49 protein-coding genes, 6 tRNA genes and 1 rRNA gene (2 of these 56 cut by a window edge) are annotated in these 57,671 nt (G+C 42.8%); 16 read left to right on the plus strand and 40 right to left on the minus strand.

Annotated elements, in window-relative coordinates; translation table 11 throughout:
- Nucleotides 1-937: the 3' portion of a sensor histidine kinase gene (locus BMW59_RS12155; protein ID WP_177174331.1), read on the plus strand. 182 nt of this gene lie to the left of the window's left edge; 937 of the gene's 1,119 nt are visible here — the last part of the coding sequence; its start codon lies off the left edge, out of view; the stop codon is at nucleotides 935-937.
- 157 nt (nucleotides 938-1,094) lie between these two features.
- Nucleotides 1,095-1,667 (plus strand): hypothetical protein, encoded by a 573-nt coding sequence (locus BMW59_RS22085; RefSeq protein WP_093052390.1) that lies wholly within the window; start codon nucleotides 1,095-1,097, stop codon nucleotides 1,665-1,667.
- A 99-nt stretch (nucleotides 1,668-1,766) separates the two neighbouring features.
- Here BMW59_RS22085 and BMW59_RS12165 read toward each other — a convergent pair whose 3' ends face one another.
- Both BMW59_RS12165 and BMW59_RS12170 read right to left on the minus strand, forming a co-directional pair.
- Nucleotides 1,767-2,027 carry a metal-sensitive transcriptional regulator gene (locus tag BMW59_RS12165; RefSeq protein WP_093052393.1) on the minus strand — a complete coding sequence of 87 codons (261 nt, stop codon included), beginning with the start codon at nucleotides 2,025-2,027 and terminating at the stop codon, nucleotides 1,767-1,769.
- A gap of 36 nt (nucleotides 2,028-2,063) precedes the next feature.
- A complete protein-coding gene (locus BMW59_RS12170; protein ID WP_093052396.1) occupies nucleotides 2,064-2,447 on the minus strand; it encodes a rhodanese-like domain-containing protein in 384 nt (127 codons plus the stop codon).
- A gap of 220 nt (nucleotides 2,448-2,667) precedes the next feature.
- Between BMW59_RS12170 and BMW59_RS12175 the strand changes: the two genes are divergently transcribed.
- Entirely contained in the window at nucleotides 2,668-3,855 is a 1,188-nt protein-coding gene (locus BMW59_RS12175) for a chromate transporter (protein WP_093052399.1), read from the plus strand.
- 73 nt (nucleotides 3,856-3,928) lie between these two features.
- Here BMW59_RS12175 and BMW59_RS12180 read toward each other — a convergent pair whose 3' ends face one another.
- Nucleotides 3,929-4,816, minus strand: coding sequence for a putative RNA methyltransferase (locus BMW59_RS12180; protein ID WP_093052402.1), 888 nt, complete (start codon nucleotides 4,814-4,816; stop codon nucleotides 3,929-3,931).
- Nucleotides 4,817-5,023: 207 nt separating this feature from the next.
- Between BMW59_RS12180 and BMW59_RS12185 the strand changes: the two genes are divergently transcribed.
- Both BMW59_RS12185 and BMW59_RS12190 read left to right on the plus strand, forming a co-directional pair.
- The gene (locus tag BMW59_RS12185; RefSeq protein ID WP_177174332.1) at nucleotides 5,024-6,343 is read left to right on the plus strand and encodes a hydroxysqualene dehydroxylase; all 1,320 of its coding nucleotides are present in this window, start codon (nucleotides 5,024-5,026) and stop codon (nucleotides 6,341-6,343) included.
- Nucleotides 6,344-6,439: 96 nt separating this feature from the next.
- On the plus strand, nucleotides 6,440-7,771 hold the full coding sequence (locus BMW59_RS12190; protein WP_093052408.1) for a hydroxysqualene dehydroxylase: 1,332 nt from the start codon (nucleotides 6,440-6,442) through the stop codon (nucleotides 7,769-7,771).
- Nucleotides 7,772-8,184: 413 nt separating this feature from the next.
- On the opposite strand, the gene BMW59_RS12200 is transcribed toward BMW59_RS12190, so the two are convergent.
- The 11 genes from BMW59_RS12200 to BMW59_RS12250 all read right to left on the minus strand — a co-directional run bounded on the left by BMW59_RS12200 (nucleotide 8,185) and on the right by BMW59_RS12250 (nucleotide 18,241).
- On the minus strand, nucleotides 8,185-9,102 hold the full coding sequence (locus BMW59_RS12200; protein WP_093052414.1) for an aldo/keto reductase: 918 nt from the start codon (nucleotides 9,100-9,102) through the stop codon (nucleotides 8,185-8,187).
- A 70-nt stretch (nucleotides 9,103-9,172) separates the two neighbouring features.
- Entirely contained in the window at nucleotides 9,173-10,174 is a 1,002-nt protein-coding gene (locus BMW59_RS12205) for an LLM class flavin-dependent oxidoreductase (RefSeq protein WP_093052417.1), read from the minus strand.
- An 88-nt stretch (nucleotides 10,175-10,262) separates the two neighbouring features.
- On the minus strand, nucleotides 10,263-10,646 hold the full coding sequence (locus tag BMW59_RS12210) for a hypothetical protein (RefSeq protein ID WP_093052420.1): 384 nt from the start codon (nucleotides 10,644-10,646) through the stop codon (nucleotides 10,263-10,265).
- A 211-nt stretch (nucleotides 10,647-10,857) separates the two neighbouring features.
- Nucleotides 10,858-11,337, minus strand: a complete 480-nt coding sequence (locus tag BMW59_RS12215; RefSeq protein ID WP_093052423.1) for a hypothetical protein — start codon at nucleotides 11,335-11,337, stop codon at nucleotides 10,858-10,860.
- A gap of 277 nt (nucleotides 11,338-11,614) precedes the next feature.
- On the minus strand, nucleotides 11,615-11,740 hold the full coding sequence (locus tag BMW59_RS12220) for a YfhE family protein (RefSeq protein ID WP_093052426.1): 126 nt from the start codon (nucleotides 11,738-11,740) through the stop codon (nucleotides 11,615-11,617).
- Between the two features lie 109 nt (nucleotides 11,741-11,849).
- Nucleotides 11,850-12,533 (minus strand): SIMPL domain-containing protein, encoded by a 684-nt coding sequence (locus BMW59_RS12225; RefSeq protein ID WP_143051235.1) that lies wholly within the window; start codon nucleotides 12,531-12,533, stop codon nucleotides 11,850-11,852.
- A gap of 44 nt (nucleotides 12,534-12,577) precedes the next feature.
- Entirely contained in the window at nucleotides 12,578-14,020 is a 1,443-nt protein-coding gene (locus BMW59_RS12230) for an MDR family MFS transporter (RefSeq protein WP_093052432.1), read from the minus strand.
- Nucleotides 14,021-14,289: 269 nt separating this feature from the next.
- On the minus strand, nucleotides 14,290-15,357 hold the full coding sequence (locus tag BMW59_RS12235; RefSeq protein WP_093052435.1) for a Gfo/Idh/MocA family protein: 1,068 nt from the start codon (nucleotides 15,355-15,357) through the stop codon (nucleotides 14,290-14,292).
- Nucleotides 15,358-15,375: 18 nt separating this feature from the next.
- On the minus strand, nucleotides 15,376-16,344 hold the full coding sequence (locus tag BMW59_RS12240; protein ID WP_093052438.1) for a sugar phosphate isomerase/epimerase family protein: 969 nt from the start codon (nucleotides 16,342-16,344) through the stop codon (nucleotides 15,376-15,378).
- A gap of 90 nt (nucleotides 16,345-16,434) precedes the next feature.
- Entirely contained in the window at nucleotides 16,435-17,463 is a 1,029-nt protein-coding gene (locus BMW59_RS12245) for a Gfo/Idh/MocA family protein (RefSeq protein WP_093052441.1), read from the minus strand.
- A 22-nt stretch (nucleotides 17,464-17,485) separates the two neighbouring features.
- On the minus strand, nucleotides 17,486-18,241 hold the full coding sequence (locus BMW59_RS12250; RefSeq protein WP_093052443.1) for a sugar phosphate isomerase/epimerase family protein: 756 nt from the start codon (nucleotides 18,239-18,241) through the stop codon (nucleotides 17,486-17,488).
- 137 nt (nucleotides 18,242-18,378) lie between these two features.
- On the opposite strand from BMW59_RS12250, the gene BMW59_RS12255 reads away from it, so the two are divergent.
- Entirely contained in the window at nucleotides 18,379-19,158 is a 780-nt protein-coding gene (locus BMW59_RS12255) for an AraC family transcriptional regulator (protein ID WP_093052446.1), read from the plus strand.
- Between the two features lie 83 nt (nucleotides 19,159-19,241).
- Here the strand turns inward: BMW59_RS12255 and BMW59_RS12260 are convergent, their stop codons facing one another.
- On the minus strand, nucleotides 19,242-19,586 hold the full coding sequence (locus BMW59_RS12260) for a YflT domain-containing protein (protein WP_093052449.1): 345 nt from the start codon (nucleotides 19,584-19,586) through the stop codon (nucleotides 19,242-19,244).
- A gap of 643 nt (nucleotides 19,587-20,229) precedes the next feature.
- Between BMW59_RS12260 and katG the strand changes: the two genes are divergently transcribed.
- Nucleotides 20,230-22,437, plus strand: a complete 2,208-nt coding sequence (katG, locus tag BMW59_RS12265; RefSeq protein WP_093052452.1) for a catalase/peroxidase HPI — start codon at nucleotides 20,230-20,232, stop codon at nucleotides 22,435-22,437.
- 277 nt (nucleotides 22,438-22,714) lie between these two features.
- Here the strand turns inward: katG and glmS are convergent, their stop codons facing one another.
- Complete coding sequence (gene glmS, locus BMW59_RS12270; RefSeq protein WP_093052455.1) at nucleotides 22,715-24,517, minus strand: glutamine--fructose-6-phosphate transaminase (isomerizing); 1,803 nt, start codon at nucleotides 24,515-24,517, stop codon at nucleotides 22,715-22,717.
- 695 nt (nucleotides 24,518-25,212) lie between these two features.
- Between glmS and BMW59_RS12280 the strand changes: the two genes are divergently transcribed.
- The 4 genes from BMW59_RS12280 to BMW59_RS12295 are packed head-to-tail and all read left to right on the plus strand — an operon-like array spanning nucleotide 25,213 to nucleotide 30,367.
- Nucleotides 25,213-26,634 carry a PTS mannitol transporter subunit IIBC gene (locus BMW59_RS12280; protein WP_093052461.1) on the plus strand — a complete coding sequence of 474 codons (1,422 nt, stop codon included), beginning with the start codon at nucleotides 25,213-25,215 and terminating at the stop codon, nucleotides 26,632-26,634.
- A gap of 24 nt (nucleotides 26,635-26,658) precedes the next feature.
- Nucleotides 26,659-28,806 carry a BglG family transcription antiterminator gene (locus BMW59_RS12285; protein WP_281244271.1) on the plus strand — a complete coding sequence of 716 codons (2,148 nt, stop codon included), beginning with the start codon at nucleotides 26,659-26,661 and terminating at the stop codon, nucleotides 28,804-28,806.
- Nucleotides 28,799-29,236, plus strand: coding sequence for a PTS mannitol transporter subunit IIA (locus tag BMW59_RS12290; RefSeq protein ID WP_093052467.1), 438 nt, complete (start codon nucleotides 28,799-28,801; stop codon nucleotides 29,234-29,236). The genes BMW59_RS12285 and BMW59_RS12290 overlap by 8 nt, the downstream gene beginning before the upstream one ends.
- Nucleotides 29,237-30,367 carry a mannitol-1-phosphate 5-dehydrogenase gene (locus tag BMW59_RS12295; protein ID WP_093052470.1) on the plus strand — a complete coding sequence of 377 codons (1,131 nt, stop codon included), beginning with the start codon at nucleotides 29,237-29,239 and terminating at the stop codon, nucleotides 30,365-30,367.
- 155 nt (nucleotides 30,368-30,522) lie between these two features.
- On the opposite strand, the gene BMW59_RS12300 is transcribed toward BMW59_RS12295, so the two are convergent.
- The 9 genes from BMW59_RS12300 to BMW59_RS12340 all read right to left on the minus strand — a co-directional run bounded on the left by BMW59_RS12300 (nucleotide 30,523) and on the right by BMW59_RS12340 (nucleotide 43,868).
- Complete coding sequence (locus tag BMW59_RS12300; protein WP_245733094.1) at nucleotides 30,523-31,860, minus strand: glycoside hydrolase family 30 protein; 1,338 nt, start codon at nucleotides 31,858-31,860, stop codon at nucleotides 30,523-30,525.
- Between the two features lie 98 nt (nucleotides 31,861-31,958).
- Entirely contained in the window at nucleotides 31,959-33,272 is a 1,314-nt protein-coding gene (locus BMW59_RS12305; protein WP_093052473.1) for an ABC transporter substrate-binding protein, read from the minus strand.
- Between the two features lie 201 nt (nucleotides 33,273-33,473).
- Entirely contained in the window at nucleotides 33,474-34,790 is a 1,317-nt protein-coding gene (locus BMW59_RS12310; protein WP_093052476.1) for an ABC transporter substrate-binding protein, read from the minus strand.
- 210 nt (nucleotides 34,791-35,000) lie between these two features.
- The gene (locus tag BMW59_RS12315) at nucleotides 35,001-38,147 is read right to left on the minus strand and encodes a hypothetical protein (RefSeq protein WP_093052479.1); all 3,147 of its coding nucleotides are present in this window, start codon (nucleotides 38,145-38,147) and stop codon (nucleotides 35,001-35,003) included.
- Between the two features lie 314 nt (nucleotides 38,148-38,461).
- A complete protein-coding gene (locus BMW59_RS12320) occupies nucleotides 38,462-39,301 on the minus strand; it encodes a carbohydrate ABC transporter permease (protein WP_093052482.1) in 840 nt (279 codons plus the stop codon).
- Nucleotides 39,301-40,239, minus strand: a complete 939-nt coding sequence (locus BMW59_RS12325) for a carbohydrate ABC transporter permease (RefSeq protein ID WP_093052779.1) — start codon at nucleotides 40,237-40,239, stop codon at nucleotides 39,301-39,303. The genes BMW59_RS12320 and BMW59_RS12325 overlap by 1 nt, the downstream gene beginning before the upstream one ends.
- A gap of 328 nt (nucleotides 40,240-40,567) precedes the next feature.
- On the minus strand, nucleotides 40,568-41,920 hold the full coding sequence (locus BMW59_RS12330) for an ABC transporter substrate-binding protein (RefSeq protein WP_093052485.1): 1,353 nt from the start codon (nucleotides 41,918-41,920) through the stop codon (nucleotides 40,568-40,570).
- A 274-nt stretch (nucleotides 41,921-42,194) separates the two neighbouring features.
- Nucleotides 42,195-42,815 (minus strand): YesL family protein, encoded by a 621-nt coding sequence (locus BMW59_RS12335; RefSeq protein WP_093052488.1) that lies wholly within the window; start codon nucleotides 42,813-42,815, stop codon nucleotides 42,195-42,197.
- Nucleotides 42,816-42,848: 33 nt separating this feature from the next.
- Nucleotides 42,849-43,868 carry a LacI family DNA-binding transcriptional regulator gene (locus BMW59_RS12340; protein WP_093052491.1) on the minus strand — a complete coding sequence of 340 codons (1,020 nt, stop codon included), beginning with the start codon at nucleotides 43,866-43,868 and terminating at the stop codon, nucleotides 42,849-42,851.
- Nucleotides 43,869-44,215: 347 nt separating this feature from the next.
- On the opposite strand from BMW59_RS12340, the gene BMW59_RS12350 reads away from it, so the two are divergent.
- Both BMW59_RS12350 and BMW59_RS12355 read left to right on the plus strand, forming a co-directional pair.
- Nucleotides 44,216-45,670 (plus strand): glycoside hydrolase family 1 protein, encoded by a 1,455-nt coding sequence (locus BMW59_RS12350; RefSeq protein WP_093052497.1) that lies wholly within the window; start codon nucleotides 44,216-44,218, stop codon nucleotides 45,668-45,670.
- 3 nt (nucleotides 45,671-45,673) lie between these two features.
- The gene (locus BMW59_RS12355) at nucleotides 45,674-46,582 is read left to right on the plus strand and encodes an ROK family protein (protein WP_093052501.1); all 909 of its coding nucleotides are present in this window, start codon (nucleotides 45,674-45,676) and stop codon (nucleotides 46,580-46,582) included.
- 55 nt (nucleotides 46,583-46,637) lie between these two features.
- Here BMW59_RS12355 and glmM read toward each other — a convergent pair whose 3' ends face one another.
- From glmM to sigW, 5 genes are all read right to left on the minus strand, one after another.
- On the minus strand, nucleotides 46,638-47,999 hold the full coding sequence (glmM, locus tag BMW59_RS12360) for a phosphoglucosamine mutase (protein ID WP_093052504.1): 1,362 nt from the start codon (nucleotides 47,997-47,999) through the stop codon (nucleotides 46,638-46,640).
- Nucleotides 48,000-48,058: 59 nt separating this feature from the next.
- Nucleotides 48,059-49,582 (minus strand): CdaR family protein, encoded by a 1,524-nt coding sequence (locus BMW59_RS12365; protein WP_177174333.1) that lies wholly within the window; start codon nucleotides 49,580-49,582, stop codon nucleotides 48,059-48,061.
- A complete protein-coding gene (cdaA, locus tag BMW59_RS12370) occupies nucleotides 49,575-50,393 on the minus strand; it encodes a diadenylate cyclase CdaA (RefSeq protein WP_093052510.1) in 819 nt (272 codons plus the stop codon). Before cdaA ends, BMW59_RS12365 begins: the two co-directional genes overlap by 8 nt.
- A gap of 610 nt (nucleotides 50,394-51,003) precedes the next feature.
- Nucleotides 51,004-51,651: a zf-HC2 domain-containing protein gene (locus BMW59_RS12375; protein ID WP_093052513.1), complete on the minus strand. Its 648-nt coding sequence runs from the start codon at nucleotides 51,649-51,651 to the stop codon at nucleotides 51,004-51,006.
- Nucleotides 51,652-51,675: 24 nt separating this feature from the next.
- Complete coding sequence (gene sigW, locus BMW59_RS12380; protein WP_093052515.1) at nucleotides 51,676-52,236, minus strand: RNA polymerase sigma factor SigW; 561 nt, start codon at nucleotides 52,234-52,236, stop codon at nucleotides 51,676-51,678.
- A gap of 234 nt (nucleotides 52,237-52,470) precedes the next feature.
- Here sigW and BMW59_RS12385 point away from each other — a divergent pair, with 234 nt between their 5' ends.
- Nucleotides 52,471-52,653 carry an aspartyl-phosphate phosphatase Spo0E family protein gene (locus BMW59_RS12385; protein WP_093052518.1) on the plus strand — a complete coding sequence of 61 codons (183 nt, stop codon included), beginning with the start codon at nucleotides 52,471-52,473 and terminating at the stop codon, nucleotides 52,651-52,653.
- Nucleotides 52,654-52,884: 231 nt separating this feature from the next.
- Here BMW59_RS12385 and BMW59_RS12390 read toward each other — a convergent pair.
- The 8 genes from BMW59_RS12390 to BMW59_RS12425 all read right to left on the minus strand — a co-directional run bounded on the left by BMW59_RS12390 (nucleotide 52,885) and on the right by BMW59_RS12425 (nucleotide 54,378).
- Nucleotides 52,885-52,960: transfer RNA gene (locus BMW59_RS12390), tRNA-Ala, on the minus strand.
- A 224-nt stretch (nucleotides 52,961-53,184) separates the two neighbouring features.
- Nucleotides 53,185-53,260: transfer RNA gene (locus tag BMW59_RS12395), tRNA-Lys, on the minus strand.
- A 69-nt stretch (nucleotides 53,261-53,329) separates the two neighbouring features.
- Nucleotides 53,330-53,404 (minus strand) — tRNA-Gln (locus BMW59_RS12400).
- Between the two features lie 229 nt (nucleotides 53,405-53,633).
- A tRNA-Glu gene (locus BMW59_RS12405) sits at nucleotides 53,634-53,708 on the minus strand.
- A gap of 9 nt (nucleotides 53,709-53,717) precedes the next feature.
- Nucleotides 53,718-53,793: transfer RNA gene (locus tag BMW59_RS12410), tRNA-Thr, on the minus strand.
- Nucleotide 53,794: 1 nt separating this feature from the next.
- Nucleotides 53,795-53,869: transfer RNA gene (locus tag BMW59_RS12415), tRNA-Asn, on the minus strand.
- A gap of 71 nt (nucleotides 53,870-53,940) precedes the next feature.
- Nucleotides 53,941-54,057, minus strand: a 5S ribosomal RNA gene (gene rrf, locus BMW59_RS12420).
- A gap of 84 nt (nucleotides 54,058-54,141) precedes the next feature.
- Nucleotides 54,142-54,378 (minus strand): hypothetical protein, encoded by a 237-nt coding sequence (locus tag BMW59_RS12425; protein WP_093052521.1) that lies wholly within the window; start codon nucleotides 54,376-54,378, stop codon nucleotides 54,142-54,144.
- A gap of 121 nt (nucleotides 54,379-54,499) precedes the next feature.
- Between BMW59_RS12425 and pdaB the strand changes: the two genes are divergently transcribed.
- A complete protein-coding gene (pdaB, locus tag BMW59_RS12430; protein WP_093052523.1) occupies nucleotides 54,500-55,261 on the plus strand; it encodes a polysaccharide deacetylase family sporulation protein PdaB in 762 nt (253 codons plus the stop codon).
- Nucleotides 55,262-55,310: 49 nt separating this feature from the next.
- Here the strand turns inward: pdaB and BMW59_RS12435 are convergent, their stop codons facing one another.
- On the minus strand, nucleotides 55,311-55,979 hold the full coding sequence (locus tag BMW59_RS12435) for a KinB-signaling pathway activation protein (RefSeq protein ID WP_093052525.1): 669 nt from the start codon (nucleotides 55,977-55,979) through the stop codon (nucleotides 55,311-55,313).
- A gap of 180 nt (nucleotides 55,980-56,159) precedes the next feature.
- Between BMW59_RS12435 and gerD the strand changes: the two genes are divergently transcribed.
- Entirely contained in the window at nucleotides 56,160-56,831 is a 672-nt protein-coding gene (gene gerD / locus BMW59_RS12440; RefSeq protein ID WP_093052528.1) for a spore germination lipoprotein GerD, read from the plus strand.
- A gap of 95 nt (nucleotides 56,832-56,926) precedes the next feature.
- Here the strand turns inward: gerD and BMW59_RS12445 are convergent, their stop codons facing one another.
- Nucleotides 56,927-57,671 carry the 3' portion of a P-loop NTPase gene (locus BMW59_RS12445; protein ID WP_093052531.1) on the minus strand. 308 nt of this gene lie beyond the right edge of the window, so only the last 745 of its 1,053 coding nucleotides appear in the window; its start codon lies off the right edge, out of view; it ends in the stop codon at nucleotides 56,927-56,929.

The raw sequence follows: 57,671 nt of genomic DNA on the forward strand, positions 1-57,671 counted from the left end.
TCAAGATGATAGGCAAGTTGTATTTGAGAACCAGCTAGCCGTTTTTTTATGGTGGACGACTCCGGCAGTCATCTTCCTGGGGATATTTTTTCTTTATTTTTTCACGAAAAAGTTAATGAGGCCGCTGCATGAATTAGTTGACACCGCGGCTTCTTTAAAAAGCGGTGACTATCCAGAGCATATCACTGCCAAATCCTTCCGCGAAGTGGATCAGCTGACGCACCATATGAATGAACTGAACAGCAGGCTGAAAAAGAATGAGGAAGCCAGAACAAAAATGCTCACAGATATGGCTCACGAATTAAGGACCCCCCTTTCAAATATTAACGGCTATATGGAAGCTATGAAAGACGGAATAATTGAAGGAAATCAGCCTCTGTTTCACTCACTTCATAAAGAATCAGCACGCTTAATTAACATGATTGACCAGCTTCAGGAAATGAGTAAATGGAACGAACAAACATCACAGACTTTACTGGAGAAAAAATGGACCGATATTAAACCATTGCTGACTGAATGTCTAACCATGTTCCAATTAAAAATAACGCATGAAGACATCCCGTTAAATGTCAAGGTTGAGCCCGCAACTCTTTATATCAATGAGGAGGGGATCCGCCAGGCAGTCTCCAACCTGCTTCAAAATGCTATCCAATATTATGAAGGCTCACAAGCCATTGAATTAATGGGAAGGCTTCGCGGTGATGTCTACGAAATTTGCGTTAAGAACCCAGGTCCACCCTTGCCTGAAGAAGAGCGGGAATGGCTTTTCGAGCGTTTTTACCGGGCCGATTCTTCCCGAAGCCGGAAAACTGGCGGAAGCGGATTAGGACTTGCCATTGTTAAAGAAATAATTGTGAATCACCATGAGGGAAAAGTTACTGTCGCCTCAGAGGATAATATTCACTCATTTAAATTAATCATTCCAGTGAAACCTTAACATTTTTAAAATAAAAAAATAATTTTGCTTTCACGCCGGGATTAAATGAAAAAATTGTTACTTTATCTTACTCATAAAATTCCTGTAACCTCCTTATAATATGCTTTGTGGCTCCGCGCTGATCTCAGCGTCAAGCTGCAAATTGGGGGGTGTGAGCATGACCGCCACGCAATTTATCATTATGCTGTTGTTGGTTGCTGTATTGGTATGGGCAGCGTTCAGGTTAACGGTTAACTTAAGACGCTCTCCTGCACCTCAAACGATTGACAGCAGTCATAAGCAGGAAAACACACCTGAAAATTATAAGGAGGAATTTGCAATGGAACGAGAAAGAGAAGAAAAAATTGAACAAGCTGTAGACAAGGAAGTTGCACAGGAATTGAGCCCGTTACGAGACCAGTTAAAAAACATCCAGCAAAAAATGGATCAGTTACACTCTGCTCAGCAGCAAGGAACCAATACAAGCCAGACTCAACAGCAGGCTAATGATCTTGCACAGCAGCTGCAGCAATTCAGTAACCAGGCTCAGCAACAGCAGCAGCAGACGATCCAGCAGCTTCAGCAATCCATTAAACAAGCCTCTCAAACATTACAAGGTGTCGACCAGTCTTTGCAATCGTTTAATGTGTTAAGCCAAATTACCAATCAAATGAACCAGTCTCAGGAACAGCTTAACCAGCAAATGAACCAGGTTCAAAACCAGCAGCAACAACAGCAACAGCAGCAGTAACAGCAATCTGGATATTACTGGGGGGTCTGACCCCCCAGTAATTCCCACAAAAAAAACGGGAATGTCATTTTCCCGTTTTTTTTGTGCCTGCTATTTTATTTACCGGCTTTTCACCAGCATTTTTACAGCTTCTTCTATTGTTTCTTCACGGTCTTCTTCAGTGCCTGTTTGTTCTCTTAAACAGACCTCAAGATTTTTAGCTACCACATAGGCCGTGGCGCGGTCAACGGCTGAACGGACGGCTGACAGCTGAGTAATAATAGACTGGCATTCTTTCTCGTCTTCCATCATTTTAAGAACTCCGCGCACCTGTCCTTCAATTCTCTTCAGTCTGTTTTTCATATCTGATGAATAATCCATATTTTCCACCGCCTTATAAATTTTGTCTGTCTTACTTTAAGTCCCTCGTTTAACTTGTCCACTCCAAGCTGACATACCGCCTCTGACATTAGTAACTTCCCCGAAACCAGCCTTCTTTAATTTATTTGATGCTGCCACACTGCGGTTTCCGCTTTGGCAGATCACGACGATTTCTTTATCCTTTGGAAGACCTGATGCTGCTGACTTAAACCGGCTGAGCGGCACATTATCCATTCCTTTAATATGCCCTGCAGAAAATTCATTTGGTTCTCTCACATCAATAAAATGTGCGCGTTTATCTTTTTTCATTTTTCCCTGCAATTCATCAGCGGTAATATGTCCCACCCCTTTCATTGGCATCATCCGTTTTACCATGGTTAAAATAATTAACACAATTACAGCAAATATTATCCAGTTCATTTATATCCATCCTTTATATTTTTATACCCTTTGGTGTATATGGTTTCTTTTATATTATACCCCTAAAGGTATTTTGTCAATACGTTTGCCAGCCTGTTGAAATTATTTAATTTTTGTAAATAATCCGTGGAAGTCATTGTTTAATTCATTCCGGTTTGCTAGGCTCAAACGTGACAACATTTTCAACTTACTATCAAAAATATATATTAAGAGGTGCAGTATGAACGGCAAATCCCAAACTAATTTTAAGACTTTATTTGAAATTCTAATTATATCCACACGCTTGGGCCTGACGTCTTTTGGCGGTCCCATCGCCCACTTAGGCTATTTCCATGAGGAATATGTCCGCAGAAGAAAATGGATGGATGAGAAGAGCTATGCTGATCTGGTGGCGCTGTGCCAGTTCCTCCCCGGGCCTGCGAGCAGTCAGGTTGGAATAGGTATAGGGGTTACAAGAGGCGGCGTTTTAGGCGGGATTATCTCGTTTATTGGCTTTACGCTCCCTTCTGTTGTGCTGTTAATCGTTTTTGCGGTATTTTTACAGACGGCCGGTATGCTGGATGCCGGATGGATTAATGGTCTGAAGATTGTAGCAGTCGCAGTGGTGGCCCATGCTGTTCTTGGTATGGCTCAAAAACTGACGCCGGATGTAACCCGGAAAACGATCGCTTTAGCTGCTGTTATAAGCATTTTGCTTTGGCAGACTGCGTGGACCCAGGTAGGTGTCATTCTGTTAGCGGGTGTCGCCGGATACCTTCTCTATAAAAATCAAGCAGATGAAGACCTTTCTTCCCAATTTAATTTCCCTTTATCAAAGCGGTTTGCGGCAGGCTGCTTAACTCTGTTTTTCGGATTGCTTATACTTCTCCCTATTGCCAGAGAAGTAACAACCCTAAACTGGGTGGCCATGTTTGACAGCTTTTACCGGTCAGGCTCACTTGTTTTCGGCGGCGGCCATGTCGTTCTGCCTTTACTAGAAAGAGAATTTGTTCCAACAGGGTGGTTGTCAGAAGAAGAGTTTCTTGCAGGGTATGGCGCTGCACAAGCTGTTCCAGGCCCATTATTTACCTTTGCGGCATACCTTGGGACAGTCATCAACGGCTGGCAAGGAGGGCTTCTTGCTGCCGCTGCGATCTTTTTACCAGCATTTCTGCTGATTTTAGGAACCCTTCCTTTTTGGAACAGCCTTAGAAAAAACCAATCTATGCGAGCTGCTCTCATGGGAGTGAACGCAGCGGTTGTTGGAATTCTTTTTGCGGCATTATATCATCCAATTTTCACTAGTTCTGTGACAAGTCCTGTGGAATTTGCATTCGCTGCCTTGCTGTTCGTTATGCTGGCTCACTGGAAACTCCCGCCATGGGCAGTCGTACTCACCGGTGCCATAGGAGGGCTAATTATTCTCTAACTAAAAACAGGACTGCCTGATAAAATGGACAGTCCTGTTTTTTAATAAGCAACCACATTATCTAACTGACGGCTCACTCTTTCTTCCTTCCAACAATAATCTCCGTGTCCACCGTCATGCTAATCTCCTCATGTTTTAAAAAAGCTTTAATTCGGTCTTCACACGCTTCCCAGGCCAAAGGGGTCATCTTCACAAGCCAGGATACCGCTCTATTTGTAAGGTTAACTGTATAAGAAACTGGCCAGCGCTCCACTACTGTAAAGTGTTCAGTAAAGCGGTCAATTGTGTCAGTATTAGAATAAGAGTGCTTATGTTTTTCCTCAAATAAAGCATATCTTAATTCCTTCAAATAATTTTCTCCCGGCACTACTTTTATAACAAGACCACCGTTTTTCATCAGCCTCTTAAACTCCTCATAATTTGAGGGTGACAGAATATTTAACAGCACATCAAATTTACCTGCCTTAAAAGGCGTATTAGCGAGATCCGACACAGCCCATAGCAGATCATCTTCTTGTTTAGCCGCTTCAAGAATCCCTTCTTTTGCAAGGTCAACTCCAGCTCCCATAATTTCAGCGCCGGACGCCTCTTTTACAGCCTTCCTTACAGCAGTCAGATGAGAGCCTTCCCCGCATCCCATATCAAGAAGATTTACTTTCTCACCGAAACCATATTTTCCAATTATACCTGCAATTTTATCGGTTACCGGTTTAAAAAAGCTTTCTTCTGTCATAAGACTTTTACGCGCTTCGAATAAATCTTTCGTGTATTTGGTTTTCACATGTTTAGGTAAAAGGTTTACATAGCCCTGTTTTGCAAAATCGAATGAATGATTCCGGTTGCAGACAAGCTGGCAGGAATCAGTGACTTTCATATCTTCGCCGCATACCGGGCACTTAAATACGTCCTCAAAGTATCTTGCGTAATCCGTCCGCCGCCGTCGTTTTGTAACTTTATTCATTGTGACCCTCCCGTCTCAGCCTTTTAAAAAAATCAGGCATCCATTATTTTCTCTATTAAAAATAAGATTACCACAGTTACTTCTTGTGTACTTTTTACTTTAAAATTTCCACACTAAAACTTACATTATTACGCCCATTCTGTGACAGCCTAAAGAATAGCTTTAGGACGTCTGTTTTCAGTATTGAAAAAGAAAGGAGGATTTACCGTGGATTATGATGTGATTGTCATCGGTGGCGGGCTGGCCGGTTTGACAGCAGCTCTTGAATTATCCGAAAAAGGAAAACGCACGTTAATCATTGAAAAAAACGCTCATGCAGGCGGCCGGTGTTCCTCCTGGGACGACAATGGCATGATAGTGGAATCAGGTTTACACAAGCATTTAAGTTTTTTTAAAAATATGAAAGAGATCTTAAAGCGGGTCGGCGTTAATATAGAAGACCATTTTATCTGGCAGAAGGATATGGAAATCATCCTCCCTGACATAAACGGCACAGCAGTCTTCGGCACCGCTCCCTTTCAAGCTCCTAAAATTTTTATTAAAGGTGTCGCAGGCAATAAGAACCAGTTAACCAGGAAAGATAAATATTCGATTACATCCTTTATTTTTTCCGGATTAAAAGATTACATCTTTAACAGGCAGGTACTCGACCGGGTAAGCGTTCATGAGTACGCTCGAAAACTGAAGGTCACCGACCGGGCATATTCTTATTTGATTGTACCCTCAACCACCGGTATATTTTACATGCCTCCGGAAGAATACTCTGCGAAAGTGTACTTCGATATAATAATCCCTGCGATAACAAAAAGAGTTGGATTTTATACTGCTCCAATGGGAGAAATTATTGCCAACCCGCTCGCAGAAGGCGTTAAGTCAAGGGGAGGCGAGATCAGGCTTTCTACTAGTGTAGACAAATTAATTTATGAAGATGAGCAAGTAAAAGGCGTCAGGATACAAGGCGGGGAAACCCTTACAGCCTCCAACGTCATTCTTGCCACTTCCATTACACCGGCCCAGCGTTTGTTGCAAAAATGTGTTGGGGAGCATGAATGGTTTTCTTCAATTTTAAAGATGCCCTCCTCCTCAGCAGTATCTGTTCAATTTGAGCTGTCAAAGCCTGCTCTGTCAGACGATTTTATAAAATTTGGCCCTCATACGCTTCTTCCTGTTTTTGCTGAACAGTCACGTACTACTTTTAAGCACGTACCAGGACGTCTTTCCGTTGTGCTGGATCAAGCTGACAAAATGTTAAGTATGGAAGATGGGGAGATTTACAATCACGTCGCAGCTGACGCCAGGAAACTTGGAATGGATCTGGACCAGCTGATGACTGATTACAGAGTTCTAAGGCATGAAAACGAGCGCTTCCATATAGGACCAAATCACCAATGGATGAAGCCGGATCAGAAGACCCCTGTTAAAGGGCTGACCCTGGCTGGCGAATACACTAAGCAGCCTTATCACACGACCACTGAAGGGGCGGTTATCTCCGGGAAAAAAGCTGCTGAAGTGATACTGGGCAGATAGATTAAAATTGTTATTTGGCTTTTATGTCGTCACTTAGGCATTTGGTTACGAAAGCCAACATAAAACTGAAGCTAACCAAGAGGGAGGGCTGGCTTGATGGATGAAGATGTAATAATCATCGGCGGCGGATTGGCAGGTTTAACGGCTGCACTGAACCTGTGTGAAAAAGGATATCGCGTCCTGTTATTAGAGAAGAGAGGTCGCACAGGCGGCCGGTGTTCGACATGGAAAGACAAAGGCATGACTGTGCAGTCTGGCTTTCACAGGTATTTCAGTAATTACTCGGAAATGAAAAAAGTTATGCGCCAGGTCGGTGTTAATATAGAGGATTTTATTTTGTGGCAAAACAAAATGGATATCCTTATTCCTGATAAAAAAGAGACTGCGGTATTCGGAATTGCTCCTATTTCCTCACCCTTAGCTTTTCTACAAGGCATTATCGGAAACTCACATGTGTTATCACGCCAGGATAAATATTCTGTACTTAGATTTATTTTTTCCGGGATAAAAGATTTTATGGTTAATTCCCGCAACCTCGAAAACGAGAGTGTCCAGGGCTACGCCGAAAGACATAAAATAACGCCTAATGCCTATTCAACGCTCATATCACCTTCAACTTACTGTCTTTTCTTTTTGCCCCCGGAAGAATTTTCTGCTAAAGCTTATTTCGACTTTTTTGTTCCAGCATTGTTTGCCAGAATGGGAACCTATAAAGGCAGTTTGAAAGAAGTTGTCTCAGATCCGCTGACAGAAGGAATAAAATCAAGGGGCGGGAAGATTAAACTTTCTTCATGCGCAGAAAGGCTAATTATTAAAGACAACCAGGTAAAAGGTATTAAGCTTAACAGCGGCGATATATTAACCGCCTCTCATTTTATTCTTGCCACACCGCTTAGAGAAGCGCAGCCTTTACTAAGGGAATCTGTAGGAAGTCATCCTTGGTTTGCTCCAATGATAAATATGCCTACCACTTCCGGGTTAAGCATTGAAATAGATTTAAATGAACCTGCATTGGCACACGAAAGAATGACACTGGGCCCTCAAACCGCTCTTCTCTGTTTTGCTGAACAGTCGAGATCTGCCTTAAAGCATTTACCGGGACGCCTCTCGGCTCTTTTAGGACATCCGGAAAGATTGATCAACTTAAGTGATCAGGAAATTTATAAGTTGGTCCTCGCTGACGCGAAGAAACTGGGAATGGATCTTAAACCCCATATAATTAATTACAAAGTCGTCAGACATTCAGGAAATCGTTTTCATTCCGGGCCTGATTATAATTGGATGAGGCCGGATCAGAAAACCCCTGTTAAAGGATTAACTCTTGCGGGTGATTATACGAAACAACCATTTAATATTACAACAGAAGGAGCTGTCATTTCCGGGAAAAAAGCTGCTCAGGTGATCTTAGACGACAAAGAGAGGATATGATAAGAGCTGCTGCTCGCCGACACCTTAAAGAAGAGGCTGAGACAAACTAAAGACAAGTTTGTAAAGGACGAACAATAATTTTTATCAGACAGGCGGGTTACTTTTAGGTTTACAAATTATTAAATAGCCTCTGCTTTTTGATTGAAGGACAGAAGGCGGCGACGCCGCAGGGAGTAAGCGCAGTCTGAAGATCCAATTCAACGAAGCTCCAGGCTGAGTTGAATTTAGCTGAAGACAAGCCCCTGGGCAAGCGTCCGCCTGGCGGACTGAAATCACTCCAATTACTATTTATCAGAGTTAATTTTTTATTAAGTACAAAAGCGAAAAACCGAACAAAAATCATAAGATTTGTTCGGTTTTCTTTATGATTACTATTCTTTTGTCCCAGCCTCAACTCTTTAGAGATAGGCTGCTTAAGGCAATTCATTGCCTGCTGCCCGGTAAAGCCCGTACCATTCTTCCCTCGACAACTCCACGCCGGAAGCTTTAGAAATGTCTTTAATCCGCTCAGGGTTCATTGACCCGATAACCGGCTGGATATTGGCAGGGTGGCGTAAAATCCATGCAATAGCCATGGCAGAATCAGTTACTCCTTTTTTATCGGCCAGTTCCTGCAGTTTGGCATTAACTTCAGGATAATCACTGTTACCCACAAACACACCTTCTATCATACCATGCTGGAACGGCGACCACGCCTGGACAGTCATCTCCTTGAGACGGGAATATTCCAGTATACTGCTGTCCCGCACGATGGCCGGGTTATTTTGCATATTTACATTTAAACCGGCATCAATCATAGGTGTATGTACAATGCTCAGCTGAAGCTGGTTAATAATCAGATCATCCTTTAAATATTTCTGAAGCAGCTCAACCTGCATTGGATTCTGGTTACTAACTCCAAAGTAGCGGACCTTGCCACTCTCTTTCAGCTGCGTGAAAGCTTCAGCGGTTTCTTCAGGTTCCATTAAGGTATCCGGGCGATGAAGCAATAGTGTGTCCAGATAGTCCGTCTTAAGACGTTTTAAAATTCCATCTACTGAAGATAAAATATGCTCTTTTGAAAAGTCAAAAAACCCTTTTCTGATCCCGCACTTTGACTGCAGAAACAGCTGATCGCGGCTTACAGACGACATTTCCAAAGCTTCTGCAAACACTTTCTCGGAATTTCCTCCTCCGTAAATATCCGCATGATCGTAAAAATCAATCCCTGCCTCAAAGGACGTATCAATGACCTTGGCTGCTTCTTTTGCGCTCAGCTTGTCCATGCGCATGCAGCCTAAAGATATTTCTCCTGCTTGTAACTCACTGGTACCTAATCTGATTTTCTTCAAGAAGACACCCCATTTCAATTAATAGTCTTATTTTAACAGAACCTGCTTTCAAGAGTGACCCGGAAGATGACTATTTAAACAACTTTTTTGCTATTAAACGGTATGACTCTCTTCTGTCTTCCTGCGAAAAAGCTGTTGTCATAACCATTATTTCATCCGCTCGACTCGCAGACTGAATGGCTTGAAGTTCCCTCCCTGCCGTATCAGGCGATCCGATAATCATTTTCTGCTTCATTTTTTCCAATTTGTCTTTTTCGCTGTTGTTAAGGGGATACGCCGACGCTTCTCCGATCGATGGTACTCCTCGCGCGCCTTCGCCTTTCTCTTTTTGCAGCGACCATATAAGCGAGCTTAACGCCACTTCGTGAGCTCTCTTGTCCGTTTCTGCACAGACAGCCGAGACAGCCACCAGAACTTCAGGCTTGCGATTTTGTTCTCCACTTACAAAATTGTCAACATATTGGCTGATGACTTCTTCCATATCCTGATCACTCATAAAGTGTGCAAAGGCATAAGGCAGGCTTTTTTCGGCAGCTAAAAGGGCACTTTTTTTGCTTGTTCCGAGAAGCCATAATTCAGGGGCTGTTTCAGGGAGCGGTGCCGCTGATATTTTCGCCTCTTCCCCCCTTTGCCAGCTCCCACTGCTCATTAAATAACCCTCTAATTCTTTTATAAGCTCGGGCAGCTGCCACACTTTTTCTAAAAAATTGTCAGAAAGCGCATTGGTCACTTCAGCTGATCCGCCCGGGGTCCGGCCAATCCCGACGTCTATCCTCCCCGGAAATAACGTTGCCAGGGTGTTGTGAACTTCTGCAACTTTGAAAGGTTTGTAAAACGGGAGCAGCACAGCCCCTGTACCTAGCCGGATCGTCTTCGTGTGTGCTCCTATGTAGCTTAGCATCACTTCCGGAGCTGAACAGGCAAGGCCCGGCAAATCATGATGCTCAGTCATCCAGTATCTCGTAAAGCCCAACTTTTCTGCTTCCCGGGCCAAGGCGGCCGATTCCTCCAAAGCTTCCTGAGACGTCTGGCCGGATGACATGGGAGATGAATCCAACACACTCAGTTTCATTCCTACACCTTCTTTCACTTGTTAAGCATCTTCTACTGGTCGATTTCCGCTTTTAAACAAACGTTTATTTACTGGGGGAGCCCCCCTGTCATACTAGAAACCCCAGTATAATCAAAAGAATAATTGCCCCTGAATTTATAACCGGGTAAAGCGTACTTTTAAACACATGAGGATACCTGAGTTTACTTACTGTAAAAAAGACAATAATATTGCCGGTAAAGATGACTGCGATTAATATTCCGGCGGTTTCAATTGTTTCGCTCACGTTCAGAAAAGACAACATAATTAAAAAAACTCCTGAGACAGCTAATAAAGCGGTTATCTGGTGCCAGGCGATACTAAAGCCGGCTTTAGCCAGATCAGTCATATTTGATTGTTTCAAGTCTTTTATAATCCTTTTTTCTGCCCACATCGCATGCATGACAGCTGTAGAAGCCGCTGCCGCCCCTGCCAGTAAATAAAATATATTCATCTGCTGTGCCTCCAGCTTAAGATGTCTTTCTTCTTCCTTACCCGTTTTTTAAAATTTTTCCACTTGATTAGAAAGTAACAGGGAAAACTCATCTTTCAGCCAGTTTTTTTCCCTGTTAAAACAGGATTTCTATCTCTTTAAACTCCCCCTGCTTCTCCTCTCTTAAAACCGCTCATAAAAAAAACCTTGAAAGTCTGTACTTTTCAAGGCATTAATCAATTGGATCCGCTTCTTTTCCATTTTTAAATAGATCGTAAATCGCCATCGCATCACTCGGATGCTCATCTGAATACCTAGCAGGAAACAGGGCAAAAAATACATAGTATATTGAGAAGTAGACAAAATTGTAGAAAACAATATGTCCGCTGACCACATCAGCAAGGATTAATCCATTAACGAGAAGAATGGAAGCTATATTAAACAGTGATCCTCCCAGAAGAATTAATAAATGAGACCACCGATTATCAATATTCAAATCCTCTATCTGGCAAAAAGAATGCCAAAAAAACACTCTCCGGATTTCCATAGGCCCAAGATTAAACAGCTTCTTTCCTCCACCAATAGTAAAGGTGGATTTTCCGCCGAATATCCAGATAAAAAAGGAATGCCCTGCCTGATGGATGGCAGATATAAGCGGCAAAATAACCAGTAAGGATACAAAAAATATCCACAGGTCACTAAAAGTAAACATCTATTCTTCCCCTCTCTTTCAAAGAAACTAAAGAGAGGCAGCTTTTAAGGTTTTTCTCCGCATTTTATAAGCTAACAAACGGTAAGGTGTGGTGTCAAATATTAGAATTTCAAGAGATTGATTTCAATTTTGGGACTATAATATATCGGCCTCTCACTCGTGCTTCCGCTTTCCGAGTGACCCTTAACCCTTATCCTTACCCGTTTATAAACTCAAAAAAGGAGCTGCTTCAAAAGTATCCCTTTTGATCGCAGCCCCTTTAATACGTCATTCTTGTTTATTTCTTGCTCTCTGCAGCCCGGTCAGCTTTTTTGAATTCTCCACTATAATGAACTTCCTGGGCTGAGCTTAATCCATTATTTCTCTGATTGATCTGCTGGTGCGGTAAACTCTTATGATCCATGATCGATAACCCCTTTCATCTAGTAGTTATCAATCGCCTTTCCCGGCACAAGCCATGTTTAAACCTCATGCCCTTTCTCTTCCCGAGAAAAGGCATGATGGCTCTCTGATCAATACTTGAATTGCGCTTTAACTTCAGCGTTAACGGTAATTTGGCCAGGTTCAATAGGCGTTGTTTCTCCCGGTGCCGCGGCGACGAATGTCTGGTACGTCACCGGAGGCTCTCTCTGCTGTTCGGTAACTTTCACCGGGGTGGGATCGATAGCGACATTCATTGTACCGGCCAGTGCCGAGGCGTTCCCTATGGCGTTTTGCAGTGCTAGGCTGAGCGCCTGCCGGTAATAACCTTCCTGGTCGTCCAGCATGAACTGGATATTTGATATCCTGTTCACCCCATTTTCAACGGCAGTCTCTATTACCTGGCCGACCTGGTCAATATCCCGGATAGTCACCGTGATGGCGTTTCTCACTTGAAATGTTCTGAACACCTGCTTCCCGTCGATGTAATCATACAATGGGTTAATACTGTACGCCGCAGTCTGGATATCTTCTCTCGGAATCCCCGCCTGCAGAAGAGCCTCAATCACCTGATTCATAATGAGCGTATTTTCCTGCTGAGCTTCCATGAGCGAGTCGCTTTCTGTCACCACTTCCAGCTGGATACTGACAGTGTCAGGTTTAACTGAAAGGCTTGCAGAGCCATTGACCGTCATCAGACGTGAAAAGTCTTGCCTTGCCGGTACCGGATAAGGGTAATACATCCTGATTCCGCCTTTCTCAGTAGGTTCTTTCAATGTATATGCTCAGGCAGGCGAAATCATTTTCACTCTTCTGTGTTTTACTGTTTAACCTTTATCCGCTTGTTACTTTCTGCGTCCCATTCCTCATCAGTCGGTGGATATGTTTTTTTCAGCTGAAAAGAGAGAAGCAGAGCTATAACTGTTAAAAAGCCGATCACTCCGAATGCTATGATGGCTCCGAAGATATCGGGGTTCGCAATCTCTGTCCTCTCACTGGCTGTCTGAGCACTGGTCGTCATCGTCGTAACAAGGACAGCAGTTCCGATAGAAGCTGCCATCTGACGCATCGTATTACTTACGGCTGCCCCGTGCGGAATCAGTTTCCGTGGCATCTGATTCAGCCCTGCCGTATTAACCGGCATCATAACCATCGAAAAACCGAACATACGGATGGCATACATCACGGCCAGGTAAACGAGGGAAGTCGTGGTATCTATGAACAGAAAGGCGAACGTGGATATCGTCATCAGGATTAATCCTGGTACTGCCAAGGCTTTTGCTCCAATTTTATCAAAAATCCGGCCGGTGATAGGGGCCATTAATCCGGCAATCAATGCACCCGGAAACAAAACAAGCCCTGCCTCTACCGCGGTAAAACCACGCATATTCTGCATATAAAGAGGAATAAGTGTTTCCAGCCCGATAAGCCCCATAAAGCCGATACTGGCAATAATCGTTGAAAGCGTGAAAACCCGTTTTCTAAACACCCTGAACTCAAGCATTGGGTGAGCCATACGGAGCTGGCGTATAATAAACAAACTAACGGCAACAACTGCGACGGCCAGCACGATGAGTGTCACCGGGTCGCCCCATCCGTTATTCCCTGCGCTCGTAAATCCGTAAAGAAGCCCTCCGAAACCTAACGAGGACAGCATGATGGAAACCGGATCAACCTTAGGGTTTTTAAGCTCAGTCACATTTCTCATATAAAAATAAGCCACTACCACCATAATAACCGCGAGTGGAAGGATACCCCAGAATAAATAGCGCCATTCGTAATTTGAGGTGACCCACCCGGAAAGAGTCGGACCAATCGCAGGCGCAAACGAAATGACCAGCCCAATATAGCCCATCGCCGTCCCCCGTCGTTCCACAGGGAAAATTAACAGGAAGACAGTCTGCATCAGAGGAAGCATCACACCTGCTCCAGCAGACTGAATAATTCTTCCTGTAATTAAAACCTGAAAGTTCGTGGCGATACCGCCAATCAGGGTTCCAATCATAAAAATACCCATTGCTGTCATAAACAGCTGTCTGGTGGTATATTTTTCAATCAGAAAAGCTGATACAGGGATCATAATCCCGTTTACAAGCATAAATACAGTGGTCAGCCACTGGCCGGTATTGGCAGTGATATTCATTTCCTCCATAATAGGCGGAATCGCAGTAATCATGAGTGTCTGGTTCAAAACAGCAATAAAAGAGCCTGAAATAAGCAATGCCGCAATAAGCACTTTACTGTAATTTTCATTCGCATCCATTAGGAAGTCCCCTCTTTTTACATGTAAATCTATTATTTCGGCTCTGTTAAACTTTGATGTTGTTCGATATTCATCTTAAACAGAGCCTGTTTATCAAACAACGAAAGCGCCGGCCATGCTCTCAAGGATACGCGATGAGCTTGGAGGCGCTTAATATAATTGCTTAATACTTTTAATCTTTCGTGTTACTAAAAGAAAATTATACACCTTCTGCGGGAAGGTGACAAATAGAGGAGTGTCTGTCCACATTTCAGAAATTCAAGCTGCCCTTATACTCCAACTTTATTTTCTATGGCAACTGTTTGCCCCGAAGCATCTGATTCGAACGCCGCTTCCAATAAACGCATAACCTGAAGAACCTCTTCATTTTTTACGAGAATATCTGCTGTTCCTTCAATAGACTCTTTCACGTTCAAATAAAATTCATTGATGTGTGAATCGACTCGGGGGAGCGGCAGATGACGAACAGTCCCGTCATCACGGCGGGGCGCCATCGTCTTTGTGAGGCCTGCCCCTGCTGTAATTGGAACGGCATCCTTTTGTTCGTCTGTCTCTAAATGAACCACTTCCCCTTTCATCGACCAGTCATGGATCACCGCTGAACCTCGCGTACCATTCACGTACCAAAGTGGGAGATTAATATAATTGTATGTCCCGACTTCAAGAAACGCTGTCCTTCCGCTCTCAAAAGTAAGTGTCATTTTAAAGCCGTCGTCCACTTCATTGTTACGAACGTGATTTAATTTACAATAAACGTGACTAACCTTTTCATTAAACATTAATAGAACGCGGTCGACGAGGTGCACGCCCCAGTCAAGAAGCATTCCGCCGCCAAATTCTTTTTGCTGGCGCCAGTCCCCAGGAATGCCGCGTGACCCATGGACCCGGCACTCTACATTAAAAATTTCACCAATCGTTTGTTCATCGTGAAGCTTTTTTACAACTAAGTAATCCTCATCCCAGCGCCGGTTCTGGTTTACAACAAACCGCCGGCCTGTTTCCTTTTCCACTTCAATGATCTCTTCCATCTCCCGGCTGTTCATTGTGGCAGGCTTTTCGCAGATGACATCCTTGCCTGCCCGCATTGCTTTTACGGCAATCTCTTTATGAATATGGTTTGGTGTCGCAATAAGCACGACATCAACTGTTTCGTCAGCCAGTACATCTTCTAATTCCGCATAAACATGGAGACCTTTATTACGAGCCAGGTCCTGCTGTGAGTCACGAATATCCCGGATGCCTGCCACGTCAAAGGCCTCAAGCTCCAGTAAATGATCGGCGTGATGCCCGCCCATTCCACCATATCCGACGATGGCCACTTTGCATTGTTGGTTCATACTTTTCAATCCTTTCTCTTAAGCCCACCACATATCGGAAGGCTGCTCGCGAATGATCACATCATCCAGATTTTTTACAGCTCGTGAAAAACCTTCGTCAATAGACATAATAGGATCTTCATGCTCAATACTTACAACGTAATCGTAACCGTACGTGCGCAGGGCGCTGATGATATCCGACCATTCCTGCATGCTGTGCCCGCATCCGACAGAGCGGAACGACCACGCCCGGGACTGAACCTTTGAATATGGCTGCATGTCCGTTAACCCGTGCATATTTACGTGATCCTGATCAATATACGTATCCTTCGCGTGGAAATGGTGAATCGCATCTTCTTTCCCTAAAATCTTTATCGCGGCAACTGGATCAATCCCTTGCCACCAAAGGTGGCTTGGATCCAGGTTGGCTCCTATCGCCTTAGATGTGCGCTTTCGAAGTTCCAAAATCGAATATGGGGTATGAACCAGAAATCCGCCGTGAAGCTCGAGCCCGATTTTCACATTATGCTCTTCAGCAAGCTGACCAATTTCTTTCCAGTAAGGGACTAATTTTTCTTCCCATTGCCACTCCAAAATATCTGAATACTCACTTGGCCAAGGGGAAACTGGCCAGTTCGGATATTTTGCCCCTTCGTGATCCCCCGCAGTACCAGAGAATCCGTTCACGACAGGCACATTCATCAACGAGGCTAATTTAATCGTTTTTCGTAAGATCTCATCTGATTCTTTTGCAAATGCCTGATCCGGCGTAATTGGATTTCCGTGACAGCTGAAGGCACTGATAACGATGCCGCGATCATCAAGCGCTTTCTGATATGCCTGACGGGTCTCTTCACTTTCCAGCAGCTCATCCACATTACAGTGAGCATCCCCCGGGTATCCTCCTGTACCGATTTCTACAGCGTCCAGGCCTGACGCCTTCACTTTGTCCAGCATTTCTTCAAATGACAGCTTCGAGAATAATACTGTAAACACACCTAACTTCATGTCATACACCCTTTCTGTCTGATACTATAAAAATAGAATTCTTCCTAATAAAATAGCTATATTTAACCTGCTGGTTGTCTGCTACCAAGGCTAATCGATTTTTACAATCGTCTTCGTTTCATTTGATTTTAAAGCCCCCAGAACCACTGCCAATGATTTCATGCCTTCATCTCCGGATACAGGTGAGGTGCTGCTTTTTTCAATCGAGGTTGTAAAGCGGTTAATTACGTCACTGCTCGTCTGTCCGCCGCTGTCATTTGACTGGATGCCGCCAAGCTGGTACTTGACTGCTTCTCCTGTCTCGTACTGGACGATCAGAGAGTAGTCCGGATCATCTTCCAGCCGCATAATCCCTTTCTCTGCGTAAATGACTGTAGAGTTATCTTCACCCGCTGTATAAGACCAGCTGGCTGCAAGGGTTCCCACTGTTCCGCTTTCTGTTTTCAAAACACAGACGGCATTATCATCTACATCACTGTTTTCTTTCGCACTCGTTTCCACGAAAGCCCCTACTTCAACAAATTCTTCTCCCAGGATGTAACGCATTAAATCGGTTTTATGGACACCTAAATCTCCCATTGTTCCAATAAATGCCTTTTCCTTATCAAAAAACCAGCTGTCTTTACCGTCCACGCTCCATCCTTCCGGACCGCCGTGGCCGAAAGTGGTGCGGAAACTGTAAATCTTGCCAAGTTCTCCAGAGGCAATTAATTGGCGGGCTTTTTCGTGTGAAGGAACAAATCGTTGATTATGGGCAATCATTAATTGCTTGCCTGCTGTCTCAGCAGCCTGTATCATTTCTTCTGCTTCTTTTATGGATGTTGCCATCGGTTTTTCACAAAGAACGTGCTTCCCCGCTTCCAGACTTGCAATTGTTACCGGTGCATGCAGAGCATTTGGCGTACAGACGCTTACGGCATCAATCGCACTTTCTTTTAGTAACTCGCGGTAATCGGTATAGGCTTTCGCCTTATACTTCTCAGCAATTTCACTGGCTCTTGATTCAATTATGTCGCAAACAGCCGCAATTTCTACGTTCGACTGAGCTTCATATTCCGGTAAATGACGGAACTGAGCGATGCTTCCACACCCTACAACTGCTATTTTTAAAGTGGTCATATGATTGTTCATTCCTTTCAGATTACATAATTTCTTTTAAGTATTTGATGCTCATTTCAATGCTTTCTAACGGGTCCCGGCGGGAGACATCCTGTTCAATGATCCACCAGTCTGTTTTTTGAGTGGCTGACAGTTTTGTAATTTCCTCTATGTCTACTCCTCCTGTTCCAAGTTCAGCAAAAAATCCCTCTTCATCAGTCGTCATATCTTTCAAGTGAATGAGCGGTGTCCTCTCCTGATATCGTTTAATCCAGCCTGCCGGATCTTCCCCAGCTTTTTTTAGCCAATAGACGTCTAGCTCTGCCATGAGTGCCCCGGCATTCGTTTCATCGAAAATAGCTGACAAAGCCTGGCGCCCGTCTTTCGGGAGTAAATTCAATTCGAAATCGTGGTTATGATAGCAGAGAGTGATCCCTTGTTCACGGCACGTCTTTCCTGCCTCTTGCAAAAAGGCAATTAGAGATAGGTAGCCTTCTTCCGTCTGTTCATTTTCTTCCAGGAAAGGCACAACGAGATAACGGCTGCCTAATACTTTCTGGTCTTCAATCACCCCGGATAAATTTTCTTTTAAATCTTCCAAAGGGACGTGGCTGGCCGCTGCCTTTAAACCAAGCTCATCAATTGTTTGTTTCATTTCTTCAACCGTGAGGCCGCTGTACCCGGCAAATTCCACACCATCGAAACCAAGTTCAGCTACGCGGCGAAGGGTTCCTTTAGGATCCTTGGCCATTTCTTCACGTAAGGTAAACAATTGCACTGCGATTTGTGGTTTTTCCATATCGTTACCACCCTTTTTAAATTATAGTAAGCGTTTAACATTTACCTGTATCTTACCTCGGCTTGTGGAACAAAAAAATAGATTATATAATGAAAACATATACTATTTTGCTACTTTATTTTCAGGAGGGGAAAGGGATGACGGTTGAAGTGGGGTTTTGCGGCTATTCTCATCATAAAAAAGGCTATCAGGACCAGAGGCAATCCGGTTTAACAAGTTACTTATTCCGCTTGCAAATAGAAGGAACGGCCACGATCACCCATCATCACAAAACATATCCCATTAGTAAAGGTGACCTCTTCCTGGGAAAGCCTGGTGATCCATACAGAATATTTACACCGGGTAACCAGGACAGCATTGATTATCATATTTTCTGTCAAGGTTCCTGGATCGACCAGTGGTGGGAGTCATCCCGTCTCCCTGCGATAACCAACCTCCATCTCGATGAAAAGCTCCTCGGTCTCTGGCGTCATTTAACCATTGAAGAGCGCCGCCCTAAACAAGAGAAGAATCCTGACCTGGCCCGTTACCTTTTGCAGGCTCTTTGCCTGTCGATTGAACAGTCGATTAACGATGTATCCCACAAAGTCGACCGGCCATTTATAGTGACCCAAATGATGCGTTATATTGAAGAACAGGCCACCACGGCTTTTAAAGTAGAGGAGGTCGCTGCTCACGTTAATTTAAGTGTGTCCCGTGCGCTTCATTTATTCAAAGAGCATACGGGCCAAACGATCATTCAGTATGCCCTCGATATTCGGTTAGCTACCGCCCTGAACCAAATGCAGTACTCCTCGATGACTTTAGAACATATTGCAGAAAACTGCGGATTTAACACCTATCCTTACTTCCACCGCGTATTTAAAAAACATTTCGGCCAGTCCCCCGGACAATTCCGCCGACAGCAGTCGTCATAGCAAAAAAGAACCTGCCTTGAGATAGCCTCCAAGACAGGTTCTTTTACCGTTATACAATTTTCTCCCTTTTATAAGAAAGGTTTTTAAAACTCTACTTTATCCTGATTCGTTACGACAAGTAAAGTTTTCCCTTTATCCAATTCCTCTTCCAGATCCTCTGCTTTATCAGCATCAATGCCAATTTCTTTCATTTTTGACCTGAGCTTATCACCTTTGTTGCGGAATACATTCTTCAATGCTGTACCAGCACCGACTTCACTAACTCCGACCTTATTGGCATCCGTACTCTTTCTCGTTCTTCTCTCATGGTCATTGTCATGGGAGATAACATAAATATCATCATCCCTGACCCCGTCTTTTCTAAGTTTGCCGACCGATTCACTTAACGTTTCATCGTTATGGAACAGTTTAAATTTCGGACTGCTCATGCTTTTTTCCTCCTTTTAAAAGTGAAAATCTTCGTTTTTTGGATAGTAACCATTTGTTAATTAGAATGCATGGTCAATAAACATGCTAGTTTACGCTTACCCTTATAAAAATAAAATCAATCTTAAAACAGGTATTTTTCAAAAAGGGGGAATTTTTTCTTAGCTGACGTTTAACCATTCAGGAAAACGGGAATAAGTCTCCAGATCCTCTTCACGTTAAATCCACTTCATGAGAACTCCTTCTGCTAAACTTGCTTATTTACAGCCACATAGAATGTTTCGTAACCGTCCTGTACATATATTTAACCGTTTCCGGTCTGGCGGCGAGAGCTTCTCAGGCTGAATGTTCTGGCTGCATCCATGTTTATACCTTTAGCTTCTTAGTTTATATGTATCTTCTTTAATTCTTATGGGAGCGCTTTCAATAGATGCTCCTTGGTTATTAAGAGATAATCCCATAAAAAGAAAATTATTCTACACCTTAATTTAGTTATTTGAAAAACTATTAATTTTTTCCAAACCATATCGCTTTCTATGAAAATAATTATTTAGTATAATTTTAATGTAACATTAATTATTATCTATAAATCAAATGGGTAAGAGGTCATTCGCCGCTTATCTAATACTGAAAGGGGATTTACGCATGGATATGAAAGACAATGAGAGTGTTGGAAAGTGTCCGGTCACCCACCAAAGTATGCCCAGTCAATCTGACAGAGCAACGACTAACAAGGACTGGTGGCCAAACCTGCTGAACCTGGATATTCTTCATCAGCATGATACAAAAACGAACCCGCTCGGGGAAGATTTTGATTATGCAGAAGAATTTAAAAAGCTGGACTATGAAGCAATGAAGAAGGATCTTCACGAGGTCATGACAGACAGCCAGGATTGGTGGCCGGCGGACTATGGACATTACGGACCATTCTTTATTCGTATGTCATGGCACGCAGCAGGCACATATCGTACGGGAGACGGCCGCGGAGGCGGCGGCAGCGGATCCCAGCGTTTTGCTCCTCTTAACAGCTGGCCGGATAACGGCAACCTCGACAAAGCCCGGCGTCTGCTTTGGCCTGTTAAACAAAAGTACGGCAACAAGATATCCTGGGCAGATCTCATCGTGCTTGCCGGAAACGTGGCAATTGAATCAATGGGCGGAAAGACTATTGGATTCGGTGCAGGACGCGAAGACATCTGGCACCCTGAAGAAGATGTCAACTGGGGGCCTGAAACAGAGTGGCTAGAGGATCAGCGTTACTCAGGTGACCGCGAGCTTGAGAACCCGCTTGCTGCCGTTCAAATGGGCTTGATCTATGTGAATCCCGAAGGTCCAAACGGCGAGCCTGACCCAGTCGGAAGCGGCCGGGATATCAGAGAAACTTTTAAACGTATGGGAATGAACGATGAAGAAACCGTTGCTCTCACAGCAGGCGGTCATACATTTGGTAAGGCCCACGGTGCCGGCGATCCTTCTCATGTCAGTGATGAACCAGAAGCCTCTCCTATTGAAGCACAGGGCTTTGGCTGGAAAAGCACCCATGAAACCGGCAATGGTCCTTACACGATTACGAGCGGCATTGAAGGTGCCTGGACTCCGACTCCGACAAAGTGGGATATGAGTTATTTTGATGTTCTGTTTGGATATGAATGGGAGCTCACAAAGAGCCCTGCCGGCGCCTATCAGTGGAAAGCCGTTGGTCTCGATGAGGAGCACCATGCTCCTGATGCAGGAGATCCAAACGACCGCGTGCCGATTATGATGACTACGGCTGACATGGCCATGCGCATGGATCCTGCATATGAAAAAATTTCACGCCGTTTCCACGAGAATCCGGACGAGTTTGCCGATGCCTTTGCACATGCCTGGTTTAAACTGCTCCATCGTGACATGGGACCTCGTGACCGGTACCTCGGCCCGGAAGTTCCGAAAGAAGAATTCATCTGGCAGGACCCGGTACCAAAAGTGGATTATGAGTTGTCAGATGCGGAAATTGAAGACTTGAAAACTAAAATCCTCGACTCCGGACTGACAGTAAGCGAACTTGTCAAAGCGGCTTGGGCTTCAGCCAGCACATTCCGCGGCTCGGATATGCGCGGCGGCGCGAATGGCGCCCGTGTCCGGCTTTCTCCACAGAAGGACTGGGAAGCGAATGAGCCGGAACAGCTTTCAAAAGTTCTGACAGTTCTTGAAGGTATTCAAAATGATTTTGATAAAAACATCAGCCTGGCTGACTTGATCGTGCTGGGCGGAAGTGCAGCTGTCGAAAAAGCGGCAAAAGATGCAGGTTTTGATGTGAAAGTTCCATTTACTCCTGGACGCGGGGATGCTACTGAGGAGGAGACAGACGAAGAAAGCTTTGAAGTGCTCGAGCCGGCAGCGGATGGTTTCAGGAATTACCAGAAGAAAGAGTATGCTGTCAGTTCAGAAGAGCTGCTTGTAGATAAGGCACAGCTTCTCGGACTAACAGCTCCTGAAATGACAGTCCTTGTGGGCGGTATGCGTGTTCTTGGTGCCAACCATGGCGACACAAAGCACGGCGTCTTCACAAATCGTGTCGGCACACTCACGAACGACTTCTTTGTGAACCTGCTGGATATGGGAGTAGAGTGGCGTCTTGCAGATAAAGGCCTCTATGAAGGACGAGACCGGCAGACCGGAGAAGTGATACGTACCGGAACGAGAGTCGACCTGGTCTTCGGATCCCATTCCGTTCTCCGCGCACTCGCTGAAGTGTATGCACAGGACGACAACAAAGAAAAGTTTGTTAAGGACTTTATCTCTGCATGGGTCAAGATCATGAACGCCGATCGTTTCGACCTTAAAAACAAAGAAGAGCAATTAAGCTTATAATAGCCGGAGATTTGAAAGCATAGATCGCACTGCAAAAGTCATCCGGTAACAAAGCACCTGCCAAGTCAGCCTGGCCTCCCGTTTCAGGCCAGGCTCACGGTCAAGGTGCTTTTTCTATGTTGCCAGTTACCAAGAGCTCCATAAATATAAAAAACTGAGCAAAAGAAGTCATATAACTTCTTATTGCTCAGTTTTAATAATTTTTGTTTCATAATTAGTTTAAAGCTGTATATAACACTTTAAAATCCATACATACAGCATCTCCGTGTTCCTTCAATTACTCAACCGTCACACTTTTAGCCAGGTTCCTTGGCTTATCAACGTCGCACCCTCTGTGGAGGGCAGCATAGTAAGAGATAAGCTGCATTGGAATCACGCTCACTAATGGTGTGAGATAATCGTGGACTTTAGGGATGACAATTTTGTCGTCTTCTTCTGCGAAACCTTCCATACTGATCATACAAGGGTACGCTCCGCGGGCAACAACTTCTTTCATATTACCTCGAAGATTAAGGTGAACAGCTTCCTGAGTGGCAAGGCCAACGACAGGGGTGCCTTCTTCAATTAAAGCAATTGTGCCGTGCTTTAATTCTCCACCGGCGAAGCCTTCCGCCTGAATATAAGAGATTTCTTTCAGTTTAAGCGCACCTTCAAGGCACACATGATAGTCCATAGAACGTCCGATAAAGAAGCAGCTGCGCGCCACGCTCAAATAGTCGCGGGCAATTTCTTCAAGCACATCCTTCTGCTCTGTGAAGATTTCCATGGCGTTTGCCACAATACCAAGTTCCTGAAGCGGATCGAAATCCATTTCCACTCCTGCAGCCCGGGCTGCGTCCACCGCCATAATAGCAAGAACAGCCATTTGGGCAGTGTAGGCTTTCGTGGAAGCTACAGCAATTTCAGGGCCGGCATACGTGTGCAGTGTGTGATCTGCTTCGCGGGACAAGGTTGAACCCGGCACGTTCGTAATAGTTAATGTTTTATGGCCTAACTTTTTCACATTGACGAGTACTCCGCGGGAATCTGCTGTTTCCCCGCTCTGTGAAATAAATATAAAGAGTGGTTTTTTACTTAACAGCGGCATGTTGTAGAGAAATTCGCTGGCGATATGCGTTTCTACAGGGATATTGGCAATCTTTTCGATCAGCTCTTTCCCGACAAGGCCTGCGTGGTAACTCGTTCCTGCCGCAATAATATAAATCCGGTCAGCATCAATGACAGCCTGACGAACTTGTTCATCAAGCTTAATGCTGTCGTCTGCATCCTTGTATTTCGTGATGATATTACGGATGACAAAAGGCTGCTCGTCAATTTCTTTGAGCATGTAATGAGGGTAAGTGCCTTTTTCAATATCCGTACTGTCAATTTCAGCCACATACGGGTCCCGTGTAACCTCTTCACCATCAAGCGTCTTAATGACCGCTTTCTCTCTTGTGACCGTTACGATTTCTTCGTCCATAATTTCAACGAACTCATTGGTAACCTGCAGCATAGCCATCGCATCACTCGCTACGACATTTACACCATCACTTAGTCCAATAAGGAGCGGACTTTTATTTTTTCCTACATAAATAGTATCTGGATCTTCAAGGTCTAACAGAGCTGTCGCATAAGACCCTTTCAACACGCTTAAAGCTTTGCGGAAGGCTTCTTCTGTTTCCGAACCTTCAGAAGCGAATTTTTCTACAAGCTGAACGATGATCTCCGTATCCGTTTCGCTGACCATCTCTACGTGAGGAAGGTGCTCCCTGCGAATATATTCATAGTTTTCAATAACTCCGTTATGAACAATCGTATACCTGGCTGTTGTACTCTGATGCGGGTGGGCATTCAGCTGGCTTGGCGCACCGTGCGTCGCCCAGCGGGTATGTCCTATCCCGATCATGCCGGCTTCTGATTCATCTACAGATTCACGAAGCGTAGCAATCCGGCCTTTTTCCTTGTATACATGAATTCCGTCATCATTGGCAATCGCAATGCCGGCAGAGTCATAGCCCCGGTATTCGAGTTTCTCTAAACCTCGTAAAAGAATTTCCTTTGCATCTTCCGTTCCTACATATCCTACAATTCCACACATAGTGTCATTTCCTCCCTTGGCGGGGCAAGAAATGCTCCTTAGGGGCATACTTGCCCCACTCTTTATCTATTGTTAGTTTTTTTAAATTCATTAATAAATGCGTCATCGTCGCTAAAGCCTTTGTTCGGAAAGTCACCTCTCCGTTTTGGGCTGAAGCTTACGGCCGCGATGAACCGGCCGGGAGGCATCCGCCGAATGCTTCGATGAACCTCCTCCTCGTCAACTGCGAAACAAACCTGTCAGTCCGCAGTCCAGGCGCTTTTATGTTCCTTTAAAAAATCAGGTCTCCGGTCCTCCTTCCTTCTCTTGAATAGCCTAATCATACTACATCCGTAAAAATTTGGTCAATTGTTTTTTTATGAACAAAAATGACTTTTTTTAGCATCATCAGGCTGGTTAGTTTAATGGGGAGACTGTTCCCCATAACATCGTATGACCATTCGTTAAAAATGGTTCGTTTATGGGGACAGTGGAGTCCTCCTTCCCGAATAAAGAAGCAATTAAACAATATTTAATAGGTAATTGGGCATGTTAATACTCACCATTATAATTTTGTCACTCTCCGAATTATCAAAAATGTCAACAATGCCTTTGACGAAATTAGCTTTAGATTGCTTTGTAATCAGCATTGGTAGCGCTTTATTATTAAAGTAGACAGACAAAGTTTTTGTCACTAAAAAAAGGAGGAGACAACAATGACTGACAACAAAGGTTCGATCCGCACAAAGATTCAACGGTTCGGCAACTTTTTAAGCAGCATGATTATGCCGAACATCGGCGCTTTCATTGCATGGGGTCTTATTACTGCACTTTTTATTCCTGATGGCTGGCTCCCTAATGAAAGTTTCGCCGAGTTAGTAGGACCGATGATCACATTCTTACTGCCTCTGTTAATTGGTTTTACCGGAGGTAAGCTCGTCCATGGCGTACGGGGCGGGGTCGTCGGGGCCACTGCGACAATGGGTGTTATTGTCGGGGCAGAAGTCCCAATGTTTATCGGAGCAATGATCATGGGGCCTTTAGGCGGCTTTGTCATTAAGAAATTCGATGGTCTGCTGGAGGGCAAGATTAAACCCGGTTTCGAAATGCTTATCAATAACTTCTCAGCCGGGATTCTGGGCGGCTTACTCGCTCTTATCGGTTTAGGAGGAGTCGGACCAGTCGTTTCTGCATTCAGCCAGGCAATGGGTGTTGGTGTAGGAGCAATTGTAGATGCCGGTTTACTTCCATTAACAAGTATCCTGATTGAACCGGCGAAAGTCCTGTTCTTAAACAATGCCATTAACCACGGTGTTTTAACTCCGTTAGGTTTAGAGCAGGCTTCTGAGGTTGGAAGATCAATTCTCTTCCTTCTTGAAACAAACCCTGGACCGGGGCTTGGTATTCTTCTTGCCTTTATGTTCTTTGGCGGAGGGATGGCTAAACGTTCCGCTCCCGGAGCTGCAATCATTCATTTCTTTGGGGGAATCCACGAAATCTATTTCCCTTATGTCCTAATGAAACCATCTCTTATTCTGGCAGCTATTGCCGGAGGGATGAGCGGAATCTTTACTTTTAATTTACTTGGAGCAGGGCTTCCTGCAAGTCCGTCACCAGGAAGTATTATCGCTTATACACTGCTAACCCAGCCAGGATATTATTTCCCTGTCTTCTCCGGGATCGTCATCGCAACAGCCGTTTCATTTGTGGTGGCTTCGGTTATCTTAAAAGCCAGCAAAAACAAAGGAGAGGCAGATCTTACAGAAGCCGCATCAAAAATGGAAACGATGAAAGGAAAAGAGAGTTCCGTGTCTTCAGCTTTAACTGCTGATTCTGATAAACCAGCAGAAGAACTGGATGCTTCATCTGTAAATAAAATTATTTTCGCATGTGACGCGGGTATGGGGTCCAGTGCCATGGGTGCTTCCATTCTCCGTGACAAAGTTAAGAAAGCCGGATTGGATATTGAAGTTGCCAATACGTCTATCAGTAACCTTCCTGAAGATGCGGATGTAGTTATTACTCATAAGGATTTAACACCACGGGCTAAAGAAAAATTGGCATCTGCTCACCATATTTCTGTTGATAACTTCCTGAGCAGCCCGGAATACGACAAGCTTATTGATGAATTAAAGTGATACAGCTGAAACAGCTGTAACGGAGTGATCAATATGTATGTTTCTGCAAGAGACAAGTTCATCTTAGAAATGCTCATCAAACATTCTGAGGGAGTGACGATCCGCGATATTGCTCACTCCCTGCAGGTGAGCGAACGTACTATCCACCGTGATATTGCCACCTTTGACTCGCTGCTGCTTCCATATGAACTGACTCTTGAGAAAATTGCCGGAAAAGGCATCTTTTTAAAAGGCGCTAAGGAGCAGATTAAGCAATTCAGCCAGGACTTGCAGGAAGCTAAACATTTTGATTTTTTGCCTGAACAAAGGCAAGTCATTATTATTTGTAAGCTTCTTGAGTCTTTCGAGCCGGTTAAACTTCAATCTTTCGCTGTAGATTTAAATGTCACTGTGGCTACTATTACTAACGATTTGGAAAAAGTAGATGAATGGCTGGCAAAATACGACCTTGAGCTTGAGAGACGAAGAGGGCTCGGTATTCAGATTACAGGCAGCGAAACAGATAAAAGAAAAGCGATCAGCGGTTTGCTTTCAGAAAACTTTGAGGAAGGCGAAATCCTAAAATATATACGAAGAAAGCTTCCGAACCAGGATTCCGACCTCAGTGAATCTATCGCTGGACAATTGCTCGGGTTTATTAATATTGACAAATTGAAGAAGGTTGAAGAATCCGTAAAGAAAATTATCCGCACGCTCGATTACCAGATCGCAGATTCGGCATATATCGCTCTTGTTGTCCATCTTACCTTGGCTCTTGAGAGAATTTCCAAAGGAGAAAACATCAGTATCAACACGTCTTTAGCAAAGCATTTAAAAAACAAAAAGGAATATAAACTGGCCGAAGAACTTGCCACGGAGCTGAAAAAGTCATTTTCACTGGACATTCCCGAGGCTGAAATAGGCTACATTACGATGCATTTAAGAGGGGCTAAACTTCATCAGGACCATCAGGTGCTGTTTACAGAGGATAACCTCGATACGGTCATGGTTGCTAAAAAATTAATCAATGAAGTGAGCAATCGTACGGGAGTTAACTTTAAAAACGATCATTCTCTCTATCAAGGGCTTATGGCTCATTTAGAACCGGCTTTATACCGCTTAAAACAAGGAATGCATATTCACAACCCGCTCCAGGATAAAATTCAGGCCACCTATCCTGACCTGTTTTCAACTGTCAAACAGGCTTTCAACAGCGTTTTAACTAAGGGCATTGCTATTCCTGACGAGGAAATAGGCTTTCTCGTACTCCATTTCGGTTCAGCGATGGAACGGGAAAACAACCGGCGAACCCATAAAGCAGTCGTTATCTGTTCAAGTGGTATAGGCTCTTCAAAGATGATTGCCAGCAGGCTTCAGAGTGAGTTCCCTAATATAACAGAAGTTAAAAACAGTTCCCTCTTCGAGTTGGATAAATTCCATCCGGAGGAGCTTGATTTAGTAATCTCAACAATTCCACTTGTAGATCATTCTGTTGATTATGTTCAAGTCAATCCTTTCCTGACGAAAGACGACGTGGCTAAAATACAAGATTATATCGATCGCAGAGAGCATCTCTACGCGATGAAACAGGAAAAACCTGCTTTGAAAAAGACAGAAAAGAAGGACACTTCAAAGCCCCGCTCTCCAATTAGAGATATATTCAGTAACTTGCAAAAAAGTTTATCTGCTTCTGCCCATTTACTGAGGAACTTCCATTTATATCAGGCTGAGCAGGGAAGCGGTTTGTGGGATTCTTTGCTTCAAGTTATTTGTAAGCTGAAAGAGGACTCCCTTGTGTCAGATGAACACGAAGTTATAAAAAGCCTGAAAAAAAGGGCCGAACTCTCCGGGTTAGGCATTCCGGAGACTCACATAGCCTTATTCCACGCCAGAAACAGCTCAGTCATCAGGCCTCTCTTCGTTATTCTTAACCTGACTGAAGCAGTTGAAGCTAAAGCTATGGACGGAAATGATATCGAGATGAAAAGGGTGCTGCTCATGCTCGGTCCGACTGACATGACAGACGAAGAGACAGAAATATTAAGCACCATCAGCAGTGCCATCATTGAAAATGAGAACAGTATCGCCTTATTTGAGGACGGAAAGGAACAAGAAATCTCCGACTTTTTGAGTGTAAAACTGCTGAATTTTTACCAAGATTATTTAAAAAAGGAGAATCCTTATTATGAATAAACCGATTATTCCCATAGAAAATATCATATTAAATAAGAAAGTTGATTCTAAAGAAGAAGCGATTCGCCAAGCCGGTCAAATCCTTGTAGACGGTGGTTATGTCAACGAGGATTACATTAAAAAAATGTTCGAGAGGGAAGAAATTACTTCCACATTTATGGGCAACTCTATTGCCATCCCCCACGGCACGGAAGATGCAAAAAGCAGTGTCCACGCGTCAGGAATTTCTATTCTTCAACTCGCTGAGCCTGTTGATTACGGTAACGGAAATCAAGTAAAAATGGTTTTTGGCATTGCCGGCAAAGACAATGAACACCTGGAAATCCTCTCTAAAATCGCTATTGTCTGCTCAGACGAAGAAAACATTGAAAAAATGGTGAATGCAAAGTCCAAAGAAGAACTTCTTTCCTTGTTCAGCGAGGTGGAGTAAATGATTGCTGTTCATTTTGGAGCTGGGAATATTGGACGCGGGTTTATTGGAAAACTTCTGGCCGATTCGGGGTATGAGACGGTGTTTGTTGATATTAACGAAGCCCTGATTGACGCCATAAATGAAAAACAGTCTTATAATGTTTATTATGCCGAGCAGGAAAAGAGGTCTTTTAATGTATCTGCTATCCGCGGCCTCCATTCTGTAAAAGATGAAGAGGAAATTATTGATGTGATTATCCATGCGGATCTGGTAACTACAGCTGTCGGAGCGCATATACTCCCTCATATTGCTCCTCTAATCGCAAAAGGATTAACGCAGAGAGTATCTCAATCAGAACAGCCCTTAAACGTTATCGCCTGTGAAAATGCTATTGGGGGAAGCGACCAGTTAAAAAGCGCTGTGGCAGAGCACTTGGATAATCAGACAACTGATACTGTTGAGCGTCTGATCGGATTTCCAAATGCGGCTGTAGACCGGATTGTTCCAGACCAGAACCAGGAAAATTTGCTTGATGTCCTGGTCGAGCCGTTCTTTGAGTGGGCAGTCGATAAAAAGTCGATTAAGGGATCCATACCTCCTGTACAGGATGTTCATTTTGTAGAAGATTTAGAGGCTTATATCGAAAGAAAATTATTTACTGTGAACACCGGGCATGCTTTAGCTGCTTACCACGGCTATCAGGCCGGAAAGCAAACGATTCAGGACGCCCTGCTGGATCAGAAGGTAAAAGAGAAAGTGCTGCAAGGGCTTAAAGAGACAGGCCGGCTAATCTGCGAGAAGCATGGGTTTGATCCTGACGATCATCAGTTATATATAGAAAAGATTATTGAAAGGTTTACTAACCCTTATCTGACAGATGAAGTGACCCGGGTTGCCAGACAGCCGGTAAAGAAACTCGGTTATAACGAACGCCTCGTTAGCCCTGTCAGACAGCTAATGGCAAGGAACGTTGTTCCAGAAGGTTTATTAAACGGGATTGTGGCCGCTTTACGTTACGACTTCCCCGAGGATTCAGAAGCCGTTGAACTTCAGGAAAAGATTCAGTCATATGGGGTCAAAAAAGCATTCAGTCAAATTTCAGGATTAGAAGAAAACGGGCAAATCGTTGAAGAAATATCTGCTAAATAAACTTCCTTCTCACTATCATAACAGGAACTGTTTGACCGCATAGAAAAGCCGTTAGTCAGTCTTATTTTAAAGACCTGCTGAACGGCTTTTCTTTATTGCTTATATCCTTTTGAATTCTTGATGGCCTTGACTGCGGACCCTCGGCTTCCTATACCTTAGCTTTTGATAATACAGGTGGTGATAGATCTTTTTGGTACAGTTATATCTGTTTGTCCGTTTTCAAAGTTTAGAACAGTATGATGTTCCTCATCTTTTTCATTAAGAATAACAATTACGACCTCACCATTCGGATTTTTAAAAGCGGTGACAGATACACTCTCCAGAGTTGAGTTTACATCAATTCTCTTTGCTCCTGGTTCAATATATTTACTGAAATGTCCAATATAGTAGTACTTAAAATGGACCTGGTCATTTTTTGTATCGGCAATGACAGGGGCATCACAATAGTTTCCTACGTGATTAGGACCGCCCTGCTCATTAAGTACAAGATTCCAATCAATAAAGCCTTCCAGCCAATTATTCATGTCTCCAATTATATTGCGTGCATAACGCTCACCAGTGTCCCACGCTCCTAACTTAACGCCACCTTCAATACATCCTTCAGTAAATATTAAATGTTTATCAGGGAAAGCTTCATGCACCTTGGATAAATTCTCAAATTCTTCAGATACGTACCAATGGTTGCCGGTTCCCCAAATGTATTTTGAAGCTTCCGGATCAGATAATACTGTTGTTGCTCTTTCGACCATAATATCCCGGTTATGATCTAATATAATGATTTTTTTATCCGCCAATCCGTTTTTAGAGAACGTCGGGCCTAAATAGTCTTTAATAAAATCTCTTTCTTCTTCGGCTGTATAAAGGCAAGAATCCCACACTTGCGTCGCTTCAGGTTCATTTTGAACTGTTACGCCCCATATTGGAATTCCAGCGCTCTCCATCTCTTCAATATACTTTACAAAATAATTAGCCCACGTTTGCCGGTACTCTTCTTTTAACTTCCCGCCATGGTTCATTTCATTGTTCGTTTTCATCCAAGCAGGCGGACTCCATGGAGAAGCTAACAGCGTTAGCTCTTTATTTGCTTTATTAGCAGCTTCTTTTATCAATGGAATAACGTATTTATATTCCCTTCCAATGGAGAAGGATTTAAGGGAAGTGTCATTTTCGTCCACATAAGTATAGTTTTCCAAAGCAAAATCACAACTGTGAATGTGGGTTCTTCCCAGGTTGTAGCCCAGGCCTTCCGGTTTGTTAAAATAGGCATTAATGACGTCTTGCCGGTTATCTGGTGATATTTGAGACAATGTGTAAGCGGCTGCTTCAGTAAATGCTCCTCCAAAGCCTAACCACTCCTGATATTCTTTAGCCGGATCAACAGTTATATCATTATTTCCTTTATTAGAGAACTTTTTATCTAACATTAAAGGTTGTTTATGGTCCCATTTTTTGTCTGAATACTTACTGGTTTGTATAACTTGTACGTGTTTCAAAGATTATTCCTCCCCTTAAGCGCTTCCCAGCTGTTTACTTACCTGGCATGCGGTGTGGCTTTCGCTTCCGCCATCTTCCCTCGCCAGTTCTGTTAATTTTATCTGAGTATTCTCCGCTCCACCATCCCGATAATTTCTTCCCATTCCTCTTCTGAATCGCTGCCGTAGTAAACATTATTCAGACCAATAAGGATTTCTTCATTTACATCCTCGTAATGAGGTCCTTTGTAAATATATGGGACTTCCAGCGCCGCTTCTGCAAATAAATCCGCTGCATATTGACCGCCAAAGTAATCATCAGCTATTTGAGTGAACTCCGCATCCTCATACACAGCCGGGGTTGTCGGGAACGTTTCTCTTTCTTTAAATAATTTCATTTGCTGCTCTGGAGCTAACAGCCACGTTAAGAACTCATAAGCTTCTTCTGCATGTTCTGTTTCTTCTGGAATGGTAATCCATGTACCTCCCCAATTGCCGGCTCCTTCAGGTATCGGAGCAATTCGCCAATTTGATTCATCCGGTGCATATTCTTTAATAATATCCCCCATCCATGCTGGGCCTAATAACGTCGCGTAACTTCCTTCCTGTATACCATTTCGCCACTCTCTGGACCACATCCCGAGGTTGGCGGTGTAGCCTTCTTCAATCCATTGAGCAGTCTGATCGTATGCTTCTTTCATATAAGGAGAAGAGTCAATAATGAGCTCGTCTTCTTTATTAAAAAAGTTTTCAGGAGCCTGGTCCCGCTTCGCTTTAAATACCGTTTCAAAGTTATCAACCATCTTTTTCCCTGTCTCATTCAAAATGGTCTCTGCCGTATGCCGATAATCTTCCCACGTTTGAATGAGCTCTTTCACTTCGTCTGGTTCAGATGGCAAGCCAGCCTCCTGAAAGACGTCGGCCCGATAATACATCACAGTCGGACCGATATCAGCAGGGAGGCCAAGCAAGAAGTCACCCTCTATGTTTAAACCTGTCTCCCAAGCCCAATCAAGATAGTCCTCCTGTAAATCAGCCGCCCCTAAATCCAATAAATTAACAAATTTATTTTCCGCCCTTATATAAGAATCGATTTCTGAGGCTTCTATCGCAGCCAGGTCCGGAGCGCCGCCCCCTGCAGATAATGAAGTAAACAGATTTGTCTGGTGATCTTCCACCTCCATCTGCCGGACGTTAATAGAAATATCGGGATTTTTTTCTGTGTATTCCTCAATTAAAGGGCCATAGTCAGCTCCAAAATTCCAAAAGGACAATTCCACTTCACTGTCTGCAGATCCTATACTGGATTCATTATTTCCTGAAGCTCCATTATCCGATCCTGAATTTTGGCTGTTGCTGCCAGTGTCAGTATTGCAGCCAACTGCAATTAATGCCGTTATTAACAGGGTGAATAGTAAACTCTTTTCTTTCATTTATTATTTCTCCTTTACCAGTGCCGTATTACTATTAATATGGTTAAGCATTAACTTTTCCAGCAAAGATCCGGTAAAGTAAATGCCTGATAACACCGGCCTTTTCAACACATTTTACGACTAGAATGGTTTAACGGCAAATAATTATATAGTGGCGCTTAACACTGTTAATCAACGAGTGGCCTTTTACCACCCGGACCCTTACCTGGAAATTCTTTGTTCCACACGGGTGGTTATATCATCCCATTCTTCGTCCGGGTCCGCTCCATCGTAAACATTATCTAAACCGTTAACAATTTCAGCATTGACATCCCCATAGTAAGGTCCTTTATAAACATGCTCTACATCCAATGCCGCTTCAGCAAAAATCTCTCCTACGTTTTGTCCTCCGTAAAAATCGTCCGTTGTATTAACGAAATCGGAATTATCATAAACCGAAGGGGTCGACGGAAACATCCCGCGTTCTTCAAAAGACCTTAACTGCTGTTCTGGAGCCAGCAGCCAGGTAAGAAATTCATAAGCTTCTTCCGGGTGTTCTGTTTGCGCAGGAATAGTAACCCAGGATCCGCCCCAATTGCCTGCTCCTTCCGGCATTTGTGCAATACGCCAGTTTGTTTCATCCGGAGCATTTTCTTTAATGGTATCTCTCATCCAGGCAGGCCCCAGTAAAGTTGCATAATTGCCTTCCTGCATGCCACTGCCCCACTCTGGAGTCCACATTCCAAGATTTTTAATATATCCTTTTTCAATCCAATCAACAGTATCAAAGTAAGCTTGTTTTACGTAAGGAGAGGTTTCTATGATGAGTTCGTCATCTTCATTAAAATATTGTTCCGGAGCTTGATCCCTTTTAGCGTTGTATACCATTTCAGGATTATCCGACATTGCTTTTCCTGTCTCATCCAATATCGTTTGGGCGGCATCACCATAATCCTCCCATGTCTGAATTAATTCCTCTACTTCATCAGGATCAGTTGGTAATCCGGCTTCTTCAAATACGTCTGTCCGGTAATACATCACTGTCGGGCCAATGTCTGTAGGAATTCCAAATAAGAAATCTCCATCCACGCTTGAACCAATATCCCATACCCAATCGAGGTAATCGTCTTCGATATAAGCAGCGCCTAAATCATATAAATTAATAAACTGATCTTCTGCATTTTTGTAAGAATCTATTTCAGACACTTCAATCGCTGCCATATCAGGAGCTCCACTGCCAGCGGATAAAGATGTGAACAGATTATTATGATGGTCTGCCATATCAATCTGTTGAATATTAATGGAAATTTCAGGGTTATTTTCTACGTATTCCTCAACCAGTGAATCGTAATTAGCACCAAACAGCCAGAATGACAGCTCAATTTCCGCATCATCTTCACCAATACTGGTTATATTATTCTCTCCAGCCTCATTTCCCTCATCGGAAATGTTACCATCGTTCCCTTCATTATTGCTATTACACCCAGTAACGATGAGTGAGCTTACAAGTATTACTGAAAGTACACTGAGTCTTTTCATAATTTACAGCTCCTTTAAATTACGATTTTACCGCTCTGTAATTTCTCATAATCTCTTATCTCAAAAGCTTTCACGCATTCCACTTCTCCCACACACAAAAGTTATGTATTACGTCTCTCATCGTTCTGGTCCCAACTGCTAAGTTGAGAATAACGCTCCCCGGTAAACCTTCCGGGGAGCACTTTCTTCATAAATCAGATTATCAGGAGATTACCTCAAACGGACAGCTATTTTTTCCACTTTACCGTCCCGTACAGCTTTTGCATACTCTCCTGTTACGTCGTCAGCGCCCAGCTCAATCCGCTCGCCTGTGGTATAGGTTAGAACATAACTTTGGGGACTGGCGCCATCAGCTCCGAACGTGTTTTTACGCTCAGGGTTTGTGTAAGTGACTTTACATTGTCCAAGAAGTGTAAACGTGACCTCATTTGCCTCAGTAAACATCCAGTCAGCTAATACAGGAGACAATTTAAACGCCAGTTGCCCGCCTGCCATCGTAAATGGTTTCTGGCCGGCCATCATGACCATCCACATATTCATAAATTCAATAGTTGACCCGCTTAACCGTGCTACAAAACCACGGCCATGCAACGACGGATTCGGGTTGGCTGAACTGGCAATAAATGAAGAATTCTCAAGTGTACTTCGTCCATACATAGCTGGATCAAGGAAAGGTATGAGTGCACTTTGGATATCCTCATAGAATTCTTCTTCCAGACCAGATCTCAGTACTTCCAGTAAATACTTATATTCCATGTGTAAAAACACGGACTCATTCTCCAGCCAGCCCGGCGTAAACATTTTTGCCCGACCCAGCTCAATTGGTTCATCTTTAATTGGCATGGAAGTCTTGTACATTTTCAGCTTACGATCATAAATAGCAGAATCCTTCACCCTGTTGTAAATTTTCTTTGCTTCCTGTTTATCCGGTGATACCTTTAGTGATTTCACTACCCCTTCCAGAAAAGGAGTGACAGGAACCGGTTTCCATAAGACTTCGTCAAACCGTCCTTCTTTAGCACCTTCTCCTTCTGGATTAAAGTAAAAATAAGTAGGCGGCAGTTCCCCGTAATCTTTCAATCTTTCAATCCCTAAAGCCACTCTTTCTTTTATCACCTTTAAGGCTTGCTTTACTTCCTCCACCGTTAAAGTAACTTCTTTACCTGAAATACCGTTTTGAACTTTTTCCCTGTATGCTTCTCTTAAGGCTGTCACTTCATGCCAATAGCGGCATTCTTCACTTTCAGAACCGGGTTTAGACTGGCTTAAACGGCTCACTAACCCTTTAAAAAATTCACTTGCTTCTTCAGGCAGATAGACGTTTTGTTCTGATTGAACTCGTTCAAGCTGTTCAATTAATCTGTAAAGTTCCATCAGTTCAGATGTACTGGAACCAAACATACCAGGCAATCCGTTCAGTGAATCATTCCATCCTGGTTTACCTGCTTCCATTTCAATGCCTAAGCCATAAGGTGCCAGGGTCGAAGCTTTCACTAATCCGAGCAGAAACAATTTTGAATACAAGTTTGTTTTATAAATCTCTCCACTGCCATAACTGCTCTTTACCCAATTGGAGTCTGAGTCACCAAAGTTTCCTTCAGCCACAGCGCTGTACTGCCTTAACTGGTCACCTTGCTTCTTATACTTATGATGGCGCGGCTGAACCATGGCAGGACTCTGAAAGAAGGCATACGAACGAGTAAAGAAAAAGTCTTCTTCATAGTCCGGGTACACAGCCAAAAAGCTGTCTATTAAATCCAGATTGTACGTCCAGTGGTCAACCCAAAAGCCTTCACCAAACTCTGCTTCATAACGTTCATCAGATTTCAGAAGCACAGTAGTCAGAAACTCGTCAAATGAGACTGTGAGCTCAATGTTTTCATCTGTAATAAAGTGCTTTAATTCTCCAGGTGTAAATGTTTTTTCGAAAAAAGAGGTTAATTTATCTGACTGTCCATTATGGACATAGCCTGAAAAATCGAATTCTTCCAGCTTAAAACGCACGCCTTTTACTGCTAACGGGTTATAGCCATCCAACTGGATGAGGCTCATAAACTGTCTCACATTCTGATCAAATACGTGAGGTTCGAAAAACACATCACACCGGCGGTTCTGATTAATATCCCGGTAATTTCCATTGCCTTGTGAATAGAAAGTAGGGCTGATAGAAAAGAAATTATAATCCCTCTCTAAATCACCATGTTTCCTTGAGTACAGGTAATAGACTTTACTCTCTTCTTTATTTTTGAATACAAAAGGAAATCCGCCGCGAAGGCCGTTATCAAGGTAGCTCTGCCGGCTGTAAGCATCGAAAAGCGGCTGGCCTGTCTCAGATTGAATTGGCTTCGTTAGTTCTTTCGTAATTAGAAGAGCATCCCTCTTCTGATTCTCAAGATAATCAACTGATATTTGTGATTTAACAAAAGACTGGACTGTTTCAAGACTTCGCCCATGCCCAATCACTGTAAATAACGCCGCTTCTTCCCCATCTTTAAGCTCAAACCGAACTGGCGTAAAACCGCAGGACACTTTGTTTGTCGTGTGCGGCTCTGTTTCAGTAAGCTTTGTTAAAGGAGCATCTATAAAATTAACTGGTGTTTGCATTGACGTATCCGCCCCAAAAATAACGTCGCGGTCTACGATTGGTTTTATAATCCTCTCGTCTTCTTTAGTCGAGAATAAGCTGACGTAAAAGTTTCCTTCATTCACTTCGCTCACTTCAGCCGTATCCTCCATACTGCCTCTAAGCTTGTAGAATGGCACCTTCTGATCCAGATTCACTACATCAAACCAGCTTTTCAGCGTATTACCAAGCTCCTTATAAGGCGTGTTAGCCACTCCGCTTGGTAATAATGCAGGCATACCGTCAAGAATCTCAAACGTTTTAGGACGGTCAGAATTATTTCTAAATGTCACATGCCGGATCAGCCCGCTCACTGGGGAATGGGCAAGCGTATAGTAACTGACGTTCATTGAAAAACCTTCAGAGTGATTCACATATTCAAGTTCCAGCATATTCTCTGAAATTGTCATCGTTTCTTTAACACTTGTTTTTTCAGACTCGCCAGGCTGAAAAGGCTCTATGACCCGCTCTCCTTCTGAGTCTGATATCTTAATAAACGTTCTGAACCCTTGCAGGTGAACCATTTGGTAAGATTTATCTGCCGGCAGAAATTCCATCATGGCATGGTTTTTGTCCTGAATGCCGAAACTTGCAATCCCTTGGCCTCTATTTACATAGAACACCCACATCGGTATCCCTGATTCTCCTGCAATCCCAGGAAGAAAGCTGGAAAATGGGGGCTGATTCTGATAATGGGTAATTTCAAATGAGTGATCTTCTTTTAACTGATACATAACTGCCTCCGTAAATAATTTTTGTCCTGTTAATGCTCTGATTCTAGGATCCGTTAAAGGTGCTCGTTGTTTTTCAAAATAACTCGCTTGCTCCTGCGCCGCTCAGCTTGCTCGTCGCATGAAAAAGATGTGCCGCGGGCAAGGCTTCAGCTAACCGGGGGAATACATGCCGGTGGATCTTCAGCTCTTGCTTTTCCCGCAGGCGTCTCGTATTTTTGAAATTACAATATTAACAGAACCTTTTTCTAAAACAAAAACAGGCAGCTGAGTAAACTACCTGTTTTATAAAAAGGGGGTATATCACAAACACAAACTTAGCTTTTCACAGCTCCGTCAGTAATACTCTTAATAAACAGCTTGTTAAACAGTAAGAATATAACTACTAATGGAACTGTCGCCCAGAAGGTACCTGATAAAATCATGCCGTAGTCACGGACTCTGTCATCCATTAATGAGCGTAACGCTACTTGAATTGTATGCATGGACTGATCCTGCAGCACAACCAACGGCCATAAGTAGTCACCCCATATAGCCATAAATACGATGATGCCCAGTGTAGCAAAAGCCGGCAGAACTGTCGGGATAATGATGTTCCAGTAAATCCGGAAATTGCTGCAGCCATCAATTCTGGCCGCTTCAATAATTTCATCCGGGACAGCACTGGCTATATACTGCCTCATCCAGAAGATCCCGAAAGCGTTCATTAAACCCGGTACAATAACCGCTCTTAAATCACTCAGCCAGCCCAACTCGGTAATGATGAAATAAGTTGGTATCAAACCTAATTGAGGCGGAATCATCATCGTTCCAAGGATAAAGACAAATAATATAGTCCTTCCTGGAAAATCCAATTTTGCAAAAGCAAAACCTGCAAGGGAACATAATATCAATACACCTAACGTAATCGTAGATGAAACGATTAAGGAGTTTAACATAGCTCCCCAGAAAGGAATACTGTCTAAAACAAGCTGAAAGTTAGAAACCATATTAGAACCTGGTATCATAGCCGGAGGTGTCTGGTTAATGGCGCTATTCGGATTTGTTGCCATAACAAACATCCAGTAAAAAGGGAACAATGATGCCAAGGAAACTAAAATGAGTCCTGCATAGACAAAATATTTAGCGATTGATACGTTTTTTTTGTTAGTTTCCATTATTTCACACCCACCTTTTTCGAACGGCCGATCCGGTTCGCAAAGTATAAATTTAAAGAAGAGAAGATTATGATAATAAAGAACAGAACAATGGCAGTTGCCGATGCCGTGCCGAAGAAGTTACTTCCAAAGGCATCTCTGTAAAGGTATAATACAACACTCATTCCTTCCGGCCTTCCTGCCCGTCCCTGGAATATGTGCGGTTCAGCAAATATCTGAAGCGCACCGATTGTTGCAGTGAAAACAGTGAAAATGATAAACGGTTTTAACATTGGTATAGTAATATGCCAAATTTGCTGTCTGAGAGTGGCACCGTCTATTTTGGCAGCTTCATATAAATCATTAGGAATACTCTGCATGCCCGCCAGGTAGATAATCGTGTTATATCCTACCCATCTCCAGAAGATCATGGTGGCGATAGCTACCTTAGTCCCCCATTCAGACCTTGTCCAAGTAATAGGGTCAATTCCAAACACACCTAAAACAGCATTGACTAAACCTGAGTCCTGGTTGCTGAAAATCACACTGAACACAATAGCTACAGCTACAATAGATGTTACATACGGTAAAAATATTGCAAGCCTGAACACACTTTTAAATCTTATTAAAACTGAGTTTAAGGCGAAAGCAAGCAGTATAGCTGCTAACAATTGAGGTGCTGTTCCCATCAGGCCAATCATAATGGTGTTGTACAATGATTTCCAAAACAGAGGGTCATTGAAAATAATGTTAAAGTTATTAAACCCTACAAATTCCATGTCTCCCAGGCCATCCCATCTGAAAAATGCTAAATAAAAGCTGAACAGGATTGGAAACACACCAAATACTGCAAAAAGCAAATAGAAAGGAGAAATAAACATATAACCTGAAGCCATATTTCTCTGGCGTTGTGAAAACGATCTTTTCTTTGGTTTTTTTGGTTCCTGATTTGAATTCATTTGGATACTATCGCGCTTATCATTTGAGTTTCTGGTATCTCGCTGTAATTCGGCCATAATGATCCTCCTATTATAAAAGTTTGAATCTTCTAAGGGGAAAATATATTTGTAATGCCTGACAAACTATTTAATAAACAGTGCTAAATCTTACAAAAATGTATCCCCTGAGATACCATCCCCAACGATTCGATCTAGTGCCCGTTTACGTCTGTCTATTAAAAATCACATAATTGAATATTAAATCAACTAATTAATTTAATATTCAATTATGCAGTGATTTTGAAAAAAAGTGGGTATAGTGAGTTCACCATACCCACCCGCTCATAACTTAACGTGAAGTACGTTGTTCTACTCGGCTTAAAACATCTTCCCACTCTTCTTCAGGATCAAATCCGTCAAATACATTATCCAAACCTGCTAGAATTTCAGAGTTTACATCCCCATATTGTGGGCCTTTGTGGACATGCTCGCCTTCAAGAGCTGATTGTGCGAAAACTTGAGCTGTATTTTGACCGCCGAAATAATCATCAGAGTAGTCCTGGAACTCAGGCATGTCATAGACTTCCGGAGTGGACGGGAATAACCCCATGTTTTCGAAAGCTTTAAGCTGTTGTTCAGGAGCTAACAACCATGTCATAAAGTCATAGGCTTCTTGCTGTAACTCGGACTGTTCAGGAATAGCTACGTAAGAACCTCCCCAGTTTCCGCCGCCTTCAGGCATTGCAGCAACTCTCCATTCTGTAGCATCAGGCGCATTTCCTTTAATAACACCTTGCATCCAAGCTGGAGCTAATAATGTTGCAAAGTCACCGTCTGCCATTCCTCCGCCCCATTCAGGTGTCCACATACCAAAGTTGTCGACATATCCATCTTGAATCATTTCAGATGTTTCAAAGAAAGCCTCTCTCACATATGGTTCGTCATCAAGAATCAACTCATCGTTTTCATTGAAATAAGCTTGCGGTGCCTGGTCTCTCTTAGCATTAAAAACTGTTTCAGGGTTATCAGCCATTGGTTTGCCAGTTTCATCTAAAATAGTTTGTGCAACTTCTCTGTAATCGTCCCAAGTACTGATCAGCTCTTCTACTTCTTCAGGTTCAGAAGGAAGACCCGCTTCTTCAAATACATCCGTGCGGTAAAACATGACTGTAGGGCCAATGTCTGTCGGAAGTCCGAATAAGAAGTCGCCTTCTACGCTTTCGCCATTTTCCCATACCCAATCTAAGTAGTCGTCTTCAAGTTCTTCTGCTCCAAAATCATATAAGTTAACGAAACGATCTTCTGCACTCTTATATGAATCAAGTTCAGAAACTTCAATTGCTGCTAAATCCGGTGCCCCGCTTCCTGCTGATAAGGCAGTGAAAAGGTTGTTATGATGGTCTCCCATCTCAATTTCCTGGAAAGTAATGCTGACATTTGGATTCTCTTCAATATACTCTTCAGCCAGTTCCGGGTAGCCTGTTGCGCCAAATAACCAGAAAGATAATTCAACATCAGCATCCTCATCTCCCAGGCTGGTGACATCATCTTCGTTAACATCTTCATTGTCTGCCAGAGCTGCATCATTATCATTAGTATTATCATTAGTATTACCAGCAGTATCGTTCGTATTGTTATCTCCACAACCTGCAGCCGCAACTGATAAAGCTAAAAGTGCTGCCATTAATCCATACTTTTTCATTATTAATCCCCCTAAAATTTTAGTTATTAAGAACAAAATGGTACGTGTCTCTCTTCCATGTCCACCTCCCAAGCTTACTTAAAGATGCTTAATTGATCGTATTGCTAAAGCGGTTTCGTAAACTGCAAATAAAAAAGTTAAATTCCAATGACTTAAAGTAGCAAATATGTTTAATCTCAGGAGTACTCATTGAATTTAACTAAATCGGTTTCGTAATGCTATTGTATCTTCAAATTAATTTTATGTCAACGCTTTCTTTTCTCTTTTTTTAAAATTAATCTGATAATTTTAATTTAATAGATACCGTATTAACCACATTCATCGTAATATAACTGAAAATACTTATCGAAAAAAACAAATATAAAACAGGGAATTGAAACAGCAGATATTGGATAACAAAAAAACTGCCGATCCCTGAGATGGTTAGCACAGGAGAAGAAAAACCAAAAATAAACGCATATTTTATTGATTCCCACACGCGCAGTTTTAAATGAATTAATAATGGGATGCTGTAGAAAAAAATTATCAGATACATGACTAATAAAAAAATCCCAAGCCCTAACAGCATAGGGGCAAAACTGCTGTCTAACCTGAATATAAAATAAAAATCAACATAAAGAATTAAACCCGTTATTAAGAGAAAACCCCAAACCATATTTGATTTTACAAAGTATTTTTTATAATCCATCCAGAAATATTTTACTATTTTCCCTTCTATCTCCTCATTTTTAACCCAACGCTGCGTAGCTGCGTGAGCTGCTGCAGTCGCCGGAGCAATCCCTGCAATAACCAGCCCGGCCAGACTGAAAATAATCCACAAAAAATTGATTAAGGTGAGTCGATTAAGCGCTGCTGAAAAGGTTTCTATCGCTCCATATACTTTTCCTTTTTCCAAAAAAACACTCCTTTACCGCAGGGAAAGACGGCTTTAAACTTTTTTCGCCGCCCCGCATGATTCACGAACGATCAATTCCGGTTCAATCTTTACAGCTGTATGCTGAAGGTTTTTATTTATCAGATCATTTAAAATATAAGCAGCCATTTTGCCGATTTTTTCTTTGTCCTGCTTTACCGTAGTAAGCGGAGGATCTATATGCCTGGAAGCTGTAATATCATCACAGCCTATTATTGAAAAGTCCTGTACGCTATTCCCGCTGTCTTTAATTGCTTTTATAGCCCCCATGGCCATTAAATCGGAAGCCGCAAAAAGGGCTTTAGGAATTTCATGCTCCTTAAGCATTTCACTCATTACCTGATAACCGCTGTCTTCAAAGAAGTCTCCGAACTTTATCCAATTTTGGTTTACTGAAAGCCCATAAGTTTTCATGATTTTTTCAAAACCCTCAAGTCTTTGTTCAGAAATCAGGGAATTTTCCTTTCCGCCTATGAATCCAATTTCCCTTTGCCCCATCAAATAAAAATGTTCAACTGCTAAAGAAGAAACTTTTTCATTATCTGTCATAATGTAGCCTGAGGTTTTCCCTTCAAGCTGAATATCGACACCTATACAAGGAATATCACTTTTATCAAGATCATATACGGAAGGCTCCACTTGATCCCCTCCGATGATAATACATCCGTCCACATTATAATGCTGGCATCGGGCTAAATAATTTTCGTCGGCTTTATGAAACTTTTCGTTAGAGAAAAACAATAAGTCATAGCCTTCAGCCCCCATTGTTTTCTTGAATGAACTAACAACGTCTACGAAAAACGGATGATTAAAATTAGCATTTATTTTCCCGGCATAAATGACCCCAATAACTTTCGTTACCTTTTTCGCTAATGATTGTGCTGAATAAGAAGGCCGGTATCCGTGCTCCTCCATAATTTCCAAGACTCTTTTTTTAGTTTTTGCCCCTACATCTTCGTAGTTATTTATAATTTTAGAAACTGTCGCCTGGGACACCCCTGCCAGCTTAGCAATTTCCTTTATGGTCATTTTCATATTAAGCGCTCTCCTCAAACGTGCAAAGTTATATTTTAGTAATTAATTCCGTTCTGCTGCAGTACCATTATCATACCAATGCGGTGCGGTTCAAACAACAAAGTCGGTAAAAGAACAACAGTGGCAAGGATGACGAAACCGATTTATATTAAAGCGCGTTACTTAAAGATGTTGCTCTTTTCAGCTTTGATAAATTCAAATTTATACTTTGACAAAACAGCAACATTGAATTATACTTTTTACGAAACCGTTTTCGTTAATTATATATTACATGTTTACTGGTTACTTGTAAACGGCTTTTTTAACTATCATGTTAAGTACTATTATTCTTTCAGGGGAGGATTATAATGTTTCACAAACACATTCAGCCATTTCCTAAAAACTTTCTTTGGGGATCGGCCTCAGCTGCGTATCAAATTGAAGGAGCATGGAATAAAGATGGCAAGGGGCCTTCTGTGTGGGATATCTACACTAAAAAAGAAGGAACCACTTACAAAAACACCAATGGGGATATTGCTGTAGACCATTACCATCGCTATGAAGAAGATGTAAATCTGATGGCTGAGATGGGCCTGCAAGCTTACCGCTTTTCAATTGCCTGGTCCCGGATTTACCCGCAAGGCAAAGGCGCTATTAACGAGGAAGGTCTGAAGTTCTATGACCGGCTTATCGACCTCCTGCTGGAAAAAAATATTGAACCGATCATTACTGTTTACCATTGGGATCTTCCACAGGCTTTAATGGATGAATACGGAGGATGGGAGTCCAGACAGATCATCGATGACTTTAATAACTATTGTATTACTCTGTTTAAACGGTACGGAGACAGAGTGAAATATTGGGTCACCTTAAATGAACAAAACATCTTTATCGGGTTGGGTTATAAATCAGGCATGCACCCACCCGGGGTGAAAGACACAAAACGGATGCACCAGGCTAACCATAACGCATTTCTGGCCAATGCTAAAGCTGTCCAGTCATTTAGAAAGTTAGTACCTGACGGGCATGCAGGACCAAGTTTTGCCTATGGCCCTGTTTATCCAATTGACAGTGACCCTGAAAATATTCTGGCGGCAGAGAACGCCGAAGAAATGAATAATCACTGGTACATGGACGTTTATGCGTGGGGAAAATACCCTGAAACCACATTGGATTATCTTCAAAAAGAAGGCATCGCCCCAGTTATTGAAGACGGCGATATGGAATTATTGAACGAAGGAAAGCCGGACTTCATGGGAATCAATTACTACCAGACTACAACAGTGGAAAAGAATCCCCTCGATGGTGTTGGTGAAGGAAAAATGAACACATCCGGCAAAAAAGGCACTTCCTCTGAATCCGGGGTGCCGGGTATGTTTAAAACAATACGCAACCCTAACCTTGAAACAACTAACTGGGACTGGGAAATTGATCCTGTCGGTTTAAGAATCGGGATGCGGCGAATCAAAAACCGTTATAGCCTGCCAATCCTCATATCTGAAAATGGCTTAGGTGAATTTGACAAACTGGAAGAAAACGATGAAATTCATGATGACTACAGAATCGATTATATCAACCACCATCTAGTTGAAATCCAGAAAGCTATGACCGACGGGGTTGATATTATCGGTTACTGCACGTGGTCATTTACCGATTTATTAAGCTGGCTGAATGGTTATCAGAAACGCTATGGTTTTGTATATATAGACCGTGATGAAGAAGATGCCAAAGAGTTACGCAGACTAAAGAAGAAAAGCTTTTACTGGTATAAAAACATTATTGAATCCAACGGTGCGGACCTTCGTCCAAGGGAAGGTGAATAACCATTGAAAAAAAATTATTTATCATTTGATATCGGCGGCACTCATGTGAAGTGGGGTCTTCTCGACCATAACGGCAGTATTTTGGAAAAAGACCATTTCTCATCAGACAGCTCAGATGGCGCTCCAATATTGCATAAAATCAGAGGGAAAATAAAAGAGTTTCAATCAGAGATTGAAGGTATCGCTATCTCCTCCCCAGGATTCATTAATCCTTCTACAGGTTTTATTGAAAAAGGAGGAGCAATTAAAGAATTTGATAACTTAAACCTCCAAACTCTACTTCAAAGTGAGTTCAATTTGCCGGTGTCCATAGAAAACGATGTAAACTGTGTAGCCTTTGCAGAAAAGTGGCTGGGTAACGGGAAGAACCTCGCGGATTTCATTTGTTTAACAGTTGGAACAGGAATCGGCGGTGCTTTGTTTCTAAATAATCAGATTTACCGCGGCCACTCCTTTCGCGGAGGGGAATTTGGTTTTATGATTACACAGGGGCTTCACGGGGTTTCTCCTGAAGAAGACAGCTTAAGCACACTTGCTTCTATGAGAGGAATAAGAAATAAGTATGCTGAATACTATTCCCTTCCATTTAATGAGGTAACCGGTGAACAGGTATTCCAGGCGTACGATGAAAAAGACCCCGTCGCTGTAACAATAGTTGAAAAGTTTTATGAATCATTGGCCCTTGGCATTTATAACATTACGTCTGTTTTAAATCCCGAGAAAGTGCTTATAGGTGGAGGAATTACGAGCCGGCCTACTTTTATTAATGAGTTGGAAAAACACTTAACTTATATTGACCGTGTTTTTCATATAGAAATAGACGCCTGCCATTTCAGAAATGATGCCGGGCTTGTAGGCGCATTGGCTTTTCATAAAACGAAATACAATAATACAGAAACTGTTACTTCTTAAATATAAACAAGCAGCACCGGTTTTTTACCAGGTGCTGCTTTCTTCTTTCTTTTTCCTATTCCAGAGAACCAAGTTCCCGTTTAATCACACCAACCATTCTGTCGACATATTTATCACACAGCTCTTCAGTCGGGGCTTCCGCCATAACTCTTACAAGCGGCTCCGTACCTGAGGGGCGCACGAGAATACGTCCCTCTCCCCGCATTTCACTTTCTACCACATTAATTTCGTCCGCTATCACACTGCTTTTATGAAGGGCATTTTTATCAGCTACTTTAACGTTCACCAGCTTTTGGGGATATTTTGTCAGTTCGCCAGCCAACTCAGATAACGGCCGGCCGGTCGCTTTAACGATTTGGACAAGCTGAAGGGCAGTGAGAAGGCCGTCGCCTGTGGTCGTGTAATCCAGGAAAATAATATGTCCGGATTGTTCCCCTCCCAAGTTAAAGCCGCCATTTCGCATTTCTTCCATCACATAGCGATCACCAACAGCTGTCTGCTTTGTTTCAATGCCTTCCTTCTCCAATGCTTTATAAAAACCAAGGTTACTCATAACAGTAGTGACTGCTGTGTTATGTTTTAATTGCCCTTTTTCTTTCATATACTTTGCGCATATGTACATAATCTGATCGCCATCTACAATATCTCCTTTTTCATCAACGGCAATAAGACGGTCAGCATCTCCATCAAAGGCAAGCCCTATGTCTGCCCCTTTTTCCTTCACAAGGGAGACAAGCGTATTAGGATGAGTCGAACCTACACCGTCATTAATATTTGTCCCGTTCGGTGATGAGCCGATGCAGGATATATGGTCAGCTTCAAGGTCTGCAAATAAATGATTGGCTAACGGGGAAGCCGCTCCGTGAGCACAGTCAAGGGCAATATGCAACCCGGAGAAATCTTCAGTAATGGTCTGTTTTAAATATTGAAGATACTTTTGTCCGCCTTCAAAATAATCATTAACCACACCAACGTCTCCACCTACAGGCCGCGGCAGGTCATCCTCCATATCATTTTCCTGTTCAAGCAGTTTCTCAATTTCTTCTTCCTGCCTGTCAAGCAGCTTAAACCCGTCAGACCCGAAAAACTTAATCCCGTTGTCCTCTACCGGGTTGTGGGAGGCGGAAATCATAACTCCAGCATCAGCGCTTAACGCTTTAGTTAAGTACGCCACCCCGGGAGTTGATATTACTCCTAAACGCATGACCTCAGCGCCAATAGACAGTAGTCCGGCCACAAGAGCCCCTTCAAGCATATGACCAGAAAGGCGAGTATCGCGGCCAATCAGGATCTTCGGCTTTTCTGTTTCTTTAGTTAAAACGTAGCCTCCGAACCTCCCCAGCTTAAAAGCCAGCTCTGGAGTTAATTCCTTGTTAGCTACTCCTCTCACACCATCTGTTCCAAAAAATTTACCCATTCATATCGCTCCTTAAATGTTCTTATTTCAAAATTATCGGACATTACTGTTCGCACACGTCAGGATGTATTTTGATTATCGCCGTCTTCTTCCTCTTCTTCTATATTAAACAATTCTGTTTCCTCAGTGTTATTGTTCTCATCCGTTTCATTTTCCTCATCAGTTTCAGTCTCTTCAATCTGTTCATTGTCGTTAATTTCATTGGTTTCGCCGTCTTCTTCAGTTTCTATATTGGTATTAGGCGTAACATTATCGCTATTATCGTTATCATCTATGTTCTCATTATTTTCATCAGGCCCCATGTTGTCACCGGTTTCAGTCTCTTGAACTGATGAACCGCCTGAACGGCTAGTATTCTCTGAAATTATGAAATTAACTGTCATGTCTTGCTGTGGAAAACGAAGGTTCTGCGGACCGGTGATTTCAAGTTCTGCTTCGTGTTCTCCCGCCGACAGCCCATTCACATTAATTTCAGCTCTTAAATCCGGCCTTTCCAACCGTCCAAGAACCCCCTGACTCCCATTTACCACCAAATCGAATTGACCGTCCTCCGGCTCTAGAAATTGAATTGTCTGGCTGCTGCCCAATCCTTCAACCTGTATGCCAAAGTCTGAAAATGTTCTGGACTCCTCATCAGCCGTTTCTACTTCAATTGTTACTGTCTCGGGATCCACTCTTTCAACTCCATCAGGGACAGGGACATCGAGTTCATAAGAAGAGCCACCTGACAGGTCTCCTACTTCTAAGTTAGGAAGGTCAATAAAGGAAATATTATTTATAACATCTACCGGACCGTAAATCGTCACTCTTTCCGGATTTATTGAAATAGAATCAATAGCCATACCCGCAGGTAAGTCTCCATTTCTGCCTATTCTGAGAGGGACTGATTTATTAGGGCTTGTGACAGGCACACTGACTTCCACAGCTGCCGGATCACCAGTTAACTCCATTTCATTGCCGTTCTGGTCATAAAAAGTAACAGGAACTGCCTCTTCAAAAGAAGTAGCTCTGCCGCTCATATCAACTATGGCTCTTGCTGAAGCAACCTGATCAATTATCCCTTGAGCTGCTGTGACTTCTACAGTCGAAGGGGCGGCTTCCGGAGTACCTGCTACGTATCCTTCTTCCATCTCCCCTTCATTTACGAGTTCAACATCCACAGGAAATGAAGCTGTTTGCTTCTCCTGAATAGTTACCCTTACTGTCATAGGCACAATTGATAAGTTCAAATCAGTTGGAAATCCGCGGTGCTGGACCCTTTCATAGTGTACTCCTGCCTCTTTGCCTTCAAGGTCTACGAACACTTCCTGCTGCGGCTGAGTGACTTGGGCAAGCGTTAATATATTTTGAGGCCCCCTTAAAGTAACCTGTACGGTTTCAGGGGCTTCCGTCAGCACATACCTGTCTTCATCATAATAGACATTTAAGTCGACTTCTTCCAATATGCGGGACCCGTCCGTAATACCTGGAATGCCCCCTGGCTGGTTAGTCGTATTATCCATGTTTACCATAAGAAAAAGCATAACCGCAATTACCAGTGACGTCAGTTTAATAAACCAGCTTTTATTAAACAGTTTATCCATTCTTTTTCCCTCCCCACTGCCAACGGGAAGACGAACCATTAGTATCTTGTTTTAACAGTTCGTTTTCTAATAATTTTCTTAGAGCCTCCTCATCTAAGCTTCGATGAAGTTCCCCGTTTTTTGTCACTGAAATGCCCCCTGTTTCTTCAGACACAGCAATTGTAATAGCATCTGTGACTTCACTGACCCCTAATGCTGCTCTGTGGCGAGTTCCAAGTTCCTTAGAAATAAAAGGATTCTCAGATAGAGGTAAATAGCAGCCCGCGGCCATTATCTGATTGTTTTTAAGGATAACTGCTCCGTCATGAAGCGGTGTATTTGGTATAAAGACATTTATTAAAAGCTCTGATGTTAATTTTGCATTCATAGTAATACCAGTTTCAATATAATCGTTCATTCCTGTTTCTCTCTCAAGTGAAATAAGTGCCCCGATCCGCCTTTTTCCCATATAGTTAGCTGCTTTAATAATATGGTCAATCGATTGTTTTACTTCCTCTTCATCTGCAATTGTACTGGATTGGAAGAGACGCCCCCGCCCCAATTGTTCCAATGCCCGTCTTAATTCAGGCTGGAAAATAATAATAATTGCCAGTAAACCGTAAGTAACCGCCTGCTGCATAATCCACTGCAGGGTATGAAGGCCGAGATAGCCGCTTAAAAACCATACAGTCAGAATAACGGTAATCCCTTTAACGAGCTGAACAGCCCTCGTTCCCCGGATCACCATAATTAACTTATATATGACAAATGCCACAAGGAAAACGTCGACAATTATGGCCAAGACTCTTAGTATCGATATATCTGCAAACATGTTCGCTCCTCCAAAAAGTTCCTATTCTTATCAAACATGTAACTAACTCGTTTATTATAACATATTTTAAAGTTTTTCCATTCGTTACGGGGCTTGTTTTTTCCGTAAAGAGTCTCATGAGCCAAAAAATGGGGGTCGCCCCCAATCACTCTAAAGCTACACCTCTCATTTTTAATTTAAAGCTGGTTTGTCTCCCTGGACAAGCGTCCGCCTGGCGGACTAAGATCTCTTCTCTATCAAAAACGAGGCCGAGACAAAACTAAAGACAAGTTTGTAAAGGACAAACAAGACTTTTTATTAGACATCTTATAAGGTGGGGTACTTTTAGGTTTACCAATTATTAAATAGCCTCTGCTTTTTTGATTGAAGGACAGAAGGCGGCGACGCCCGAGGGATTAAGCGCAGTCTGAAGATCCAATTCAACGAAGCTCCAGGCTGAGTTGAATTTAGCTGAAGACAAGCCCCTGGGCAAGCGTCCGCCTGGCGGACTGAAATTACTGCCATTACTATTTATCAGAGTAAGTACAAAAGCGAAAAACCGAACAAAAATCATAGGATTTGTTCGGCTTTCTTTATGATTACTATTCTTTTGGTCAAGCCTCTTTAGTCTTTAATCACTATGGTTATCACTCTCTGAATCATCTGCAAAGTTGACAACCTCTGAAAAGAAAGATTTCGTCTGGAACCAAAGCCAGTCCATAAACTGGTTTATTTCCTCAATCTCTCCTGAAACCTGCTCTGCCGATGCGAGCAGATACTCCCCATTGATCACTGTTATATTCCCGGTTACCTCGCCGGCAATTTCTATATCGCCATTTCGTACAATCAAGTCACCGGAAATACTTTCGCCTTCCGGAATAATTACTACTCCGCGCGTTTCATCAACAATAAACTGCCCCTCACCCTTCACTACAATTTCTTTATCATCATCGGAAAATGCAGCCGACAGACTGACAGCAAAGATAAGAAAGAACGTGGCAGCTGCTAAAATGAAAGGATGTTTTCTCATAAAGTTTTTCCACGTCTGTGATTTAGACTGCTTCGGAAGCTGCTTCATAACGTTATCGGTAAAGCCTTTCGGGGCTTCAAAGTGGGAAGCACTCTGAATAATTGCCACCGTTTTCCTCAGTTCCCGCAGCTGGGCATGGCATTCGTCACATTTCATGATATGAGCTTCAAATTGTTTTTTTTCAAGCAAAGTCATCTCTTCATCTAAATATTTATAAATATGCTTTTGGTTTTCTTGTGAACAAGCCATCACTCTGTCTCCTTTCCACGACTATTAGTCCCTCAGTCGCTTACGCAACGCCTCTCTTCCGCGGTGAATCCGCGTTTTTACCGTTGCTACTGGAAGATTTAATATTTCACTTATCTCTTTTAACGAAAGATCCTCTAAATATTTTAAAATGATTGCAGCTCTGTATTTAGGAGGAAGTTCCATTATTTCCTGCTGAATCCACTCCTGCATTTCCAGTTGCACGACCTGGTCCTCAGGGAGGTCAACATCTGCTGAGATTTGTGAATAATATGTAAGATCTTCTGTGCCTGCTACTTGATCTTCCAGGTGAAAGTCGGGCTTCTTTTTCCTTATCCGGTCAATGGCCAGATTAGTGGCAATTCTAAAAAGCCACGTGGAAAATTTACGGTTAATATCGTAAGAGTCAATGTTAGTGTACGCCCTAAGGAACGCTTCTTGAGCTACATCTTGTGCCTCATGTACATTTCCGAGCATACGATAAGCTATATGGTACACTTTATCCTTGTACAAATCCATCAGCTCGGCAAACGCCTGCTGATTGCCTTTTTTGACTTCTGCAATAATTTTTTTTACAATTATATCCATACCGCATAACCTCCGCTTCACTGCGGTTAATTACTATACGTTACACATGAAATAAGGTTTCACTTAGACAACATTCATTTTAGCACTAGAAAACAGAAAAAAAATAGTCAATTTCAATAAAAACCATGTTTACTAAAAAATTACAGAGGGTAGTTTAAAGATAAGTCAGAGGAGAGAAATTTATGAAATTAAGAAAAACGGGTAAGTCATTAATATTAATGGAGGTTGGTGCTCATGTGTATGGCTGTACACACCCTTTCCCGGAAAGAACTTCTTCAGGAAATTGAAGTTGTGCGCACAAAAATGCATTTTTTATCTGAAAAAATGATGCGCACATCTGATGAAGTAGTAAAAACAAGCACTTATTTGGATCAGCTGCTTAATCAGTACCAGTCATTGCAAATCCACGAAAGATAAATAAATCATTATACTTCCAGCCATCTTAAAGTATGGCTGTTTTTTGTTTGAAAAAACATAAAAGGAGGCGGCCTTTAAATGCGCAGGTGCCAAGGAAACAATAATTTGCAGCATGTGGGATTAATCCCATGTTTTATCCTAAAAACACTACTCCTGTCCTGAACTATTTTTCCCAGATAAACTTTAATAAAAAAACACCTTGAATATGATCAAGGTGATTAGTTTCATATCTGGTGGAGCCTAGCGGGATCGAACCGCTGACCTCCTGCGTGCAAAGCAGGCGCTCTCCCAGCTGAGCTAAGGCCCCTTTGTTGTTATTTCCAGGGTGCTATTTCTGATATTGTTAAATGATGCTCATTCAGTTCTCCCTGTTTCTTCCTCTTCAAGCCTTTTCTTTGAAGCAGCATCCGTCGAAACAACTCGACGATTATTCGATGAAGTTTCGCTCGTAGCTGAGCTAAGGCCCCTTTGGAGTGATTTCAAAGGTGTATTTCTTATAGTGTTAAATGATACTCGAAGTCCAAAAAAAAATGGTGAGCCATGAAGGACTCGAACCTTCGACCCTCTGATTAAAAGTCAGATGCTCTACCAACTGAGCTAATGGCTCGCAGTCTTTGTTCAGAGGTCGTGGTTGTTTTCCATAGATGTACAAAAAAACTGCCTAAAAAAAGAAAAATGGCAGGGCTAGCAGGATTCGAACCTGCGAATCACGGAATCAAAATCCGATGCCTTACCGCTTGGCTATAGCCCTGTATTATTTAATGTTTTTCATTCTATGTGTTGAAGACGTCGGCTGATGACTGTACTAATTACGATACCCGTTCTAAATAAAAAATATACAAACTTTTTTTGGCGGCTGACAAGCTGCTGTCCCTTTTTTAAAACCTGCTGACTGATGCTAAAAAAGGAAGCTGATGCGGTATATCATAAGACCTTTACAAAGAAAAACAAATTGCTTTGCCTGCAATTCGTAAAAAAAATGGTGACCCGTACGGGATTCGAACCCGTGTTACCGCCGTGAAAGGGCGGTGTCTTAACCACTTGACCAACGGGCCTGAATATTGTGGAGCTTCCTAGCGGGCTTGAACCGCTGACCTCATCCTTACCATGGATGCGCTCTACCAACTGAGCTAAGGAAGCATGGCTCCACAGGTAGGATTCGAACCTACGACCGATCGGTTAACAGCCGATTGCTCTACCACTGAGCTACTGTGGAATAGTGTTTTATTGGTAATAAGCGGCGAATCTCTTCGTCTGCTGCTCTCTCTATCCCATTAAAATGGGTGAGCTTAGCGACGTCCTACTTTCACAGGGGGAGAGCCCCCAACTATCATCGGCGCTGAAGAGCTTAACTTCCGTGTTCGGCATGGGAACGGGTGTGACCTCTCCGCGATCGTCACTAAACTCGAATCACAAAACAATCCTCTTTGTGAGACATTTGCTATCGTACTACTTTTACTTAAAAAAATCAAGGGGTTTGTCTCATTTTTAAATTTTATTTTTTGAAATTTTTGATGAAGGTTTTCGAACGTATTTTATAATATCTTTAGGCGAAGCAAAACGCTTGTACAATTTATAAATAATTTTATAACGCTCTTCCATAGAATGGCGAATAAGACCATCCAAACGGTCATCTGTCAGATCCAGCAGCAGTTCTTCAAGTTCTCTTTTCAGAAGGTACTCCATCTCTTCAGCCTCTTTACCGTTACACATAAATCCAAGCATTACGAGCTCCCCCTTTTTTTATCGTCTTAAAAATTATTTTCCAAACCCCGCAATTTTATTCATAATTGCCTGTCCTTCGAATACATATGTGGTAAACGAGGGACAAGGGGGCTAATATGCAATGAATTTCATTTGGGTATGGCATGCGAAAATGCTAAAAAGATATATGATTATCGGGATTGCGGCTTTTTTTACCGCAGGGATCTTATATGTCGAATCACCATTCCTTCCGGTTTTTTCACCTGAGGGGGAGCCGGCGGCCATTCACAGAGTTAATGCTGAAAGGCCTGAGCTCGCATTAACGTTTGATATCAGCTGGGGTGAAGAGCAGTTGAATCCTATTCTCGATATTCTGGCAGAAGAAAATGTTGATGAGGCCACTTTTTTTGTATCGGCAGCATGGGCTGAAAGACATCCGGAATTATTGAATAAAATTACTGAAGCAGGTTATGAGATCGGAAGCCATGGTTACCGCCACGAACACTACACCCGCTGGGAGGAAGAAGCGATTAAAAAAGATATCCAAAAAGCTCATCAGATTTTATCAGAATTAACAGAGGAGGCCCCTCAGCTGTTAAGACCTCCTAATGGAAGTTTTGACGAGCGGGTACTTAATGTAGCTGAATCTTTAAATTACGATGTTATTCACTGGAGCATCCATTCGCATGACTGGGAGAATCCTGGAGTTGAAGCAATTGTAGAAAATACAACAACTAATGTAGAAAACGGAGACATTCTTCTTTTTCATGCATCAGATTCTGCCAAACAGACGGCTGAAGCTTTGCCGATTGCACTGGAAAAATTGAAAAAAGAAGGATTTTCCTTTGTCACGGTTTCCCAGCTTTTAACCGGAGCAGAAGTGAAAGCAGAAGAAATTAATTAATGAGGCTTTGCCTCCCTTTCTAAGCCTTATATAAAAAAGCTCAGCCCTGTTACTTTTTGGGCTGAGCTCCTTTTTTTGAAGAAGTTGTATTCTTATCCTGTTTTGGACCAGCTGCACTTGGCTGTTTGCCGTTAGGCTGCCGGTGTAAGTGATGAAGAACGAGGATCTGCCATGTATTAGCCACGAGCAGAGGAACGATGGCACTTATAAGAAAGTTATAATCGTTTTCTCTTAACGCTGGAATCCATTCAATCATGGTGACTACCACCATAAAAAATAATGCAGGGACAAAAGCTGTCCGGTCTGTTTCTTTACTTTTAATTGCTGCCACAATCAGGCCGTAAGCAAGAAGCATAAGCGGCATAATTGCATACCCCAGCATAGACTCTCCTTCTTCAGCAAAGAAGAAATGCCTGAAAAACATTAAATCAAATAATGCAAACAGGATGATGACTACCTGTACTTTATTCCATAAGCGGACAGTTTTAAATATTCCTAAACCAAACCGGTGGACAGTTAAATAAGCGAAGAATCCCATCTGGGCGATGACCGTCCAGATAGCTGACGTAATAATAACCATCGCCACCCCGCCGAAATTAAGATTACTTAAGTCATTCATATGTGTCTGCCAGTCCAGAATTATCCCGATAATGAAGCCGGCTGTAGTCCCAATTAAAAAGGTCGAATTAAATAAGAAAACCACTTTTCTTGAATTCACTTGTTTTTCCCCCAATCCATTCCTTATTGTATCAAAATTTAAATTTACTGCGCTACTTTTTTGTTGAGCATTGTCATATTATGTTTTTCACTTGCACCTTCCCGGAGCTATCATTATTTTGCATAAAAAATCTATCCTAATCTCATATTAAAAATAGCGATAATAGAGGGAGCTGGGATTATGTTAAGAAAAACGGCAATTATACTCCTATTGGGAATGATCTTTAATTCCACCGGCTGCGCAATGTTGGACGATGGAAACACTTCTTCCCAGTCAGATTATGAAGAGACAAAACAGATGGTAGTCGATGTGCTTCAGACTGAAGAAGGCAAAAAAGCGATTCAGGAGGTACTAAAGGGGGAAGAAATGAGAGAACAGCTTGTCATGGAGCAGGCGTTTATTAAAGACACCATCCAGACGACACTTGCTTCCGACAAAGGCCGTGAGTACTGGCAACAAGTAATGAAGGACCCGGAATTTGCTGAGACTTTTGCGAAGAGTATGCAGGAAGAAAATGAACAGCTGTTAAAGGGGCTTATGAGAGATCCGGAGTATCAGGGAATGATGCAGGATATCCTTCGCGATCCGGAAATGGAAGAGGATTACCTGGAATTAATGCAAACCAAAACTTATAGAAACCAATTGACGGCGCTTGTCACTGAAGCAATGGAAAGTCCGCTTTTTGTGGCCAGAGTAAGTGAACTTCTTCAGCAGATAGCAAGAGAAGAGCTGAAAAGCGGTGAAGGTGGACAAACTCAAGGTGGTAACGGAGGCGCTCAAGATGGCAACGGAGGCGGCGGTCAGGAGGACGGTAGCCAGCCGGAAGGTGAACAAGCAGAGTCTGCAGGTTAAGACAGGTTTCATGCATACAACAAGAACAGGCACAACCTCCGCTGCCTTGAAATAAAAAAGCTGCCCTCAATATTTAATTGGGGCAGTTTTCTTATTTAACCTTCTATTTTGCCAATGACTTTATCAGCCATTTCCATATAAATTTTTCCAATTGGATGCTCTGTATCATATACTGACGGAGCAAAGTTTTCTTCATCGATTTCCGGCTGTCCTAACGGGATATGGGCCAGCACTTCAGTCTGAAGCTCTTCAGCCAGTTTCGGTCCGCCGCCTTGTCCGAAGACATACTCTTTCTCTCCTGTCAATTTGCTTTCGAAATACGCCATGTTTTCAATTACACCTAGAATTTCATGCTCTGTCTTAAGAGCCATGGCACCTGCACGGGCAGCAACGAAAGCTGCGGTTGCGTGAGGAGTAGTCACCACGATTTCCTTGGACTGCGGAAGCATCGAGTGAATATCAAGTGCTACATCTCCTGTTCCAGGAGGCAGATCAAGGATTAAGTAGTCCAGATCATCCCACTCGACTTCGTTGAAAAAGTTGTTCAGCATTTTACCAAGCATCGGGCCGCGCCAAATAATGGGCGAGTTATCTTCCACAAAGAAGCCCATGGAAATAACCTGCACATCAAAACGCGTAACCGGATAAATACGCTGGCCGACAACTTTTGGCCGTTCTTCAATGCCCATCATATCCGGCACACTGAAACCATAAATATCTGCATCAATAATACCGACTTTTTTACCTTTCCTTGCAAGCGACGTCGCCAGGTTGACAGAAACTGTCGATTTCCCTACACCGCCTTTACCGCTCGTTACAGCGATAAACGTCGTGCGTTTA

The organism is Salipaludibacillus aurantiacus (assembly GCF_900111295.1).
Classification (GTDB): domain Bacteria; phylum Bacillota; class Bacilli; order Bacillales; family Salisediminibacteriaceae; genus Salipaludibacillus; species Salipaludibacillus aurantiacus.

What these genes read in the sequence shown, in the direction of transcription:
- BMW59_RS22085 (WP_093052390.1), top strand. Translation starts at nt 1,095, where the DNA reads ATGACCGCCACGCAATTTATCATTATGCTGTTGTTGGTTGCTGTATTG.
- BMW59_RS12165 (WP_093052393.1), bottom strand. Translation starts at nt 2,027, where the DNA reads ATGGATTATTCATCAGATATGAAAAACAGACTGAAGAGAATTGAAGGA.
- BMW59_RS12170 (WP_093052396.1), bottom strand. Translation starts at nt 2,447, where the DNA reads ATGAACTGGATAATATTTGCTGTAATTGTGTTAATTATTTTAACCATG.
- BMW59_RS12175 (WP_093052399.1), top strand. Translation starts at nt 2,668, where the DNA reads ATGAACGGCAAATCCCAAACTAATTTTAAGACTTTATTTGAAATTCTA.
- BMW59_RS12180 (WP_093052402.1), bottom strand. Translation starts at nt 4,816, where the DNA reads ATGAATAAAGTTACAAAACGACGGCGGCGGACGGATTACGCAAGATAC.
- BMW59_RS12190 (WP_093052408.1), top strand. Translation starts at nt 6,440, where the DNA reads ATGGATGAAGATGTAATAATCATCGGCGGCGGATTGGCAGGTTTAACG.
- BMW59_RS12205 (WP_093052417.1), bottom strand. Translation starts at nt 10,174, where the DNA reads ATGAAACTGAGTGTGTTGGATTCATCTCCCATGTCATCCGGCCAGACG.
- BMW59_RS12210 (WP_093052420.1), bottom strand. Translation starts at nt 10,646, where the DNA reads ATGAATATATTTTATTTACTGGCAGGGGCGGCAGCGGCTTCTACAGCT.
- BMW59_RS12215 (WP_093052423.1), bottom strand. Translation starts at nt 11,337, where the DNA reads ATGTTTACTTTTAGTGACCTGTGGATATTTTTTGTATCCTTACTGGTT.
- BMW59_RS12220 (WP_093052426.1), bottom strand. Translation starts at nt 11,740, where the DNA reads ATGGATCATAAGAGTTTACCGCACCAGCAGATCAATCAGAGAAATAAT.
- BMW59_RS12230 (WP_093052432.1), bottom strand. Translation starts at nt 14,020, where the DNA reads ATGGATGCGAATGAAAATTACAGTAAAGTGCTTATTGCGGCATTGCTT.
- BMW59_RS12235 (WP_093052435.1), bottom strand. Translation starts at nt 15,357, where the DNA reads ATGAACCAACAATGCAAAGTGGCCATCGTCGGATATGGTGGAATGGGC.
- BMW59_RS12240 (WP_093052438.1), bottom strand. Translation starts at nt 16,344, where the DNA reads ATGAAGTTAGGTGTGTTTACAGTATTATTCTCGAAGCTGTCATTTGAA.
- BMW59_RS12245 (WP_093052441.1), bottom strand. Translation starts at nt 17,463, where the DNA reads ATGACCACTTTAAAAATAGCAGTTGTAGGGTGTGGAAGCATCGCTCAG.
- BMW59_RS12250 (WP_093052443.1), bottom strand. Translation starts at nt 18,241, where the DNA reads ATGGAAAAACCACAAATCGCAGTGCAATTGTTTACCTTACGTGAAGAA.
- BMW59_RS12255 (WP_093052446.1), top strand. Translation starts at nt 18,379, where the DNA reads ATGACGGTTGAAGTGGGGTTTTGCGGCTATTCTCATCATAAAAAAGGC.
- BMW59_RS12260 (WP_093052449.1), bottom strand. Translation starts at nt 19,586, where the DNA reads ATGAGCAGTCCGAAATTTAAACTGTTCCATAACGATGAAACGTTAAGT.
- katG (WP_093052452.1), top strand. Translation starts at nt 20,230, where the DNA reads ATGGATATGAAAGACAATGAGAGTGTTGGAAAGTGTCCGGTCACCCAC.
- glmS (WP_093052455.1), bottom strand. Translation starts at nt 24,517, where the DNA reads ATGTGTGGAATTGTAGGATATGTAGGAACGGAAGATGCAAAGGAAATT.
- BMW59_RS12280 (WP_093052461.1), top strand. Translation starts at nt 25,213, where the DNA reads ATGACTGACAACAAAGGTTCGATCCGCACAAAGATTCAACGGTTCGGC.
- BMW59_RS12290 (WP_093052467.1), top strand. Translation starts at nt 28,799, where the DNA reads ATGAATAAACCGATTATTCCCATAGAAAATATCATATTAAATAAGAAA.
- BMW59_RS12295 (WP_093052470.1), top strand. Translation starts at nt 29,237, where the DNA reads ATGATTGCTGTTCATTTTGGAGCTGGGAATATTGGACGCGGGTTTATT.
- BMW59_RS12305 (WP_093052473.1), bottom strand. Translation starts at nt 33,272, where the DNA reads ATGAAAGAAAAGAGTTTACTATTCACCCTGTTAATAACGGCATTAATT.
- BMW59_RS12310 (WP_093052476.1), bottom strand. Translation starts at nt 34,790, where the DNA reads ATGAAAAGACTCAGTGTACTTTCAGTAATACTTGTAAGCTCACTCATC.
- BMW59_RS12315 (WP_093052479.1), bottom strand. Translation starts at nt 38,147, where the DNA reads ATGTATCAGTTAAAAGAAGATCACTCATTTGAAATTACCCATTATCAG.
- BMW59_RS12320 (WP_093052482.1), bottom strand. Translation starts at nt 39,301, where the DNA reads ATGGAAACTAACAAAAAAAACGTATCAATCGCTAAATATTTTGTCTAT.
- BMW59_RS12325 (WP_093052779.1), bottom strand. Translation starts at nt 40,239, where the DNA reads ATGAATTCAAATCAGGAACCAAAAAAACCAAAGAAAAGATCGTTTTCA.
- BMW59_RS12330 (WP_093052485.1), bottom strand. Translation starts at nt 41,920, where the DNA reads ATGAAAAAGTATGGATTAATGGCAGCACTTTTAGCTTTATCAGTTGCG.
- BMW59_RS12340 (WP_093052491.1), bottom strand. Translation starts at nt 43,868, where the DNA reads ATGAAAATGACCATAAAGGAAATTGCTAAGCTGGCAGGGGTGTCCCAG.
- BMW59_RS12350 (WP_093052497.1), top strand. Translation starts at nt 44,216, where the DNA reads ATGTTTCACAAACACATTCAGCCATTTCCTAAAAACTTTCTTTGGGGA.
- glmM (WP_093052504.1), bottom strand. Translation starts at nt 47,999, where the DNA reads ATGGGTAAATTTTTTGGAACAGATGGTGTGAGAGGAGTAGCTAACAAG.
- BMW59_RS12365 (WP_177174333.1), bottom strand. Translation starts at nt 49,582, where the DNA reads ATGGATAAACTGTTTAATAAAAGCTGGTTTATTAAACTGACGTCACTG.
- cdaA (WP_093052510.1), bottom strand. Translation starts at nt 50,393, where the DNA reads ATGTTTGCAGATATATCGATACTAAGAGTCTTGGCCATAATTGTCGAC.
- BMW59_RS12375 (WP_093052513.1), bottom strand. Translation starts at nt 51,651, where the DNA reads ATGGCTTGTTCACAAGAAAACCAAAAGCATATTTATAAATATTTAGAT.
- sigW (WP_093052515.1), bottom strand. Translation starts at nt 52,236, where the DNA reads ATGGATATAATTGTAAAAAAAATTATTGCAGAAGTCAAAAAAGGCAAT.
- BMW59_RS12385 (WP_093052518.1), top strand. Translation starts at nt 52,471, where the DNA reads ATGTGTATGGCTGTACACACCCTTTCCCGGAAAGAACTTCTTCAGGAA.
- BMW59_RS12425 (WP_093052521.1), bottom strand. Translation starts at nt 54,378, where the DNA reads ATGCTTGGATTTATGTGTAACGGTAAAGAGGCTGAAGAGATGGAGTAC.
- pdaB (WP_093052523.1), top strand. Translation starts at nt 54,500, where the DNA reads ATGAATTTCATTTGGGTATGGCATGCGAAAATGCTAAAAAGATATATG.
- gerD (WP_093052528.1), top strand. Translation starts at nt 56,160, where the DNA reads ATGTTAAGAAAAACGGCAATTATACTCCTATTGGGAATGATCTTTAAT.